Origin of the sequence: Planktosalinus lacus (genome assembly GCF_014640155.1) — a bacterium.
Lineage (GTDB): Bacteria > Bacteroidota > Bacteroidia > Flavobacteriales > Flavobacteriaceae > Planktosalinus > Planktosalinus lacus.
This window is the reverse complement of record NZ_BMGK01000005.1, coordinates 173,015-230,685: the sequence shown is the minus strand read 5'-3', so window position 1 is coordinate 230,685 and position 57,671 is coordinate 173,015. Positions and strand designations below refer to the sequence as shown.

Sequence of the window (57,671 nt, the reverse complement as noted above, 5' to 3'; positions counted from 1 at the left end):
TATTTTTACGGTAGTCACACCCAGTGAAATATCAATTTCTTTTTTGGCCTTTGTGATGGCAGTGAGTTCGGTGTTTGTATTGATAATAGGACCACTCCCTGTTTTATTGTAGTTTTCCATACCAGCCAGATGAGACTGCACATGCTTTTCGGGCATAATAAAATGATGCATCGGTTTATTCAACACCTCTTCAGCCTTCCAACCAAACATTTGCTCAGCCGTAGCATTCCAGTTTGTGATCATTCCCTCTGCGTCCATTAAAATCAATGCACTGATGGAGTTGTTGAAAATGGAAAGCAATTGCTCTTCACTTTTTTCAAGCTCCTCCTCAGCTTTTCTTCTTTTTGATGTATCAATCCCTGTTCCTAAAAGACAGGTTTCACCTTTAAAATCAATTAAAGAACCCGTGAAATAGTGATAAATTTTCTTGCCGCTTTTAGATGTAAAGTAAGCTTCTGCAAAGCTTTCACCTTTTTCAAAGGTTTCCATTATTCGCTCCTGAATGTGTTTTTGGTCGTCTCCTTCAAAAAACTCAGTTGGGTGCATTTTCTTAATTTCCTTTGCAGAGTACTCCGATACTTCTTCAAAATTTTTATTCCACAAAAGGAATTCTCCATTTTGATTGAACAGATAGAAAATTCCCGGAAGACTGTTAAGGATTGCTTCTGAAAGTTGCTTTTCTCTGAGAATATTTTCTTCGGCTTGTTTTCTTTCTGTGATGTCCCTAAAGTTATCAATGATTCCTTTCACGTTAGGGTCGTCCAACAGATTTGTCAAGGTAGCATCAACCCATCGCCAACTGCCATCTTTATGTTGTACTCTTACTATAGGACTATTAATTGACACTTCGGGAGAATCTAAGACCTCTTCCAGTACAGCCGCAACATTAGGTAAGTCTTCCGGATGCACTAAATTGATTAAATTTAATTTGAGTGCTTCACTTTCAGAGTATCCCAAAACCGAGGTGATTGAAGGGGACACATAAATTGGTGTTCCCTTTTTGTTGAGTATTGCAACTGCGTCATTACTATTTTCAACCAATGCACGGTATCTTTTTTCTTTTCCAAAAATTATTTCGGTTTGCAATTTTACCTGTTCTTCAAGCTCAATCGGTTTTCTTAAAACAACCCTAGTTAAATTCCCGCCAAGCAAGCTTAAAACCAATCCTAAAACAGCAATTGGAATTACACCTTCAAAATAATTTGCTTTTTTCTCTTTTACGTAAATTTGCCATTCCCCAAGGGGTACATTTATTACAGCCACCTGACTTTCTGAAAAATCTTCATTTGAATCAATGAAATATTCAACAACCCGGGTGTCTTGATTCATTTTTGAAAGCTGATACTCAAAGCGATTACTCTTATTATTAATTCCGCTTTTTTCAAATAGCTTTTCAAGACGTATCACAACTGCAGCAAATGCCAGAGAATCGTTTTCAACTTTTAAAGGAACTCTGCCAACCACTCCCAATCCCCCTTGTTTCAATTCAAATGGTCCTCCAAAATACATCTGGTCTTTTTGTGCAGCAATTAATACTTCTTTACCTCTACTTGGATCATTGACCACATCATATCCAATCACCACTTCATTACCTTCCAAAGGGTACATTTTAGTAATAACTCCTTTTTCAAGCAATTGAATACCGTCAACCAGATCATTGGCTTCTAAAAGTTTTTTAGCAATAGTGTCAAAGTTTTGAGGCATTCCATAATTCTCAACAATAAATGAAAGTGTTCGTGTAGTAGATAGTGCATAATTTAAGTTAAACTGAAGTTGATCTACTACAGTATTTAACTCTTCTGTATTTTCTTTTTCAATTTCTGATAAATTCAGTAAATACCGTTGAAAAGCAATCGCTTGAGTGATTAGCAATATCACTAAAAAAACAGACATCCCAATAAAAAAAGGATGTTTATAAAAAAAGTTCTTAGGTTTTTTTGAGGCCATTGACTCTATTAATTCAATTTGTTAAATATAAAAAAATAAAAGTTTGAATGGTGTTCATTTTCAAATTAACCCTAAATTAAGGAGTGTTTATAAAACACAACTTCTTTGTACCTTTGCAATCTATGCAAAATCAAGATACTATAGTTGCTTTGGCTACTCCTTCCGGAGCGGGTGCCATTGCTGTAATACGTGTTTCAGGTCCTGAGGCTATTTTAATCGCTTCAGGAATTTTTAAGTCTATTCACAACAAAGATCTTAAGAAGCAGCGCACCCACTCCATTCATCTAGGACATATTATGGATGATAATCGTGTTATTGATGAAGTTTTGGTCTCCGTTTTTAAAAATCCCAATTCCTACACAGGTGAAGATACCGTTGAGATTTCTTGTCATGGCAGTTCTTATATCCAACAGGAAATCATTCAATTGCTTTTGCGAAAAGGGTGTCGCAGTGCTCAAGCCGGAGAATTCACCCTAAGGGCATTCCTCAACGGAAAAATGGACCTAAGCCAGGCTGAAGCCGTTGCCGATTTGATTGCCAGTGAAAATGAAGCTGCCCATCAAGTGGCAATGCAGCAAATGCGCGGTGGCTTTAGCAATGAAATTGCAAAACTGAGAGAAGAGTTGCTCAATTTTGCTTCGCTCATCGAACTCGAACTCGACTTTGCCGAAGAGGACGTCGAATTTGCAGACCGTATCCAGTTTCAGGACCTGCTTATTAAGATTGAAAACGTACTTAAAAAACTCATTGATTCTTTCGCCACCGGAAATGTCATCAAAGCGGGCATTCCTGTTGCGATTGCCGGAGCACCCAATGCCGGAAAATCAACACTGCTCAATGCGCTGCTCAATGAAGAACGCGCCATTGTATCAGACATTGCCGGCACGACCCGTGACGCCATTGAAGACGAACTCACCATCAAAGGAATTGGGTTTAGGTTCATAGATACCGCCGGAATAAGAGATACCATTGACACTATTGAATCCATCGGGATTAGCAAGACCTATGAAAAGATGCAACAGGCACGACTGGTGTTGTTTTTATTTGATGCCAACGATTATAAGGAGCACTATAAAAACCTGGAAGTTGAAGTCAACAGGATTCAAAATAAATATCCTCAAAAACAAGTCCTTCTTATCGCTAACAAAACGGATTTGCTGAATGAACACCGTATTCAAACATTACAAACTAAATTTCCAGAAGCTATCTTGATTAGCGCATTAAATCGGGACGGGATTGAACAACTTAAAGAAAAACTGCTTTCACTGGTCAATACCGGAGTGCTCACTTCAGGAGATACTATTGTCACCAACACGCGGCATTATGACAGCTTAAACAAAGCCCTTGCAGAAATCAAAAAAGTACAACAGGGTCTTGAGGAAAACCTAAGCGGTGATTTACTGGCCATCGATATCAGGCAGGCATTATATTATTTTGGTGAAATTACAGGTCAAGTAACTAATGATGAGGTGCTTGGAAATATTTTTGCGAATTTTTGTATCGGAAAGTAATTAAATTACAAACACTTTGTTTAATAAATATTTCAAGGTTTAGAAAAGAAAGATTTATAAGTTGCACAATTTTAAATTTAAAAATATATTTACAAATTCATAATGTTAAGAATAAATTGGATTCATTCAAATGAAGTAATTTTCGAGATTGAATTAATCTAAACTTACATTATGAATCATTACTTTATAAAATGCTTAACCATCTTAATAATTGGGAGTATTTCAACTTCTTTGTATTGTCAGCAGAAATATGAAAGGGAAAGTCGATTGAAGCCGGCAGATGTTCCGCCGGCTGCACTAGAGTTTATTGAGTCTGCAGAGATAACAAGCAAAGTAAAGTGGTATATTGAGTATGGGTTAGAAACCAAAAGTATTGAAGCAAAATTTAAGTTAAATAACAAAAGGCATAGTGTAGAATTTGATACCCTTGGTACACTTGATGATATTGAAATTGAAATCTTGTCAAAGGAGTTGAACACAAATCTTAAAAAATCAATTGACATCGCTTTGAGCGGAAATTGTTCAAACCATAAAATTTCTAAAGTTCAAAAACAATATACAGGGAATCAAAATGTGTTGTTATCACTATTAAAAAATCAGGATTTTGCCGGTAATTTTACCACTAAATATGAAATAATTACAAGCTGCGAAAACGAAAGTAAAACAGAGCAGTATGAATATCTTTTTAATGATGAAGGAAAACTTTTGCAACAGTTTAAAATTATCTTCAGTAATTCAAGCAACCTTGAATATTAGGCTTTTATCACTTTTTAAATTTATATTTTCTTTACTATTAACCGGAAGCTCCTACTCTCAAAGCACCTATCAGTTTGGAATATTGCCCTCCATTAACCTGAATAAAAAATTACAAAAAGACTGGTCTCTAAACTTTAAAACACAATCACGACAGCGAATTCAAAATGGTGATTTCAGAGGCAATCACACCAAAGAATATGAATATCTGCTCACAGATTTTTCAATTCTATCAGCAAAAAAAGTGGGATTGAATTCACGTATATCAGGGGGGTATTTAATTCGATTTCGCAATGAAGAAATCATTCACAGAACGATTCAACAATATTCCATAGTTAAACGAAAAACCGGATTTAGATTGGCACACAGAATTGCAGCAGATCAGAGTTTTTCATCAAATCAAAGTCCAGAATTCAGATTCAGGTACAGATTGACTCCCGAAATACCTTTAGATGGACAAACAGTAGATCCAAAAGAATTCTATATCAAAACAAACCTTGAATTTCTCAATAAATTTCAAAGTTCTGATTATGAACTTGAATTCAGGTTGGCTCCTTTATTTGGGTATAGTTTTAATGATCGTAATAAATTAGAATTTGGTTTGGATTACAGATTTGATTCTATTTTTGTCACTGATCCCAGACACAGTTTTTGGACCTCTATTAATTGGTATTTGAATTTTTAAAAATACTTCATAACAATAAAATTTCATTGATTATTATTTTCAAATAAAGCCTCTATTCCATTTTATTTATAGTTATATTATCGTAATATTGCAATATAAATTTATACAAAATCTTATTATATATAATGGGCGTTACAAAAACAGATTTATTCAACAGTACCCAGAACGAACTGGCGGCTTATGCCAAAGTGTTGGCACACCCTGCCCGCATTGCTATTATTCAGTTCCTGTTAAAAGCAGAGACCTGCTGCAACACTACTTTGGTTGGTGATTTAGGGTTGGCACAAGCTACCATCAGTCAGCACTTAAAAGAACTCAAAAATGTGGGAATCATCCAGGGAACGGTCGAAGGGGTTTCAGTAAACTACTGTATCAACCCGGAAAAATGGAATGAAATCAAAGAAAAGTTTACTGAATTATTTGAAGGTTTTAATCCACCCAATTGTTCCAGTTGCTAAAATCTTGACCATGAAAAATCCTGTGTTTTCAAAAATTGAAGAAACAATAAAATCCCTGGATGTCAATTCAATTCCGGAAGAAAGAAAAGCTATATTGAAGTCATTGACAGGTTACATACAAGCCAAAGTAAACCAAAATCAAGAGGTGCGCCTGAATTTTATTTGTACACACAATTCCCGAAGAAGTCATTTGTCTCAGGTTTGGTCGCAGGTAATGGCTGCCTATTTTGGTATCCCAAACGTTTTTTCCTATTCCGGTGGAACTGAGGCCACGGCTATGTTTCCAATGGTTGGTGAGACATTAAAAGAACAAGGCTTTGAAGTTTTATCCCTTTGTAAAGGGAACAATCCTGTTTACGCCATAGCCTATAGTGAAAACTCCCATCCTGTTGTTGGATTTTCAAAAACCTTTGACCATCCTTTTAATCCTGTTTCCGGGTTTGCAGCCATTATGACCTGCTCTCAGGCCGATGAAGGTTGTCCGTTTATTGCAGGTGCAGAAAAACGGATTCCCATCACTTATGAAGACCCTAAAGCTTTTGACAACACCCCCCAACAAGCCAAAAAATATGGTGAACGCAGTGTACAAATTGCTGCTGAACTATTTTATGTATTTTCAAAAATCACCAAATAATGAACGAAATTAAAAAGCAAATCCCATTTTTTGAACGTTACCTGAGCTTATGGGTGGTATTGTGTATCGCAGTAGGAATAGGAATCGGACAAGTGGCCGGTGACAGTATGCAATTTTTGGCAGATCTTGAAGTCTATAAAGTCAACATACCTATTGCCATTTTAATCTGGTTGATGATTTACCCGATGATGTTGCAGATTGATTTCAGTAGTATTAAAAATGCGGGCAAAGCGCCTAAAGGACTTATATTAACCTTGGTGGTCAATTGGTTGATCAAACCTTTTACCATGGCCTTTTTCGCATGGATCTTTTTTGAGCACCTCTATTCTGCCTGGATTGAGCCCGAACTGGCCGGTGAATACATCGCCGGAGCCATTCTCCTGGGTGTAGCACCGTGTACCGCCATGGTTTTTGTGTGGTCATATCTCACAAATGGCGACCCCAATTATACCTTACTTCAGGTTTCGGTAAATGACCTGATTATCCTTGTGGCTTTTGTTCCGCTGGTAGGTTTATTATTGGGCATTACTGATGTTACCATCCCTTATGATACTTTGGTTGCTTCGGTTTTGATTTTTGTCGTGGTTCCATTGCTAGCGGGTGTCGTTACTAATAAAATACTCGTCAAGAAACACGGGGAAGATTGGTTTAAAACCAAATTTTTACCTCGTTTTAAACCCATGAGCATTTTGGCACTTTTGCTTACATTGGTCTTATTGTTTGCCTTTCAGGGTACCAACATCCTGGAAAATCCATTTATCATTTTATTGATTGCAGTACCGCTGATCATCCAGTCTTATTTTATTTTCTTCCTAACCTGGTTTGGTGGAAGAAAACTCAAATTACCTCATGCAATTTGCTCTCCCGCAGCTATGATTGGAACCAGTAATTTCTTTGAATTGGCAGTGGCAGTGGCCATTGCTCTGTTTGGACTTCAAAGTCCGGCTGCCTTGGTTACTGTTGTAGGTGTTTTGGTGGAAGTGCCCGTTATGTTGAGTTTGGTGGCTTTGGCTAATAAATGGAAGTATTGATTCAAGAATATGAAAACTAAGATCATCAGGTTTTAAAAGGATGAAATTTTTGAGCTTAACGTCACTTCATCAAAAAACAAACTGAAATATCAGGAAAATTATCAGTTTACACCCATTTTAAAGAAATAGGACGGGATTGAATTTCAATATTCATGCTTTTACTAATGAATATTATTATTTATTAGTAAATTAGCAAAGCATCGGTTTTGAAATTTACAACCCATTTTATCCTGAAAGTTTTGAAAAAACTCTTTTTTATACTCGTCATTTTATCACTCATCTCTTGTTCAAGTGATGATGAGGATCCAACAACACCAGTACTAACAACCACTGCTGTTACAAATATTACACATACCTCTGCAACAACAGGTGGCGATATATCAACTGATGGCGGAGCTGAAGTTACTGCCAGAGGTGTTGTGTGGAGCACCTCTCAGAACCCAACAATAGATTTATCAACAAAAACTAGTGATGGTACAGGTACAGGCAGCTTCACTAGCACCATCACAGAATTGACTGCAAATACAACCTACTATGTAAGAGCTTATGCAACCAATAGTATAGGTACTGCTTATGGCAATGAAGTTAGTTTTACAACGGTTGAACTCCAACCACTTTTTTATATAGCAGATAATGGTGTTACTTGTATATGTGAAAATGTAAATCCCGGTGATATTGGGATTATTGACGGTATAGAATATGAAGCCGTTGACAGAGACCTTTTGATTCAAAGAAGAGATGAAGGGGCTGATTTAACCAGAGTTTGTACTTCGCTGGTCACAGATATGAGTGAAATGTTTAAGGGGGCTCTGTTTAATTTAAATCAATTCAATCAACCCATTGGCAATTGGGATGTGAGTAATGTAACGAATATGCAAAGAATGTTTTATGCATCTGAGTTCGAACAAACCATTGGAAATTGGGATGTAAGTAATGTGACCGATATGGAAGAGATGTTTTTATTATCTTCATTTAATCAACCCATTGGAAATTGGAATGTAAGTAATGTGTCTAATATGTTCGGAATTTTTAATGCATCTTCGTTCAATCAACCTTTAAGTAATTGGGATGTAAGTAATGTTATAGATATGGATTTTATGTTTCAGCAATCTGATTTCAACCAACCTATTGAAAATTGGGATGTGAGTAATGTTACTTCTATGAAAAGGATGTTTTGGGAGGCACAATTCAATCAACCCATTGGTGAATGGGATGTAAGTAATGTGACAGATATGGCCAGGATGTTTGAGAGTCCTACATATTCTAATACTCCAACTCCATTCAATCAACCCATTGGTGAATGGGATGTAAATAATGTTACTAACATGGAAAATATGTTTTCCTACTCCTCATTTAATCAACCTATCGGAAATTGGGATGTGAGTAGTGTTACGAATATGAATGGTATGTTTGCAGTGTCTCAATTCAATCAACCCATTGGAAATTGGGATGTTGGTAATGTGACCGATATGAGTTATATGTTTAATAACTCTCAATTCAACAAACCCATCAATAATTGGAATGTTGGTAATGTGATAACTATGTATGCCATGTTTAATAACACTCAATTCAATCAACCCATTGGAAATTGGAATGTTAGTAATGTTGCAAATATGAGTAGTATGTTTTCCCTTTCCGATTTCAATCAACCCATTGGTAATTGGGATGTGGGTAATGTGACTAATATGGCATGGATGTTTTCTTACTCTCAATTCAATCAACCTATTGATAATTGGAATGTAAGTAATGTTTCTGATATGAAAAGAATGTTTCAATATTCAGTTTTCAATCAACCCATTGATAATTGGAATGTAAGTAATGTGATAACGATGTATCGTATGTTTGCTGTATCTCAATTCAATCAACCCATCGGCAATTGGAATGTGGCTAGTACAAGTAATATGGAAGGAATGTTTGATGGTTCTATATTCAACCAACCCATTGGAAACTGGGATGTAAGTAATGTGACATCGATGCTTCAAATGTTTTCCTACTCCAACTTTAATCAATCCATAGGTAACTGGGATGTGAGTAATGTGACTAATCTGGCTTGGATGTTTTATCAGTCTCATCATTTCAATCAACCTTTAGGCAATTGGGATGTGAGTAGTGTGACCAATATGGAAAGAATGTTTTTCTCTTCTCAATTCAATCAAAATATCTCAGGTTGGTGTGTAACAAATTTTCCTACAGAACCGGAGGGCTTTTCAGGAGGTGCTCCACTACTCCCAGAATATCATCCCGTTTGGGGGACTTGTCCTTGAATTCAAACCATTGCGAAAACGATGTTTAATTTTATTTAATTCATTTTGAAAAAACTACTTTTAATACTCGCCATTTTATCACTCATCTCTTGTTCAAGTGATGATGATAGTCCAACAACCCCTGTATTAACAACCACTGCTGTTACAAATATTTCATATACTTCTGCAACATCAGGTGGTGAGATAACAACTGATGGCGGTGCTGATATAACTGCCAGAGGTGTGGTATGGAGCACCACACAAATCCCAACAATAGATTTAACTACAAAAACAAACGATGGGACAGGTACAGGCAGCTTTTCCAGCACCATCACAGAACTTTCTGCAAATACAACCTACTATGTCAGGGCTTATGGTACCAACAATGTGGGAACGGCTTACGGCAATGAAGTCAGTTTTACAACAAACGAGCAACCACTTTTTTATTTAGCAGAAAACGGAGTTACCTGTAAATGTGAAAATGCCAACGTTGGTGATATTGGAGTTAATGATGGGATAGAATATGAAGCCGTTAACAGAACCTTGCTGATTCAAAGAAGAGATGAAGGAGCCGATTTAACGAGAGTTTGTACTTCGTTGGTTACATATATGAATCAAATGTTTTTTAATAATTATTCTTTCAATCAACCCATCGGCAATTGGGATGTAAGCAATGTAATTGATATGGAATTAATGTTTCAGAATTCTCAATTTAATCAACCCATTGAATATTGGGATGTGAGTAATGTGACTGATATGAGATCTATGTTTTTGAACACTCCATTCAATCAACCTATTGGAAATTGGGATGTGAGTAATGTGACAAATATGGGGGGGATGTTTAGACATTCTCAATTCAATCAACCCATTGGTGATTGGGATGTAGGTAATGTGACTACTATGGATATGATGTTTGACGGTTCTGAATTCAACCAACCCATTGGCAACTGGAATGTAAGCAGTGTGACAAGTATGGGAGGGATGTTTTATAACTCTGTATTTAATCAAACCATTGGTAATTGGAATGTGGGTAGTGTGACGTATATGAAAAGAATGTTTTGTAGTACTCCCTTTAATCAACCCATTGGAGATTGGGATGTGAGTAATGTGACTAATATGGATGGGATGTTTTGTAGTACTCCCTTTAATCAACCCATTGGAGATTGGGATGTGAGTAATGTGACTAATATGGATGGGATGTTTGTGAGTTCTCAATTCAATCAACCCATAGGTAATTGGAATGTGGGTAATGTGACGGATATGCAGTGGATGTTTAAAAACTCTTTATTTAACCAACCCATAGGTAATTGGAATGTTGGAAATGTATCTAATATGAAAGAAATGTTTTACAGTTCTGTATTTAATCAACCCATAGGTAATTGGAATTTGGGTAATGTGACGAATATGACTAGTATGTTTAGAGAAGCTGTGTTTAATCAACCCATTGGTAATTGGGATGTTAGTAGTGTGACAAATATGGAGTATATGTTTCTGAGTTCTCAATTCAATCAACCCATAGGTAATTGGAATGTGGGTAATGTAACTACTATGTGGGGCATGTTTAATATGTCTATATTTAATCATCCCATTGGCAATTGGGATGTTAGTAATGTGACGAATATGGAAAGGATGTTTCGATATTCTCAATTCAATCAGCCGATTGGGGATTGGAATGTGAGTAGTGTTAATAAAATGATAGCTATGTTTCACTGGGCGGGAAACTTCAATCAAAATATCTCCGGTTGGTGTGTAATTCTTATACCCTCAGAACCCCAAGATTTTTCCACTGGTAACACTCCATTAACGCAAGCAAACAAGCCCATCTGGGGGACTTGTCCTTAAATTCAAACCATTTTGAAAACAAAGCTTAATTTATTTTATTTTATTTTGAAAAAACTCCTTTTTATAATCGCCATTTTATCACTTATCTCTTGTTCAGGTGATGATGAGAATCCAACAACACCTCCGACATTACCTGAATTAACAACCACAGCTGTTACAACTATTACATCAACATCTGCAGTATCAGGTGGTGAGATAACAACTGATGGCGGTGCTGATGTTACTGCCAGAGGTGTTGTGTGGAGCACCTCTCAGAACCCAACAATAGATTTATCAACAAAAACTAGTGATGGTACAGGTACAGGCAGCTTCACTAGCACCATCACAGAACTTACAGCAAATACAACCTACTATGTAAGAGCTTATGCAACCAATAGTGTTGGAACGGCTTATGGCAATGAAGTCAGTTTTACAACAAACCAACAGCCACTTTTTTATTTAGCAGAAAATGGAGTTACTTGTAAATGTGAAAATGTAAGCCCCGGTGATATTGGGATAATTGACGGTATAGAATATGAAGCCGTTAACAGAACCTTGCTGATTCAAAGAAGAAATGAAGGGGCAGATTTAACCAAGGTTTGCACCTCGCTTGTCACAGATATGAGTTTTATGTTTTACGACTTAGAACAATTCAATCAACCTATAGGTAATTGGGATGTGAGTAATGTAACAGACATGAGTCATATATTTGCTGCTAATATTTATAATCCATCTCAGTTCAATCAATCCATTGAGAATTGGGATGTGAGTAATGTCACAAATATGACTAAAATGTTTAGTAACAACTTTCACTTCAACCAACCCCTTGATAATTGGAATGTTAGCAGTGTAACTGATATGCAGGGGATGTTTAGTGTTGCGACTCAATTCAATCAACCCTTAGGTAATTGGAATGTAAGTAATGTGACAAATATGAGTGAGATGTTTATGAATTCTCAAATGAATCATTCAATCGAAAATTGGGATGTTAGTAATGTTACCAATATGTCCTCGATGTTTAGAGCCACTCTCTTTAATCAACCCATAGGTAATTGGGATGTAAGTAATGTAACGAATATGTACAGAATGTTTGTAGTGTCTGATTTCAATCAACCCATCGATAATTGGGATGTTAGTAATGTTGAACGTTTTGATGAAATGTTCCTCAACTCTCAATTTAACCAACCTCTGGGAAGCTGGGATGTAAGTAATGCAACTATTATGGTATTTATGTTTAAATGGTCCCAATTCAATCAAGATATATCCGGTTGGTGTGTAACAAATTTCCCAGTAGAACCTTTTGAATTTTCAACATATTCTCCACTAAGTCCTGAAAACAAACCCGTTTGGGGGACTTGTCCATAAATCGTTAAGTTAACCTAATACTTTTGTGAAATCAATTTTAAAAGAATAATTTTACTTTTTTTTTAAGCATCTTTATATTTAATCTTTATCCAAGTATGATTCACAAGCAGCATATCATCAAGCGTTTTATATCTTATGTCACTATTGACACTGAAAGTGATCCTGAAAGTGACACCACCCCCAGTACAGAAAAACAATGGAATCTTGCCAACAAACTGGTTGAGGAACTCAAATCTATTGGGATGAGTGATGTAACCATCGATGAAAATGCCTATGTGATGGCGACACTTCCCTCAAACATTGACAAAGAAGTACCTGTCATTGGGTTTGTATCACATTTTGACACTTCACCAGATTTTACCGGAGCCCATGTAAAACCTCAAATCATTGAAAATTATAACGGAGAAGACATCGTTTTAAACGAAAAAGAAAATACCATCCTCTCCCCTTCTTATTTTGAGGACTTGTTGCAGTACAAAGGGCAAACCCTTATTACAACAGATGGAACCACTTTACTGGGCGCTGATGATAAAGCCGGTATCTGCGAAATCGTTTCCGCAATGGAATATCTATTACAGCATCCTGAGATCAAGCATGGTAAAATCCGCATCTGTTTTACTCCTGATGAAGAAATAGGTCGCGGGGCACACAAATTTGATGTTGCAAAATTTGGAGCCGATTGGGCCTATACGATGGACGGAAGCCAGATTGGCGAACTCGAATATGAAAATTTTAATGCTGCCAAAGCAGTTGTATCAATCCAAGGAAAAATAGTGCATCCCGGTTATGCCAAAGGAAAAATGATCAACAGTCTTTATATTGCGACCGATTTCATCAATTCCCTCCCCAGACTGGAAACACCGGAACATACAGAAGGCAGAGAAGGCTTTTTCCACCTTACCGACATCAATGGTGAAGTAGATAAAACGGTATTGGAATATATCATAAGAGACCACGACAAAGAAAAATTTGAAGCCCGAAAGGAAATATTTCAAAAGTTGGCTAAAGAATTGAACGATCAATTAGAAAAGGAACTCATTGAGGTTAAAATAACTGATCAGTATTCCAATATGCGGGAAAAAATAGAACCCGTTATGCACATCGTTGATATCGCAGAAGAAGCCATCAAACAAGCAGGCATTACTCCAATTATAAAACCCATAAGAGGAGGAACTGACGGTTCTCAACTCAGTTATATGGGACTCCCCTGCCCCAATATTTTTGCCGGGGGACATAACTTTCACGGGCGTTATGAATACGTCCCTGTTGAGAGCATGCAAAAAGCTATTGAAGTAATTGTCAACATTGCAAAATTGCAAGCTGAAAAGTTTTAAACTTTTATACTTTCACTTTCTTTATTTGGAATATTCCATCACTTTAAAAATATGGAGTATATGAGGAAACAAGGCATCCATACTCTCTTCTGCCCCTCTGGTTGAGCCGGGCATTGCGAGAATTAAACTATTGCCTATCATTCCGGCCACACTTCTGGAAAGCATGGCATAAGGCATTCTTTCCTGTCCATAGTTGCGCATCGCTTCAGCAATACCCGGAATTTCTCTTTCTAGCAATGGCTTAATGGCTTCAGGGGTGACATCTCTTTTTGAGAGTCCGGTGCCTCCTGTAACAACAATAAGGTTTATACCATTTCCCTGATGCTCTTTTACTTGCTGTTGAATGTCTTCAACCTCGTCGGGAATGATGTTATATGCCCTTATCTCGACACCACTGGCTTCCAGTTTTCTGATAATGGCTTTGCCTGCAAAGTCTTCTTTTTTGCCTGCTGAAATACTATCCGAACACACAATCACAGCCGCATTGACAGGCTTGTCCATTTTATCGCTAAAATGGGATTTGCCACCTTTTTTAGAAAGTAATTTGATGTCAGTAATTTCTATTTCCTTGTCAATGGGTTTGAGCATATCATACATCGTAACTGCAGCCACTGAAACCCCATGAATGGCTTCCACCTCCACTCCGGTTTTGTAAATAGTTTGTACCTCGACTTCTATACGGATTGAATTTTCACTCAGCTCAAAATTAAAATCGGTCTTTTCTATGGGCAACGGGTGACAATCGGGTATGGCGCTGCTGGTGTTTTTAACGGCAAACAAACCCGCTATTCTGGCGGCTTCAAGCACATTGCCTTTAGGCACGTTGTCATTCTTTATTGCATGGATTGTATCCGGATTGTGGACTTTCACAACTGCTTGCGCGAAAGCTGTGCGCAGTGTACTGATTTTATGAGTGATATCTACCATTAGCTGATTTTTAACTTCATTATACTGTGTTTTGTTTCCAGGTGTGTGAATCGTTTTCAAAGATCTCTTTTCCCCACACGGCCACTTCTTTTTTAACGCGTTCTACAATGTAATTACACGCATCCTGAGCTTCTTTGCGGTGTTTGGAGGAGGTGAATACAAACAAGCACATTTCGCCGCAAGGCACCACACCCAGACTATGATAAATGTGCATACACACCAATTCAAATTTTTCAAAAGCCGCTTCCCGAATTTCGTGGAACTTATCTTCGGCCAGTTCCCGGTAGGTGGTGTATTCTATAGCTTTTACTTTTTGCCCGTCAATTTGATCTGCTCTCACCTGTCCCAGAAAGATACTGTGCGCCCCTATGTTTGTTTTTACACTGTGATGGGCGATGGATTCTGCTATAAAGTCCGGACTAATGGGTCCTTCAATAAATACTTTTTTCTTTTTGTGAGTGCTCATTGGTTTTGTTTTTGAATTCGTTCCACGCCAAAACACCTCCCTTGAGGCTATAAAAAGTGTGACCGGAATAGTTGTTTTTTAATAATTCAACCGCTTTTAGACTGCGCTTACCTGTTTGGCATATAAAGACCACCTGCGAACTGGTTACTTGAGATTCAAACAGGTTCTCCAGTTCAAGCAATGGCATTTTAAAGGTTGATAAATCAACAGCTTCAGGTTGTTCGTCCGGGTTTCTTACATCAATAATAGTCAGCTTTTTATCAATCATCTCTGTAAGAGTTTCCGTGGTTATTTCGAAAGACAACAGACTGTTGCAATACAATTCATAATCGTAATTTTTGAACTCTTCATTATTTTGCGGCATGGCCTTTTGTGAGTCACTATTCTTGGTCAGGTTAAAGGTATTAAAACTACTGTTAAGGGCATTGTAAACCAAAAGCTTATTGCTTAAAACTTCTCCAATTCCTGTGATGATTTTAAGGGTTTCCGTGGTTTGCAGCACTCCCATTATGCCCGGCAACACTCCCAAAACACCGGCTTCATTGCAGGAAACACTATGCGCGGCATCTACCGGATTTGGGAACAAGTCGCGGTAATTGATGCGTTCAACCTCTTCCTTGTTTTTAAAATTAAAAACAGCTGTCTGTCCTTCATATTTTAATACTGCAGCATAGACCAAAGGTTTATCAAGTAATGCACAAGCATCGTTAATGAGGTAACGGGATTCAAAGTTATCAGTACAATCCAGCACCACATCATAATTACTAATGATTTCAAGTGCATTTGCTGTAGTTATTTTTTCATTATATACATTTAGTTTCACTTCAGAATTTAAGGCAGTAAGTTTAGCCGCAGCAGTTGTAGCTTTGGGTTTTGAAAGATCGCTTTCCGAAAATAAAATCTGGCGGTGCAGATTGGTGAGTGAAACAACATCATTGTCTACAATACCAATAGTGCCAACACCTGCAGCTACCAGATACTGAAGTGCAGGACAGCCCAATCCACCGGCACCGATGACCAACACTTTTGCCTGAGCGAGTTTGGCCTGACCGGTTTTGCCAAAGGATTTTAAAATCATCTGGCGGTGGTATCTATTTTCAAGGTTTTCCTGACTCATGGTACTTTATTTAGCCGCCTGAAAATGGGGGCAGCAACGCGACTTCATCGCCATTTTCCAATGTGTGATTGCCGTTTATGATATTCTTATTCACCGAAATACTATATGGAATCCTATTCATTTCGGGATATAAATCAGAAAGTTTACTTTTCAATGCTTCTGTATCCCGAACATCAGAAAGTGTAAAACTGTCTTTTCCTATAATTTCCTCTATTTGACCAAATGCCAAAATGTTGATTTCCATTTTTTCTAAGTTATATAAATTTTAAAACATCGACCAAAGTTCCTTTTTCAAAGAACTCTTTATCTTCCTCCAATTCCACCAAACAATCAGCTACGGCAAACGAATTAAGCATATAACTCAATTGACTGCTTAAAATTTCAACGCCGGTTTGTGTGGTTTTTCCGTTTAGAAAATAAGTAAGCCCCGGTCTTTTGGTATATTCTTTATCCAGTGGCAGTTCTATTTTCTTAACCAAATCGCGCTTCATAAAAAGCCCAATAGCCGTTTGAATGTAATAGTAAAAACTGCTCATTACCGCTGCCGGATTTCCGGGTAAACCAAAGACTATTCCTTTTGAATGTACTCCAAAATAGATGGGTTTACCGGGTTTTTGTTTGATTTTGTGAAACACTTTTTTTACACCACATTGTTCCAGTGCAGCAGGAACTAAATCATATTCGCCCACAGAAACGCCACCGGTTAATATTAAAATGTCAAAATACATCATTTTTTTGATGGCATTGACCAATTCTTCTTCTTTGTCATCAACCGTCAGGATGGATGCTGTTTCAATGTGTAAATTTCGTAATGCAGCCTGAAGTCCAATACCGTTTGATTCATAAATCTTGCCTTTTTCAAGGGTTTGTCCCGGTTTGATCAATTCCTTTCCGGTAAGGATGATGCCAACAGTTGGTTTTTTATAGACTTTGATTTTATCCAGTCCCATTCCGGCCAAGTAGGAAATGGTAGCGGGGGTTATGAGTTGGTCTTTCGATAATGCTAAATCCCCTTGTTTTGTTTGAGAACCTTGGGGCCTGATATTTAAATTCGCTTGAATGTTCGGGTCAGTAATGATGAGTAAATTTTCTTTTCGATCCGTTTTTTCCTGCATAACCACTGTATCGGCACCTTCTGGAACGGGAGCTCCGGTAAAAATGCGACTCGCTTCCTGTGTTTTTAATGTATAATCGGATTTTGTCCCTGCTTGAATTTCGCCAACTATTTTTAGTGGTGAAGTTTTATCCCAATGTTCATAAGAAAAAGCATACCCATCCATCGCCGAATTATCAAATGGGGGTGTGTCTGTGAGGGCTAGTATAGATTCTGCTGCCACACAACCCAGAGCATCCAATAAGGGAACTTCACCACTGTTTGAGTGAATGGCATGTTTTTTTATTAGCCGGATTGCTTCAGAAACCGAAATCATAGTATTGTATTTTTTAATTAAATCAAGCAGACTTAACCACCAATTTTGATCATACTTCTGTTATCGATATTTTGGGTATCAATTTTTTTGAAGTCGCCTTCAAACTGTCCACCTAATTTTTTGGCTTTACTTAAGATGTTCATTTTTATAAGCGGGGTGATGTCTTCTCCATTTCGCAAAGCTCCCAGAATATCAGCTTCCCCTTTTGAAAAGAGACAGTTTTTCATTTTCCCGTCAGCAGTGAGGCGCATTCTGTTGCAGGTGTTGCAGAACGGTTGCGACATGGTGCTGATGACGGCAAAGGTTCCTTCATGACCCAGTGGTTTGAATTTTTTTGCTGTGTCATTGAACTTGTCTTTCATTTTGATGAAGCTATACTCCTTTGATATCACATCAAGCATTTCTTCAAAAGTAAACACCGACTCTTTGTTCCATTGGTTTTTATCAAATGGCATAAACTCAATAAACCGCACGTGAATGGGCTTGTGTTTGGTCCACTCAACAAATTTCAGGATCTCACCATCGTTGATTCCCTTCATCACCACCATATTGATTTTGACATGAAAATCATTCTCCAGCAACAAGTTGATGTTGTTCATCACTTGGTCAAACTTATCACGTTTTGTTATGGATTTAAATTTTTCGCGATTAAGCGTGTCTAAGCTGATATTTAAAGAGTTTAACCCTGTAGTTTTAAAAAGTTCTATAAACTTATTTACCTTGTCCCCATTGGTTGTTATTGCCAGGGAAACCGGAAACTTCGCCAATTTTAGAAGAATAGATTCAAAATCTTTTCTCAAAAGAGGCTCTCCCCCGGTGAGGCGTATTTTTTTAACCCCCAATTTTACAAATGTTTCAGCAATGGTTTCAATTTCATCGGCGCTCATCAAACGGGAAGAAGGCATAAAGGTTACCTCTTCGTGGGGTATGCAATAGTGACAACGAAAATTACAGACGTCTGTCAACGAGATTCTTAAATAATCGTGATTTCTTTTAAAGGAGTCAACAAGCATACTATTAGTTTATGATTAAAAAGTACTAAATTAGATTACTTATTTTAAGCCATCTCATTTAGATTTGCTTTCTGCTAAATTTAATTTTTTTTAGTCAATTTGTAAAGGATTTCCTGAAATTAAATTTAATTTCAATGGTTTAAAACAAGGAAACAATTATAAAAATACTCACATCAACATGTCTATAATTTTAAACGAAAAATTATACGGTTTAGTTCTCACGGGGGGTCAAAGCTCCAGAATGGGTATTGATAAATCAACGATTGAATATCACGGATTGCCTCAAAGGGATTATTTAATTTCGCTTTTAAAGCAGGTGTGTGATGATGTATTTTTAAGTGTTCACACAAATGAAGATGCTATCGCATTGAATAACATAAAAACTATAGTGGACAAAAATCATTATCTGGGCCCTTTCAATGGATTATACAGTGCTCATCTTGAGCATCCTGATGTGGTCTGGTTTGTAGTTGCCTGTGATATGCCTTTTCTGGATTTAGATGCCTTGATGTATTTAAAAAACAATAGAAACAAGCAAAAATTAGCAACAGCCTATTGTAAAATTGATTCAGAATTCCCGGAACCTCTTTGTACAATTTGGGAAAGCAACTCATTTCAACAAGCAGAAGCATTTTTTACTAAAGGTGAAGGTGCCAGTCCGTCGAAATTTCTTCAAACAATCGACATTGAATGTGTTTACCCTAAAAATGACCGAGTATTGATGAACGTAAATACTTTAGAAGAATTTCAAACAGCTAAAAAATTAATTGATTTAAAATAAATTAGAAAGCTGAAGCCTATTCTATATGGAAATTGACTTTTTAAATTTTGTGCTGCTAGGTGTTGGATTTTTTATCATTGCAACGCTCTATTCGTCTGTAGGTTTTGGAGGTGGGTCAAGTTATCTCGCTTTACTGGCACTTCTAATTATTGATTTTTTCACTATTAGAAGTATTGCTCTTGTATGCAATATTGTTGTTGTTTCAAGTAGTTGTTTAGCGTATTACCAAAAGGGACATTTTGATTTCCAAAAATTCATGCCCTTTGTCATAACAAGCATTCCTTTGAGTTTCCTGGGGGCTACTGTGAGATTGAATGAAAATGTATTCTTTTTCATATTAGGAACTTCACTAGTTATAGCAGCACTCGCCTTGATTGCCCAGACAAGACTACATAAAAATAAAGAAGTAAAATCAAAAAAGTATCCGGTGATTTCTCTTTATGCCATCGGTGGAGTGATTGGTTTTTTTGCAGGAATGGTAGGTATAGGCGGGGGTATTTTTCTGGCACCATTTCTGTTTTTCCTGCGATGGGAAAAACCAATTTTGATAGCGTCGTTGGTAAGTTTTTTTATATTGGCAAATTCAATATCAGGAATAAGTGGCTTGATTGCTAATAGTACTTTTCAAATTCCATTAATGCAAACTATTCTACTAATGATGATTGTTTTTGCCGGCGGAAAACTAGGTAATTATTTAACTTTTAAAAAATTCAATCAGGCTACCTTAAAAATAATTACTGCAATACTGGTTTTATTTGTTGGAATAAGATTGATTTATAAATATGGACTCATCTTTTTATAAAAAATCTCTGAAGTCAACTTTAAGCATAAAAAAACCACTTTCTTAGAAAGTGGTTTTTAAATACATTTAATATCAGTTATTATTTTTTTTCGGCCGGGGCATTAAGTTTTGCGCTCATCTCCATTGATAATGCAGACTTTTCAAATTTCATTTTTCCTGCACCTGACTCAAGGATTACAGTACCATCGTCGTTAATGTCCAATATTTTGGCGTGTAAACCACTTTTGGTAATTACTTTATCCCCTTTAGATAATGCCTCTGCAAAACGCTTTTCTTTTTTTTGTTTTTGTATTGATGGTCTAATCATAAAAAAATAGACCACAACAAACATCAAAATAAAAAAAGGTAATTGGCCTCCTAAAAATCCATCCATATTTATTATTTAGAGGTGTTTGTAGAAACTCCGCTTGCTGTTGCTCCTTCTTTTGGTTCAACGAATGCTTTGATAGTCACTCTCTCAGTTCCTTTTTGAGTATTTGTGGAAACATTTACAGAAATAGTTCGTTGGTTTTGACCTGAACCATTAAACTTCACTAACATTTCACCTGTATCACCGGGTGCTACCGGATCTTTTGTAAAAGTTGGAACGGTACATCCACAGCTTCCTTTTGCGTCAGAAATGATTAACGGCGCTTCACCAGTGTTAGTAAAAGTAAATAAGTGTTCAACATTAGTGCCTTGAGCAATTCTTCCAAAATCATGTTCTGTTTTATCAAAAGTCATCACAGGATATTTTCCAGGAGCCTCTTGACTCTTAGATTCTGCATTTTCAGCAGCTTGAGAGGTTTGTTCAACATTCTCTTCATTTACTTTGTCTGCTGCATTTTCTTTACAAGAAGTAAATGTAAAAGCTGCAGCTAGTGCAACAATAAAAATTGATTTTTTCATGAGTTAAAATTTTTAATTTTTTTGATTTTTTGACGGGCACTAAATTAGTAAAAAAAAATGGTTTACTGTAAACCTCTTCCTGTTTTATTGATTTTATTGGCTATACTGTAATCTTTTGATATTTTATCCAACAATCCATTGATAAACAAACTGCTTTTTGGTGTTGAATATTCTTTAGCAATTTCAAGGTATTCATTGATTGTTACTTTGACCGGAATTGAAGGAAAGTGTAAAAACTCAACCAATGCCATTTTTATGATAATTAAATCCAGTTCAGCAATACGTTCTTGATCCCAGTTTGGTGTTTTGCCTTCAATTTCCTGAATTAATGTTTCTTCTTCTTGTATCGTTGTTTTAAAAAGAGTTCCTGCAAACTGCTTGTCGTCATCATTTTTAAACAACCCTGATGTCCATTTTACCGGTTTTGTTTCAGATTTTATTGAATTGAGCACTTTTAATATCGCTGTATTAACAATGGGAAAATCATCAATCCAAGTTAGTTGACTATCTTCCAGATATTCATAAAGCTTATCATTGGGTGCAATAACTTCTTTAAAAAAATATATTATAAAATCTTTATCCTGCTTAAGAGTGGGTGTTTTAAGAGCTAAGTATTCTTTGTAAAATGTGTCTTTTCTAAGCTCCTTGGAGATTATTTGAGGATATTCATTGTCAATCTGCCAGTTATTTAATTTGTGCTTTTCGACCAAATTGATAAATGAAGGGTCATTTTCAAGTAAATTTAAAACTGTATTGTCTATAAAGTTTCTACTTGGGCTTATGTCCTCTTCTGTGGGGAGGTGCTTGTTTTTTGAAAGTTCCATGAAGTTTTCAGCTTGATCACGAACGGCAAGCATGAGTGATAGCATCAACAAATACAAGTCGAGCATTTTTTCCATACTATTTACCAGAAACTTTTCTTCTTTTTGCAGGTTGGCTTGTTCCTGATTTTTATAGGCATAAAGTGATTGAAGTACTTTAACCCGAATGTGTCTTCTTGTAAGCATAATTTATTATAAAGAACTTTTAAAACAATGATGTACAGAGCCTACCTCTGAACATTGGTTTTATTTATGTTATGACTTATTCTCTTTTTTTCGAGCTTCAATGCGTTGCTGAGCCATTTTTAAGGCTGCCTGGTGAGTTGTGATTTTATCATTTTCGGCACTCTTTAAAATTTCAAGCGTTGTATTGTAAATATTTTCAGTTTTTCTAATGATTTCCTGTCTGCCATAATTTTCCAACTCTGCATACACGTTAATAATCCCTCCTGCATTGATTAAAAAGTCGGGGGCGTAGACAATTCCTCTTTCCTGAAGAATTCTGCCGTGCTTTTGTTCGTCTGCAAGTTGGTTGTTTGCAGCACCCGCTATGATTTTCGCATTAATTTGGTTAACTGTTAAATCGTTAACAGTTGCTCCTAAAGCACAAGGAGCATAAATATCCATGCTTTCAGAGTATAAGTTGTTTCCGCCATATATTACTGCTCCATATTTATCCCGCACATATTCCAGGCGTTCCTGACTGATGTCTGCAATAAAAACCTGAGCGCCTTCATTGGTTAAGTGCTCTACAAGCGCTTCCCCAACATTACCAATTCCTTCAACAAAAATTGTTTTTCCTTCCAAAACATCACTACCATACGTATATTTTGCAGCTGCTTTCATTCCCATAAACACGCCATAAGCGGTGATAGGTGATGGATTTCCTGCTCCTCCAAGAGATTCAGAGATTCCGGTAACATAAGGTGTTACCGAACGTACAGTATCCATATCACTGGTTGCCATTCCCACATCTTCAGCTGTAATATATTTTCCACTAAGAGAATGCACAAACTCACCAAATTTCTTCATTAACTCAGGTGTCTTTTGTGTTTTTGCATCTCCTATGATTACAGCTTTTCCACCACCCAGATTCAAGCCTGTTATTGCAGACTTAAAAGTCATTCCTCTTGATAAACGCAATACATCATTCAACGCATCCCATTCACTATCATAATTCCACATTCTTGTACCTCCTAAAGCAGGTCCCAAAACTGTATTGTGAATTCCAATTATTGCTTTTAATCCTGTATCTTTGTCGTTGCAAAAAACAATTTGCTCATGATCATCAAACGAAAGTTGGCCAAAAACAGGGTCTGCTTTGTGAATTTCGTTCGCATTTATTACTTCTGTAATCATAAATTTTTTGATTTATTATGTGTTTGCCCTACAATTGGGCGGTGCAAAAGTAGTAGTTTATTTCATGAATTTCATTAAAAAATGTGTTAAATTGAAATGGCTCAATCAATGGAAAGCCTCAGCCTGTAAATGAAAGAATTAAAACACCTCAACAAATATTTTATCAACTATAAGGGCATGTTGCTGCTTGGATTAATCATTACAGTCTTCGCGCGATTATTTGCAATTATTACCCCCAAATTAATCGGTGACTCCGTAACCGTTGTTGACAGATATATTAAAGACAACTCAAAAGATCTGAGTCAAATTCAAGATGAACTATTACTTAATATTGGCCTGCTAATTGGGGCCACATTAATGGCAGCTTTATTTACATTTTTGATGCGACAAACCTTTATTGTGGTTTCTCGCCGAATAGAATTTGATTTAAAAAATGAAGTCTTTAAACAGTATCAAGCATTATCATTAAACTTTTACAAACAAAACAGAACGGGCGACTTGATGAATCGCATAAGTGAAGACGTTTCCAAAGTGCGAATGTATGCAGGGCCTGCTTTGATGTATAGTGTTCAAACCATTACGCTCTTTATTGTAGTTATCTGGTATATGTTCAGTCAGGCACCCGTGCTTACACTTTACACGATTGCACCGCTACCGGTATTATCTATTGCTATCTACAAATTAAGTGTTGCTATTAATCAACGCAGCACAATTGTTCAGCAATACTTATCAAAGCTGACCACTTTTACTCAGGAAACCTTTAGTGGTATCTCTGTCATAAAAGCCTATGCTATTGAACCCCAAACACAATCTAATTTTGTGGTCTTGGCGAATGAAAGTAAAGACAAGAACCTTGATTTGGTGAAAGTTCAGGCTTTATTTTTTCCATTAATGGTTTTGCTTATTGGAGCCAGTAATCTAGTGGTTATTTATGTTGGGGGAAAGCAATACATTTCAGGAGAAATTGCAGAACTGGGAACCATCGTAGAGTTTCTAATTTTTGTAAATATGCTTACCTGGCCGGTTGCTGTGGTGGGTTGGGTGACTTCCATGGTCCAACAGGCAGAGGCATCACAAAAACGTATCAACGAGTTTCTTAAAGAGGAACCTGAAATTAAAAACCATACAGAAAATACTACTCCCGTTAAAGGAAAAATCGAATTTAAAAACGTTTCGTTTACCTATCCTGACACAAATATTACAGCTTTAAAAAACATTTCATTTACCATAAACCCAGGTGAAACCATCACCATATTAGGTCATACCGGCTCTGGTAAATCAACCATTTTAGAGCTTATTGGCAGGTTGTATGATGTGAGCAAAGGGGTGATTTTAATTGATGATCAGCCCATTGAAAACTTCAATCTAAAAAACCTTCGCGAGGCTGTTGGCTATGTGCCACAGGATGCCTTTTTATTTAGTGACAGTATCAAAAATAATATCAAATTTGGAAAAGCTGACGCCACTGATGAGGAAGTAGAGGAAGCTGCCAAATTAGCCGCTGTGCACAATAACATTCTTGGTTTTACAAAAAAATATGAAACTGTTTTAGGCGAAAGAGGGATCACCCTTAGTGGAGGCCAAAAACAACGTGTTTCCATTGCCAGGGCATTAATCAAAGACCCTAAAATTTATTTGTTTGACGACTGCCTTTCTGCTGTAGATACTGAAACCGAAGAAACTATCATTAAAAATTTACAAAAACTGTCTAAAAACAAAACAGCTATAATTGTAAGCCACAGAATCTCCTCTGCGAAAAATGCCGATACTGTTTTAGTCCTTAAGGACGGCGAAATAATTCAAAAAGGCACTCATAGCCAACTCATTGACATTGATGGCTATTACAAAGAATTGTATGCAAAACAACTTTTAGAAAAAGAAAATTAAAAAATGTTGCTCAGTAGCTTTTTTTTTTAGATTTTTGGCTTGAATTATTTTTAAACAAATTAACTATGAGTGAAAAAGATATGATGGAGCAAGAAGAAATTTATTCAAAAGTATTGCGCGCCGGAAGAAGAACCTATTTTTTTGATGTAAGATCTACCAGAGCAGGTGATTATTATTTAACTATAACAGAAAGTAAAAAATTCACCAATGATGACGGATCTTTTCATTATAAAAAACACAAAATTTATCTCTACAAAGAAGATTTTGCAAGTTTTAAAGAAAATGTAGAAGAAATGATTGACTTTATCATCAATGAAAAAGGAGAAGAAGTCATCAGTGAACGTCACCAATCTGATTATAAAAAAGAAGGAGATACAACAACTTCAAAAAACAATGATGATGACGATACAAAAGGAACTGATAGCTTCACAGACATCAATTTTGAAGATATTTAATTAAATCAATTGAAAAGCCTTCAAAACCGCTCCTTTTTTTAGAGCGGTTTTTTTTATCTTTAACCCATTGTAAAAAAAAATTCTATGCGTAAAATACTACTTTCCCTATTTTTTGTTTCTTTTTCTTTATTAGCACAAAATGAAACATTTGATTTAAACTATTATCTTCCCGATGATGTAACCTACAACAAAGACATTCCGACCCCAAAAAGTATCGTGGGCCACGAAGTTGGTGAATGGCATATCACGCACGACAAACTGGTGAATTACATGTATGCGCTTGCCAGTGCCAGTGATCGGGTTACAATTGAAAACCGAGGAACGACCTATGAAGGCAGGCCACTCATTCTCTTAACCATAACTTCATTTGAAAATCACCAAAACCTTGAAAGTATTCGTCAAAACCACCTTAAGTTGACAGAAGGCAGTGCCGGCTCATTAGACACTTCTACTATGCCTGTAATAATCAATCAAGGATTTTCCATTCACGGAAACGAGCCCAGTGGGACCAATGCTGCTCTGGCTGTTGCCTATTACCTGGCAGCTGCTGAAGGACCAAAAATTGAAAACATACTTCAAAATGCTGTAATCCTTCTCGATCCTGCATTCAATCCTGATGGTTTACAACGTTTTGCAAGCTGGGTCAATATGCATAAAAGTAACAAGATCAACCCAGACCCCAACGATCGTGAATATAGCGAAGCTTGGCCTGGTGCACGCACAAATCACTATTGGTTTGATATGAACCGCGACTGGCTTCCGGCACAATTACCCGAGAGCAGAGCGCGCATTGCTACCTTCCATAAATGGTATCCAAATATTCTAACAGACCACCATGAAATGGGCACCAATAGCACTTTTTTCTTTCAGCCGGGAATTCCTGAAAGAACACATCCTTTAACTCCACAAAAAAACCAGGAGCTCACAGGTGCCATTGCTCAATTCCATGCAGATGCATTGGATCAAATTGGAAGTTTATATTATTCCAAAGAAGATTTTGATGATTATTACTATGGCAAAGGGTCAACCTTTCCTGATATCAATGGAAGTATTGGGATCTTATTTGAACAAGCTTCTTCAAGAGGTCACGCTCAGGAGAGTGACAATGGTTTGCTCACCTTTCCTTTTACTATAAGAAATCAATTCGTTACAGCATTATCTACGATAGATGCGGGTGTCGCTTTACGCGAAAACTTACTCAACTATCAACGTCAGTTTTTTCAAGATGCACGCAAAGAAACCAAAACCGGGGCACTTGTTTTTGGTGACGAAAAAGACGCTGCCAAGGCTTATCACCTAGCCGAAATACTTAAACAACATCAAATTAAAGTGCATGAAGTCAAAAAGGATTTTACCTTAAACGGAAAAAATTACAAAAAAGGATCTAGCTATATCGTTCCAAAAAATCAAAAGCATGCACGCTTGATCAACGCCATGTTTGAAACCCGCACCAGTTTTAAAGACAGTTTGTTTTATGATGTTTCTGCCTGGACATTTCCGCTTGCGTTCAATTTGGATTACGATGAAAATGTTTCATTAAGCAATGCCGGGAATGAAATTGAAGAAATTGCTTTACGTGAAATCAATAACATTTCAGCTTCAAACTATGCTTATTTGATGGAATGGCACGAATTTTATTCTCCAAAAGCACTCAATCAACTTTTAGAAAAAGAAATCAGGGTTAAGGTGGCTTTAAAAACATTTACTTTGGAAGGGAAAACATATGATTATGGTACGATAATGATTCCGGTACAAAACCAGTCTTTAAACAAAACTGAGTTAGCCTCAGCAATAAATCAAATTGCAAAAAATTCACATATTGATATCACTCCTGTAAAAACCGGTTTAACTCAGGGAATTGACTTGGGTAGTAACAGTTTTGAAACCGTCAAAAAGCCCAAGGTAGCACTTTTGGTGGGAGATGGTGTTACTCCTTATGACGCCGGTGAAATCTGGCATTTGTTTGACCAACGCTATGAAATGCTTTTAACCAAACTGGATACCCGAAATTTTAACAGAACCGATTTAAGCAGTTATACCCACCTCATCCTTCCCAATAGCTGGGGATCTGCACTTGATAAAGCTGCTACTAAAAAACTAAAGGATTGGATTAAAAGCGGCGGTATTTTAGTAGGCTACAAAAATGCTGCGCGATGGGCAAACAGTAACGATATTCTAAAAGTCAAATTTAAATCTACTAGCGATACTGCTAAAAACGTCACGTTTGAATACCGCAGTAAATATTTTGGAGCAAAACGAATTGGAGGAGCCATTTTTGAAACTAAAATCGATCGCTCCCACCCTATTGTTTTTGGCTACAAAAACGACAAATTACCTCTATTTAAAAATTCCACTTTAATGATAGAAGCTGACCCTCAAAGTTATAATAATCCTATTCAATTTACAGACAATCCGCTATTGAGTGGGTATATTCATAAAGAAACTTTGAAAGAACTGGGTGGTGTTTCAGCGTTTAAAGCCGGTAGTTTTGGTAGTGGTAAAGTATTATTGTTTTCAGAAAACACCAACTTCAGGGCGTTTTGGTTTGGAACCAACAAGCTGTTGATGAATGCTATCTTTTTTGGAGAGTTTATGTAGTTATAATATTCTTAACCCATTACTTACAAGGCTTTCGGGTTGTAATAACACTACATCGCCTTCCTGATCAACTGCACCCAATATCAAACATTCGCTCATAAAATTGGCGATTTGTTTTGCCGGAAAATTAACCACAGCAACCACTTGCTTGTGAAGCAGTTGTTCAGGGGCGTAGCGTTTTGTGATTTGTGCTGATGTCTTTTTGATTCCAATTTCCTTTCCAAAATCTATGGTTAATTTGTATGCAGGCTTTTGAGCCTCAGGAAATGGATTTACCTGAATCACAGTTCCAACACGCATTTCAATTTGAGAAAATTGATTCCAGGTTATTGTGTCTGTCAACGCGTGTCCATTTTAAGTTTTTGAATCATTTCAGAAGAAACGCCCCCTCGCTGTGCTCCATAACTATCAACTAGCAGGCCTTTGGTGCCATCAGTCGTTTTAATAACATACAGAATGGAATTATCTGAAGGGTTGGATTCTCCTTCAAAACGATAGTATTTATCAACTATCAATTCGTCTGCTGTCCACTTCTTTTTTAATGATCTTGACTCAATATGGTCTTCTAGAAGATTAAAATTTTCGGTGTAGCCTTTACTTTGAAAGTCCTTAATCGCTTCTGATAATGTATTGTATGAGCTATCCACGGTGATTTTGTTTTAAGGATTATTAAACGGTAAATTCCTATAAATTTACAATCAAAGCGCTGACTTACCAAAGTTTTAGCAATTTTTTAAAGTTCAACAACTTATGAATCCATAAAATATCGTATTTTAGAAAATAAAAAGCAATGGCACAAACCCCTTCTAATATGCTTCCTTTAGGAACAAAGTCACCCGATTTTAAATTACTGAACGTGGTCACTAATACGTTTGTAACTTCAAGTTCAGCTTATGGAAAACACGGTTTGGTTGTTATGTTTATCTGTAATCATTGTCCGTTTGTAAAACATGTGATGGATGAAGTTATCAGGGTGGCCAATGACTACACAGTACAAGGTTTTGGATTTGTAGCAATAAGCAGTAATGATGTGGAGAACTACCCCCAGGACAGCCCTGAAGAAATGGCCCGTCTCGCCGAAAAGGAACATTACCCCTTTCCTTATCTTTATGATGAAACCCAGGAAGTAGCCAAAGCTTATGATGCTGCATGCACTCCTGATTTTTATGTTTTTGACGATGAACAAAAACTGGTTTACCGTGGGCAATTAGACAATTCCAGACCGGGAAACAGTATTCAGGTAACCGGAAGGGATTTAAGGGAAGCACTTGATAACCTCTTAAGTAATAGTCCGCAACGAAAAGATCAAAAACCTAGCGTGGGCTGTAATATTAAATGGAAGAAGTAGTTTTTGGTTTCGAGAATGATTTTAGCGGTATTATTTAACATTCAGAAAACTCTGAATAGCCAATTCATAACTTTGCAGCCCAAAACCCGTGATGACTCCTTTAGTATAGGGAGCAATGTGAGACGTGTGCCTGAACTCTTCTCTCGCAAAGGTGTTGGATATATGAACTTCTACAACAGGAATATCAATCGCTCTAACGGCATCACCAATACCCACAGATGTGTGTGTATAAGCTGCTGCATTTAGGATAATACCTTTAAATTCAGAAGCTGCTTCCTGGATTTTATCAATGAGATTTCCTTCAATATTTGACTGGTAAAACTGTAATTCTATATCACGATATTTGAATTGCATTTCGACAAAAAAATCATCAAAGCTTTTAGACCCATAAATACCATTTTCTCGGTTTCCCAAAAGATTTAAATTCGGTCCGTTGATGATGATTAGTTTCATAATCTAAATCTTTTAAAAAGCTACTTCAAAACCTAAATGAATCGCGCTAAAATCATCCAATTCACCAGTTACACTTGAATAAGAGAGTATGGTACTTATAGGCCCAAAGCTGAAACCAATTTTTGGTTTGTAATAAAAACCACTTTCGTCTTCAAAGTCCTTATCTAAACGCAATCCATACCCAAGGTCCACTCCTACAAATAGTTCTTTAATAACATAGTATCTTGATGACACTGCCAGTGGTGCTAATTGAACGTCACTTGCCGTGCCACCTCCCATAGCAGGAGGTAATGTACTTCCTTTACCAAAATAGTTATAAAAACCAGCTGAGGGACCCATTTGAAACGATTCCACAACATTGAATAAGTAGCTAATGTCTGCCCCCAGTCCAAAAGTTGTTTCAACAAAATTGTCGCCAACCGGAAGTGCTAAACCTCCTTCAAATTTGACACCTTGCTTTTGCTGTGCCTGCATACTACAAACAGCTAGAAACAGAAAACTTAAAAAAATAATTCGTTTTTTCATGGTATTAATTTAGATTTCCGGCTAAAATAAATAAAAAAAGCAAGAACATTGTCCTTGCTTTTTTTAAATCTATTAATTAATCGTTTTAAAATGCATATCCGGCTGAAACCTGGAATACATTGTTCTTATTTGTAAAGTTATTGGGGTTGTCTTCCCAAACCTCAAGCAAACCTTTATTGTATCTTAAACTAAAAAACACTCCCATATTGAGTTTATAAGTGGCTCCTATTGCAATTGCAGCATCCATTGTCTTAAAAGAGTCCTTTGCATCATTATCATTTCGTTTTGCACTCATAAGTACGCCAATTACTGGCCCAAGCTCACCACTTAAACCTTCCACCCAAGGTAAATTATACTTACCTAATATTGGAATGTCAATGTAATCTAAATTAGTATCTGACCAAGTTGAACCTTTCATAGAGTAAAGCAATTCAGGTTGTAATGAAATGTCTCCTGATATTGGAACTTCCATCAAGACACCAATATGTGCACCAGTTCTTGACCCAAGGCTACCAAATCCTGCATAAGATGTAGTTCCTCCAAAATTCGCCACATTTACCCCTCCTTTAACCCCAAAACTAAATTCCTGGGCATTAGAGTTTGTAAATGAGAATATTGCAATTGCAACAATTAAAGTAAGTTTTTTCATAATTATCAGTTTATTTGTTAGTTACTCAAAACTAATCATATTTTGATAAAATAAAAAAAAAGAAGTACAGATGTACTTCTTTTTTGTGTTTATGGTATGTTTTTGATTAAAATCCGATTTCAACACCAAGGTTAAGGGATGAAAATGAATTCCCGTCTGAACTGACTCCACTATAGGAAGCAATAAGACTTACAGGGCCTAGACCGTAACCAAGTTTAGGTCTGTAATAAAAGCCCCCGTCATTACCATCATCAATTCCAATAGCATATCCTAAATCTGCTCCAAAAAAGAAATCTTCAGAAGCAAAAAAACGAGCAGAACCTGCAATTGGAACAAACTGGATATCATCTCCTTTAACTGTTGTTCCTAAAATATCATATTCCTTACCAAAATAGTGTGAATACCCAACTAAAGGTCCAATTTGAAATGAGTCTGCAACATTTAACATATATGCAGCATCAAAACCAACATTAAATGAAGAAATATCTCCAGCATCGCCAATTGGTAAACCAAAGTGAAGCCCAAGTTTGGCTCCGCCCTCTTGTGCTTTAACAGATGTGAAACCAAAAAATGCCAGCGCAATAATTATCAATACTTTTTTCATAATTTCAAATTTATTAGTTATTAATATCAAACTTAGCTAGTTTATCTTAATAAAATTGATGATTTAAGTTTACTTTAAGTTAAATTTTACATATTTTATAAAAACGAGTACCCTAAGGCTAGAGAAAATACCTGGTTTTTGGCTTCTGTTGTCTTTTCGACTTCTGTAACCCCAAAATGATAACGAGCATCCAGACGTAATCCGAACGGAAGGTCATATCCAGCTCCAATAATACCAGACAAATCAAAGGTTTCTGCTTCTACAATACTATCTGGCAAATTATCATCAACTAAAAAACCAAATTGAGGCCCTCCCTGAATATTTAGTCCTTTAACCAAATATAGCTTCATCACCACCGGAAGATTTACATAATTTAAGTCCACTTTATCAAGATCAAATTCTGCTCCTTGTTGAGAGTACAACAACTCCGACTGGATCGCAATTCTGTCGCTGAACTTTATTCCCACAAAAGCACCTCCTAAAAAGCCAGTTCTTTGCTCAGGTCCTGGTCCTTCTGAAAGGGTTGAAAAATTAGCTCCAAATTTAACTCCCAGTTCCAGACCCTGACTGAATGAATTCAACCCAAAAGCCATTACTACTACCAATAAAATAATTCGTTTCATAATTAGTTTGTTTTAATGTTTGTTTTACAAATATAATAGGTTCAATAGCGCTATTTATTAAACTTTCGCTAAAAAGTAAAACGAAAAACAAAACCAAATCTTATTTTTACATAATGTTCATTAAACTTCATTTTAGTAATTAAACAACTTTCATCCATCAAAAAATACTGCACACCAATCAAATGAAATGGCACCAGGCACTTAAAGATTATCAAAATTATTTACGCATTGAACGTGGCCTATCAGAAAACACCATCATCAATTACTCTTTAGACATCAAAAAGCTCATCCAGTGGCTTGAAGAAAATAACATCAGCATTTCACCTCTAAAAATTGAAGAAAAAGAGGTTCAGGAGTTTATTTATCAATTGGCTAAAAAAATGAATGCCCGCTCACAAAGCAGAATTATTTCCGGTTTAAAAGGTTTTTTTAATTACCTCATATTTGAAGATTATCGAAAAACAAACCCCCTGGAACTGATAGAATCTCCCAAAACCGGAAGGAAGTTACCCGACACACTCTCTAAAGAAGAAATCAATTTACTCATCGAAAGTGTTGATTTAAGCCTGCCTCAAGGTGAAAGAAACCGTGCCATACTTGAAACACTATATGGATGTGGGTTACGTGTTTCTGAACTTACCGGATTAAAATTATCAGATTTATACTTTGAAGAAGGTTTTATTCAAGTCACCGGAAAAGGAAATAAACAACGCTTTGTTCCCATAGCTCCCATCACGATGAAGTATATTACTATTTACTTATCAGAAATACGTGTACATCAGGAAATCGCAAAGGAGTTTAATGACATTGTTTTCTTAAACCGTAGAGGAAAAAAACTCACCCGGGCAATGATTTTTACTATTACAAAGCAACTTGCCGATAAAGCAGGTTTGAGAAAAACAATTAGTCCGCATACCTTCAGGCATTCATTTGCCACTCATTTATTGGAAAATGGAGCCGATTTAAGAGCTATTCAGCAGATGCTTGGTCATGAGAGTATCACGACCACCGAAATTTACATGCATGTTGACCGTAGACACCTCAGTGATGTTTTATTAAAATATCATCCAAGACGATGAGAATAAAATTATATTATCGGGAATAATTCGGTGATTCTTTGGTGATGTAAACATCGTGTGGGTGACTCTCATTGATTCCTGAAGCTGTGATTCTTACAAATCTACCGGATTCTTTGAGTGTTGCGATATCTTTTGCTCCACAATAACCCATTCCGGCTCTTAGCCCACCAATAAATTGAGTCATACTTTCAGAAAGCTCCCCTTTGTAGGGTACGCGTCCCACTATACCTTCCGGAACCAGTTTTTTGATATCGTCTTCTACGTCTTGAAAATATCTGTCTTTAGAGCCGTGTTGCATTGCTTCTACTGAACCCATTCCACGATAAGATTTGAATTTTCTACCTTCATAAATAATGGTTTCACCGGGACTTTCTTTGGTTCCTGCCAAAAGTGATCCAAGCATCACAGTATCTGCCCCTGCTGCAATTGCTTTAGGAATATCACCGGTATAGCGAATTCCACCATCGGCAATCACAGGTACACCTGAACCTTTAATGGCCGCAGCTACCTCCAATACAGCTGAAAATTGTGGTGCTCCTACTCCTGCCACAACTCTGGTGGTACAAATTGAACCGGGACCAATACCTACTTTCACAGCATCTGCGCCTGCTTCAACAAGATATTTTGCGGCTTCAGCGGTAGCAATATTACCTACTACCACATCAAGAGAAGGATAGGATTTTTTCACTTTTTTCAATACATCTACAACTCCTTTTGTATGACCGTGAGCAGTATCAATTATAACTGCATCAACACCGGCAGCTACCAATGCTGCTGTACGATCCAAAGCATCGGCTGTAACTCCCAGAGCTGCAGCAACTCTAAGCCTTCCAAATTGATCTTTATTGGCTATGGGTTTTTGAGAGAGTTTTGTAATATCCCTAAAGGTGATTAAACCAACCAAAGTATTGTCATCCTTTACTACAGGAAGTTTTTCAATTTTATGTTTTTGTAAAATAATTTCAGCTTGTTCCAAAGAAGTTCCTTCAGAAACTGTAACCAGTTGCTTTGAGGTCATGACCTCACTTATTGAACGCTTGTTGTCTTTTTCAAAACGCAAATCTCTGTTGGTCACAATTCCAATTAACTTGCCATTGGAATCTGTTATTGGGATTCCTCCAATACTGTATTCACGCATTGCATTTTTGGCATCAGCAACCACTGCAGTTACAGGAAGGGTTACCGGATCTAGTATCATCCCGCTTTCTGCGCGCTTTACTTTTCTGACCTCGGCAGCTTGCTGCTCGATAGACATGTTTTTGTGAAGTACACCAATACCTCCTTCGCGGGCCATTGCTATTGCCATGGCGCTTTCGGTCACAGTGTCCATTGCAGCTGAAAGAATGGGAACGTTAATGGGAATATTTTTGGTGAATTTTGAAGTTATTGAAACTTCACGTGGTAATACTTCAGAATAAGCCGGAACGAGGAGAACATCGTCATATGTTAGGCCTTCCCCAAGTATTTTGTCAAGATGTGCAGTCATTGCAATTACGTTTTAATTGCGAGCAAATATACTATTTTATTCGTTTATAACTGGTTCTCGAATTAAAGTTATTTATTATTTAACAATCAATTGTTTTACAGTTTGGTCAAAATCATTTTTGAGAACAACCAGATAGGTCGCTGAAGCTAAATTACTAATATCAAGAGTGTTGTTTTCAGAGATATTTTTGAAAAGAATCGTCTTTACAAGTCGTCCATTTATTTCATAAATGTCTACAGAGTTGATTTCTAAACCTGACGGCTTATTGATATTTGTTACATTCCTTGCCGGATTTGGATATAAATAAAGGTTCTCAAAAGCATCATTCTCAACATTTGAAAGTGTTTGTCCAATCTCAATTTCAAATGTGTAATTTGAAACATTATTACTATCATCGGCTGCTGTTAATGTAATTTGATGAATGCCTGATAACAAAATAGTATGAGGCTCAGGTGATTGGTTGAGGTTACTCAAGGGGTCTGTACAAGCATCTGAAGCTAAAAAGATACCTTCTTCAAAGAAATTTGGCAGCGTATATTGAGGGGCCTCAATAATGAACTGAAAATTTTGATTTTCTGAATACTCAATCACAGGTGCTTGGTTATCTTCAACGATTACTGTCGTTGTACAAGTTGAACTATTGCCTGAAGTATCTGTGACGGTAAGCATAACCAATTGTTCACCCAATTCATTGCAAGTGAACTCATAAACATCTAAAACTATACTATCTATCTCAACATCATCAAAAGAGCCATTGTCAATCATACTTTCATCAATGGTTGCCATTCCAAATTCATCCAATTGAACTGTTAAGCTTTCAACACAAATTGCTACTGGTGGGGTGTCGTCTATTTCATTCAGAGTTATGAAATTTTGTACTTCAAGTGTTGTGCGTCCGTGATTATTTTCGGCAAAAGCTGTATAAAAATACTGTGTGTTTGGCATAAGATTTTCAAAGGCAAGTTGCATATTCCCAGTTTCACCAGACACTAAATACTCTTGCAAGTTACTTGGGCTAGTTCCAAACTCAAATCCCCTTTGTGTAATAGAAGCGCCTCCATCTGAGTTGATTTCTACAGATAGTTGTGCCTCATCTTCAGAAATCGAAAAAGCGTTTAAATCTGACAATTGAGGAGGACCTTGTGAAACAAAGTCGGCTACTATATTAATCAATCCCAGTTGTGCAGTTTTCCCTCCCAGATTAACTGCATTTTGCTCATAATTTGCTTGTGCTTCCGGAAGGTTTGGAAAGTGGATTACATCAAGAGCCGTTGCTCCATGTCTGCTGGAGTAGATTTTTCCATCTGGTGCTGAAAGAAGTGTCCCGTTTGCCAGATTAGAATAATTGTATTGGGTTGCTGCAATTTCTGACATTGTTGTTCCACCCTGGAGGTCAAACTGATTGACCCCTTGTGGACCATAAGCAGCGATGTATAAAAATTGTCCGTTTGGTGAAAACTCAGCGCCATAAGCTGACGGAGATGAGAACATAAGTGTGTTTGAAACAACCCCTGAACCAGGATCAAAATCACTCACATCAAAAATATTTGAGATATACCCGGTTCTGACAATTTTATTTCCTGAATTTGAAAATTTAATGAACCCAATATCCCCAAAGCCTGAAGTAGATGAGCCTGTATTGGATATCACCGGGTTTTCGATATCAACCCCTGCAGCGGTGAGTTTGTATGCATAATATTTTGATGACCCGCTTTTGTGTGTTAATACCCACCAGAAAGTACCGTCAGCAGATTTTGTTGCTTGTAAGTATTCGCCTGTTCCGTTCAAAACTGAAATTGCTTTCATTCCTTGAACAACATCACCCAATCCGTTGTTCAAGTCCATATCAATTACAGAATAAGCCACATTTGAAACTGTATAGGCAGATACCGCAAATAAAATATATTGAGATTCATTACCGGGATGTGGAATTATCAATGCAGATTGTGAGCTTGAAAAATCTCCTCCCAAACCGTTTACTCCATTGGGCATTAAAGTGTGATTTTTGGTATATATGCCCAAACCGTCTGTATAAAATAACAATTCACCATTCTCATCTGAAATAGATGCTGCCCCTTCAAGTGTATTTAATTGACCATCTAGCAAAGCTGTTGGAGGAGTCGTATTAAAGTCTAAACCTGCATTTGCTCCAAAATACCAGATTTTACCCTGATTTTGTGCATTCACATTTAATATTGTAAAAAATATAAGCAGATAAAGAAACCTAAATGCTGAATTCGGGTGTGAGTAATTTGGTCGCATAAGTTTTACTTTTGATTTGTTGATAATTAACTTGTTAACAAATCATCTATTCGTATAACTTATAGGGTAGAACACCTTAAGATGAAAATAAAGTAAATGAACTAATTTTAATACGGTTTAATTTAACCAATTGATTTCGAGTTCGTTTCACTTTTAGAAATTGATATTAAAATCATCCCTGTTTTTATCAATTTCATTTAACAAAAATATAAACAAAATTCAATATTACAGTTGTATTTCATAATTATTCGATGTAATGCTATTTTTTGTAGGTAATTTATTACATATATAAAAATTCACATTAAAATTATTGAATGAATCTAATACATAAAAAAAAAGTTAATGTTTTTTGAAGTCAGCTTTGAAACACTATTTTAGCGGGGTTTAAAATTTAACTTATTTCAATTTATATGATTAAAAAATTTCTTTTCGTTTTGGTTTGCATTGTGACAAGCACTCAAGCCCAAACTCCATTTCAAAACAATCAATCCAGCTACAGTGAATTTACCTATCGCCAGGGTACTAATTTAAGAACAGCCTCCGGTAATCCCGGGCCTGACTACTGGCAAAATGGTGCAGACTACAAATTGGAAGTTGAGCTTGATGAAGTTAACAATACAATTTCAGGAACTGTTGAAATTACTTATCACAATAATAGCCCTGAAAAATTATCCTTTGTTTGGTTACATCTTGAACAAAACCGTTATAAAGAAGATTCAAGAGGAGCTTTAACCACACCCATCCAGGGATATCGTTTTGACGGAGATCTTGACGGAGGATACAATATCAGTAATGTTGTGGCAAAAACCGGAAAAAGTACTAACAATGAGTATCTCATCACAGATACCCGTATGCAGGTATTTTTTGACGAACCCATTTCTGCCAATGGTGGAAAAGCAACCATCAGTATGAATTTTAGTTATAAAATTCCCGGAAAAGGACTTGACAGAATGGGACGTCTTGATGTTGAAAAGGGTACCATTTATTCGATGGCACAATGGTATCCGCGTGTAGCAGTTTTTGATGATGTATTAGGATGGAATACTGAACCCTATCTAGGTGCAGGTGAATTCTATCTTGGATATGGTGATTTTGATTTTAAAATAACAGTTCCGTATGATCATATTGTGGTTGCTTCAGGAGCATTACAGAATGAAAAAGAAGTACTTCCGTCTGAGTTACAAAAAAGAATGCGTCAAGCTGAAAAAAGTGATCAAACTGTTCATATTATCCAACCCGATGAGGTTGGTAATACTCAAATAACTAGACCAAAGCAAAACGGTAAATTGACCTGGCACTTTATAATGGAAAATACCCGAGATATTGCTTTTGCTTCTTCAAAGGCATTTATATGGGATGCGGCCCGCATCAACCTTCCCGAAGGAAAAAAAGCCATCGCTCAATCGGCTTACCCTTTAGAAAGCAATGGTGATAATGCCTGGGAACGTTCAACTGAGTACACAAAAGCCTCCATTGAATACTATTCAGAAAAGTGGTTTCCTTACCCCTACCCTGCAGCTGTGAATGTAGCATCAAATGTTGGCGGAATGGAATATCCCGGAATATCATTTTGCGGCTATGAGCGAAAAGGCAACAGTCTCTGGGGCGTAACAGATCATGAGTTTGGCCATATGTGGTTTCCAATGATTGTTGGTTCCAACGAAAAAAAACATGTTTGGATGGATGAAGGTTTCAATACATTCATTAACTACTACAGCACCCAGGCCTTTAATAATGGAGAATATAACTCCCGCTTAAACAGAAATGGAATCGTAGCCTATAATAAAAACCCAAACAGAGAACCCATTACAACCCATCCTGATATCACACAGAGTAGAAATTTAGGAATGACAGCATATTATAAGCCTGCTTACGGACTTTTAATGCTTCGTGAATATATTTTAGGACATGAGCGTTTTGACAATGCTTTCAAATCCTATATCAATGCCTGGGCCTACAAACATCCACAACCCAATGATTTTTTTAATCACATGGAAAATGTTTCTGGTGAAGATTTAAATTGGTTTTGGAAACATTGGTTTTACAGCAATGACAACATCGATCTGGCAGTTGAAGCAGTAAACCCGGTTGGCAACGATTATCTACTCACATTTATAAACAATGGGTTTCCAATGCCTTTAAAATTTGAAGTCACTTATGAAGATGGTCAAAAAGAACGAAAAGAACTTCCTGTAGAGGTATGGCAACGATCAAATCGTTGGATTTACTTACTGAAAACAGATAAAAAACTGAAAGAAGTTGTGATTGATCCCGATCAAATTACAGCTGACATTGAAGATTCAAATAATACATTTATAGTAGAATAATTAAACATACATTTTAATTAAAGAAAAAAGCTGCCAGTAAAAGGCAGCTTTTTTAATTTGAAATTAATTCATTTAGAAATGCTTACAAATTTTAACAGTTATTCTATTTAAATTTAATCTAAATAAAGTTGTCAGTTTTAATTTTGAGAATTACTTTTGCGGCTGAAATTAATGATTATATTTAACCAGTCTAAATAAAAGAAATGCGCAAACTATTAGCTTTCACAGGTGTTCTTTTTATTCCCCTTGCTGGAATAACCCAAAATGAACAAAAAAATGACAGTATTAATGAAGCCAAAAAAACTGAAATTTTAAAAGAGATCGTGTTGTCCAGCAATATTTTGGGAAGTAAATTTGAAGTAAAAAATCGAACAGGTTCTGCTTATTATTTATCTCCTCAAGACCTTCAACAATTTGGTTATACAGACGCCAATAAAATATTAAGAGCTGTTCCCGGTGTGAATGTATTTGAAGAAGACGGTTTTGGTCTGCGACCCAATATCAGTTTACGAGGCACTTCACCAGAAAGAAGCTCAAAAATTACTTTGATGGAAGATGGGGTTTTAATAGCCCCTGCACCTTACAGTGCACCCGCAGCTTATTATTTTCCAACAATGGGTCGCATAGAAGCCATTGAAGTTTTAAAAGGAAGTAGCCAGGTACAATATGGCCCATTTACAACCGGCGGAGCCATCAATATGGTTTCTAAATCAATCCCCAGAGATTTTTCTGGTGATGTGCGGTTCTCTTACGGAAATTACAACAGCCGAAGTACTGAAGCAACTCTTGGAGATTCCGGGAAAAATTTTGGTTTTGTAACCCAATATTACAATTACAATTCTGATGGGTTTAAATCATTGGATACCGGTGGTAATACCGGGTTTGACAAAAGTGATTATCTGGGAAAATTTCGTTTAAACACCAATCACGACACAAAAGTTTTCCAATCGCTTACATTTAAAATTCAATACTCTGAAGAGACCTCTAATGAAACCTATCTTGGTTTAACCCAGGAAGACTTTGACAATGACCCTTACCGTCGTTACATAGCCTCATCAGCAGACCAAATGAATACAGAACACTGGCAATTTCAACTGGATCACCTCATCAAACCTTTACAAAATGTAAGTTTAAGAACTACAGCTTATCACAATAAGTTTAGTCGAAACTGGTATAAACTTAACGACGTAAACCTTGGTGAAACCATTAGTATAGGTAATATATTAGCAGATCCACTAACTTATAATAATGAATATCAGGCTCTGTTAGGAATTACAAATACAGCTGAAGATGTTTTTGGAATAAAAGCAAACAACCGAAGCTATGATTCAAAAGGAATTCAAACAGTAGCTAATATTAATTTTGGAAACCGTTTATATCAAAACCTTGAAATTGGTGTTCGATACCACGAAGATTCTGAAGATCGTTTTCAGTGGAAAGATAAATTTGCCATACAAAATGGAGAAATGATTCGCACTACGGTAGCTCAAAAAGGTAGTGATTCCAACAGAATCACAAGCGCAGAAGCCATTGCAGCCCATGCCTTATATAAAGTTGTTTTTAATGGTCTTACCCTAACCCCCGGTGTTCGTTATGAAACAATTACCTTAACTAGAAATGATTATGGAAAAGAAGATCCTACGAGATTAGGTACAGACTTAACCATTAAAGAAAACAATGTGAATGTATGGATTCCCGGTATTGGAGCCAATTATAAATTCAACAACGCTTTATCACTTTTTGGTGGAGTACACAAAGGATTTGCACCTCCAGGAACAACTGAAGGAAGCGACTCTGAAGAAAGTATCAATTTAGAACTTGGTTCTCGATTTAACTTCAATGGCTTAAGAGGTGAACTGGTTGGCTTTTACAATGACTACGACAACCTATTAGGAAGTGATTTAGCTGCTTCCGGCGGAACAGGCTCTTTAGATCAATTCAATGCAGGTCAAGCAACAGTAAAGGGGATAGAATTGCTGCTTAATTATGATTTGTTGCAAGCTTCTTCCGGAAAATTGAAATTGCCCATAACACTTTCCTATACATTTACTGATGCCCAATTCCAATCTGATTTTGACAGTGAAGTTGGTATTTTTGGAGAAGTAAACAGTGGTGATGAAATACCTTATATTGCCAAAAATCAATTTAATGTTACAGCGGCTCTTGAAAATTCAAATTTCAATGTTAGCCTAAGCGGAAGATATACAGATGCCTTAAGAACCGAAGCAGGAAGCGGAAGCATTCCTGATGAGTTCAAAATAGGCAGTAATTTTATTGTAGATATGTCAGCAAAATATTTTTACTCAGAGAGAGTAACAATATTCTCTAATATCAACAATCTTTTTGACAGTAAATATGAAGTAGCAAGGCTTCCGGCGGGATTAAGACCCGGAGCTCCATTTATGGTTAATGCTGGTATAGGATATTCTTTCTAAACTATTTAATTTAAATTATTCATTTTAAGTGTATCAACCTCTATTTGATTTTTATTCAAATAGAGGTTTTTTTATACTTTTTCATTCAAACTTATTTAAAAAATTCATGAAATGAATGTGCATTGTATCAGTATAATCTAAATGAGTTACAATTCTCAATTTACCCTGCCCCATTGCACTAATTCGAAATCCATTTGATTCTAATTTATTTATAAACTCTGTTTCCTTAATCGAATCATTCAGATAAAAAATAACAATATTGGTTTCTACAGTTTCTACTTCTTTAACATAGGACTGTTTTTTAAGTGCACTCCCTAATTCCTGTGCTTTTCTGTGATCCTCTTCAAGTCTGTCAATATGATGATCCAATGCATACAAACCCGCAGCAGCCATAAAGCCAATTTGTCGCATTCCACCCCCAAGTACTTTGCGTACGCGCATCGCATTGTGCATTATTTTTTCATTACCAATCAGCACGCTACCCAGCGGCGTTCCCAAACCTTTTGACAAACAAATGGAGATGGTGTCAAACACCTCGCCATACTGCTTTGCAGTTTCCTTTTTTGCGACAAGCGCATTAAATAAGCGTGCACCATCAAGATGCAAGCCCAGATTGTGTTGATTACATACATTTCTGATTTTTTTAATTTCGTCAAAATCATAACAAGCGCCGCCACCTTTATTAGTTGTATTTTCAAGACAAACCAAAGTGGTGAGCGGACTATGATAAAAATCGGGCGAATTGATATTTTCTTCAACCTGAGATGCGGTAATCATACCCCGTTTCCCGTCTATAAGTTTGCAGGACACACCACTATTAAAAGAGACACCGCCACCTTCATAGTTATAAACATGAGCCCATTTATCACAAATTAATTGTTCACCTGGTTGTGTGTGCAGTTTAATAGCAGCCTGATTTGCCATACTCCCTGTTGGAAAAAACAGTGCTGTTTCTTTTCCAAAAAGAGTGGCCAATCGTTTTTCCAATTCATTTACAGTAGGATCTTCTTTATATACATCATCACCCACCTTAGCATTCATAATAGCTTGAAGCATCCCAGTTGTAGGTTTTGTTACTGTATCACTTCTTAAGTCAATAGTCATAAACTGAATTTTCCCATAAATTTAAATAAAATACTTGCGCTACACATTTTAAAAAATCTATTTTTGTTAAAAATATTGATTATGCTTCAAAGTGATCACATCAAAGAGCTCCAAAAGCGCATTAACGCGTTGAGGAGGTATCTTTGACATAGATGCCAAAGAAATAGAAATTTCCAACGAGGAAGAAAAAACCTTTGATCCTAGCTTTTGGGATAATGCCCGTGAAGCAGAAACTTTTATGAAAGTACTGCGAGTGAAAAAAAAATGGGTTTCAGATTACAAAAAAGCAGCTACATTAGTAGAAGATACGGCAGTTCTCTTTGAGTTTTTCAAAGAAGATGAAGCTACCGAAACTGAAGCTCAAAAGGCTTATGATAAAGCGCTTCAGGCAATTGAAGATTTAGAGTTTAGAAACATGCTTTCTGAAGAAGGCGATAGTTTGAGTGCTGTTCTTCAAATTACTGCCGGTGCAGGTGGAACCGAAAGTTGTGACTGGGCTGCAATGCTGATGCGCATGTATATGATGTGGGCAGAAAAAAACAATTTCAAGGTAAAAGAACTCAATTATCAGGATGGTGATGTTGCGGGCATCAAAACAGTTACTCTTGAAATTGAAGGGGACTTTGCTTTTGGCTGGCTTAAAGGAGAAAACGGAGTACATCGCCTGGTGCGCATCTCTCCTTTTGACAGCAATGCAAAGCGCCACACCTCCTTTGCTTCTGTGTATGTATACCCTTTGGTAGATGATACAATCGAAATCGAAATTAATCCCGCTGATATTGAAATAATCACCGCGCGCTCTAGTGGTGCCGGTGGTCAAAATGTAAATAAAGTAGAAACCAAAGTTCAATTAACCCATAAACCCACCGGAATTCAGATTAGTTGTTCAGAAACACGATCACAACACGACAATCGCAACCGAGCAATGCAAATGCTAAAATCTCAATTGTATGAGATTGAACTTCAAAAACAAATGGAACAACGTGAGGATATTGAAGCTGCCAAGAAGAAAATAGAATGGGGTTCACAAATCAGAAACTACGTACTTCATCCCTACAAATTGGTGAAAGATGTACGCACAGGCCACGAAAGCGGTAATACAGATGCTATCTTGAATGGTGATATTGACAGCTTTTTAAAATCCTATTTAATGTCCACCGGTCAAAAAGAAGAAGAACAAGGCTTTTAAAACAATATTTTTTTAATAAAATGATGCCTATAAAAATTGTTGTATTATGAAAATTTATCACAATCCACGTTGCAGAAAATCAAGAGAAGGGCTTCAAATATTGGAAGGTTCAAAGCAAGATTTTGAGGTTGTTTTATACCTTGAAAACACTCCTTCATATGATGAATTGAAATCTATTATTCAAAAATTAGGCATTGCTCCTATTGATTTGGTAAGAAAAGGTGAAAAAGACTGGAAAGAAAACTTTAAAGGAAAAGATCTCTCTGATAAAGAAATTATTGAGGCCATGACTACTTATCCAAAACTCATTGAACGGTCTATCGTCATAAAAGGAAATAAAGCTGTTGTAGGACGCCCTCCTGAAAAGATAAAAGATTTACTTTAGTTGACTTAAAAACAGTATAACCGCTTTTCTAATATCTGCTGCTTTTTCAGATTCTTCAGGTGAGTATACTTCAAGGACTCTTTCATTTTCAGGAGTTAAAAAAGGGATGTCCAGTCCTCTTAATAAAAAGTCACTAAATGCAATTGTATAGTTTTTTTGAATATCTATTTCTTTTCCACCAATGAGCCAATCTCCATTTTCATTTTGTGAAAAGTTGAAGCGTTGTAAATAGGCACCGGTTCCTCGGGCACTTTTTCCGTAGTTCAATACTTCATTTAATAAACTTCCTTCTAATTTCACCTTCAAAACGCTTCCGCCGAAAGGCAAAACCCTGAAAATATCAACAGCTGTGACCTCATTTTCAAGTACATCATCAACCCTGATTGAACCTCCATTGACAAGAGCGCCATCTACTTCATATTCGTATGAAGCAGCCATAGATTCAGCAATAATTGCTCCCAGATTTGTTTGTATCCCCCTACTGGCACTGTCTGTACCATCTAAGGGAACTTTTGCCACATAAATTTGTTTATAAGGATCATCTACCACTTTTTTGATTTCATTTTCCAATATCACATTCCAATCTTGTACAATCTCATCTACAAGGTGTTGTGAAGGCACTTTGTTGTCAACAGGCACCAGTTTTGAATCGATTACCAATCGCTTTTGATTTTTATCATAAGTGAGGGTATGAATATAGATGGTTTTTGCATTGGCATCGGCTTTGGCAATTTTTGCATTTCCAGCATCCAGCAGCATACTGTGATGTTCATGCCCCCCCATAATAAGTGAAATTTCTGAAAATGTATTGGCCAGTTTTTTATCTTGCGAAAGACTCAAGTGCGTTAATCCAATAATAATATCGGTGTTTTCTTTCAATTGAGGCAGTACTCTTTGGGTTGCTGAGATATAGTCTTCGTAAGCTACATAGGGCTGTGGATTTGAATCAAGAGTAACACCAAAAAATCCTAAAATTGCTTCTGTACCATCTTCATCAGAAATTAAAAGAGAATAGGTTTCCTGTATTGATTCAGTTCGACCATTTCTACGAATCGAAAATGGAACTGTGTCTTGTTCTAAAGCATGCTTTGCATTTGAGGCAATCCATTGGAAGTTAGATTCATTGAGCCTTTGTTGAAATTCATTTTCTTTCAGATCAAATTCGTGATTTCCAACGGTCACCAGGTCAAATTGCATGGCATTCATTACGTCTATCATCTGTTTTCCCATTATACGTTCACCTTCGTGGCGCATTGTTCCAATGAGAGAAGGACTTAAAAAATCGCCGGCCAAAACCAAAAAGCTGTTGGGTTGCTGCAACTTTATAGAGTCTACTATATGTGCAACTCGCGCCATTCCTCCATATAGCCCACCACTGAGTGGTGCAATTTCATACACATCATTGAGTTGAATAAATTTAAATGTGATGATTCCGTCATCTGTCTTGCTTTGAGTTACAGCTTCTTTTGGCTTACAAGAATTAAAAAGCAAGGCAATGACTGCAAATAGTAATAGATACTTTTTCATTTTAATGGTATTTTGTGAAGATCTTAGTGGCTTCATTGTGGGCACTTTCAAAAGACATCCACGATACGTTTGTATCCGCTTTTGCGGCAGTAAAATAGGATAGCAATTTTTCGGTGGGCATATTTCCGGTTAGTTCATCTTTTGCCATGGGACAACCACCAAATCCCTGTATAGCTCCGTCAAATCGAAAACACCCTGCATTGTATGCGGCATCTACTTTTTCGTGCCAAGAACCGGGTGTTGTATGCAAATGAGCCCCAAATTCTATTTGAGGAAATTTCGGTATTAAATGAGAAAATAAGTAACTGATGATGTCAGGTGTTGAAGAACCTACTGTATCACTTAAAGAAAGTATTTTAATACCCATTGAAGCCAGTTTTTCAGTCCACTCACCTACAATTTCAACGTTCCAGGGGTCTCCATAAGGGTTTCCAAAGCCCATTGACAAATAAGCTACCACTTCTTTGTTCTTTTTATTGGCAATATTTAATATTTCCTGTAAAGTAACCATTGATTCTGCAATGGTTTTGTGGGTGTTTCGCATCTGAAAGTTTTCAGAAATAGAAAAAGGGTACCCCAGGTAATCAATCTCGGGGTGTATGGAAGCATCTTCTGCACCACGAATGTTTGCAACAATTGCAAGCAATTTACTTTGTGTTTTGGATAAATCGAGTTGTGATAATACTTCTGCAGAGTCAACCATTTGCGGTATGGCTTTAGGCGAAACAAAACTTCCAAAATCTATGGTATCAAACCCGCAACGCAATAATGACTGAATGTATTGAATTTTTTTTTCGGTTGGAATAAAATCTTTGATGCCTTGCATAGCATCGCGCGGACATTCAATTATTTTAATTTTCTGACTCATAAACGCATTTCACAACTGTGATTTGGAATGTAAAAATACAATTTATTTTATGGAAGAAACAGAAAAACAGCAATTCCTGTAAAAACTATAATTTGCAACCATTTCAGGAATTTTCCAGCATTTTTTTGCTGTTGAATGAACCTCGATATCTGCCCGGAAAGCAACGCAATAGAAGAGAATATTATAAACGAAATAATCATAAAAACAACACCCAAAATATAAAACTGGACTATTGTGTTTCCAGAAGCATCCCATAAAAAAGCAGGAAAAAATGCCATAAAAAAAATTGTTACTTTGGGGTTTAGAATATTCATAATCACCCCTTGTTTAAACAATTGATAATGTGATTTTTTTGCTGAATCTGATGAAGTAATCATCAGGGTATTTCCCGATTTGTACACTTGAAATGCCAGATATAATAAATACACAGCACCTGCGAATTTTATCATAAGAAAAACAACTTCTGATGCCATCAAAATGGCTGAAATTCCAAAAGCTACCAATGTAGTGTGAACGATGCAACCAGAAATCAAACCTGCGGTGGTCGCAATACCATAGCTGCTTCCATTTGAAATGCTTTGTGTTAGCACAAAAATGTTGTCGGGACCGGGAGAAATTGCCAGTGCCATGGTTGCGATACTAAATGATAAAAGCAATTCAACCATAAATGCTATTTATTTGGATTTTATAAGCGCTTTATTAATGTCTTTAATCAGTTTGGGGCCCTCATAAATAAATCCGGTATAGAGTTGAATTAAAGTCGCACCTGCTTCCAGTTTTTCCAGAGCATCTTTAACACTGTGTATACCACCCACACCAATTATTGGAAAAGCACCCTTACTCTCTTGATGTAAAAACCGAATGATTTCAGTTGAACGTTTTGATAGTGGTTTTCCACTCAAACCGCCTGTTTCAGTTTTATTGGCAGAATGTAAATTTTGTCTTGAAAGTGTTGTATTTGTTGCAATAACACCAGCAATTTCAGTTTTTTTAATAATGTCAATAATATCCTGTAATTGCTCATTTGTTAAATCGGGTGCAATTTTAAGTAAAATTGGTTTTACTTTGGGTTTGGTTTTATTTTCATCCTGAAGCCTTTGAAGTAATGCTGTGAGTGGTTTTTTATCCTGAAGTTCTCTTAGATTAGGGGTATTGGGCGACGAAACATTTACAACGAAGTAATCTACATATTCATACAATGTATTGAAGCAAATCAGATAATCCTCAGCAGCTTGTTCGTTAGGAGTTTCTTTGTTTTTCCCAATGTTTCCCCCTATCAATATATTCTTATTCTCTTTTAACCTTGCAACCGCTTCAACCACTCCCCCATTATTGAAACCCATTCGGTTGATTATGGCCTGGTCTTCTTTGAGTCGAAATAGTCTTTTTTTGGGATTCCCTTTTTGTGGTTTTGGAGTCAATGTACCTATTTCTATAAACCCAAAACCAAAATTTGACAATTCATTAAAGAGTTTTGCATCTTTATCAAAACCTGCTGCCAATCCAACCGGGTTTTTAAAAGTTAGTCCAAATACACGGCGTTCCAGTGATTTTTCGGTTACAGCATACAACCTTTTAAACAAGCCCGAAAATCCCAAAGCACTTAAAAACCGGATCATTTTAAACGTAAAATGATGTACCATTTCGGGATCAAATAAAAAAAGTATCGGGCGGATGAGGGATTTATACATAGTAAAGCTTTGAAAGGGCAAAAATAGTGAATTCGCCTGAACAAAATGGTTTGGGTCTATAAAAGTAATTTAGCTTTGAATCGTGACAGTTATCATTTTAACTAACCATATTTTTATTAACTTTGAGTAGGTTAGATAAAAGCAAATGGCAGAAAGCACCTCTTTTTACAATAAAATCACTTCCTTTTTTGAAGAAATCGGTGAAATGACACGTTTTGCAATGCGTTTTTTTAAAGAAGCGGTCTCACCTCCATTTGAATTTAGGGAGTTGTTGAAACAATGTTTTTTTATGGGAAACAAGTCGTTTTTTCTTGTTGCCGTAACCGGTTTTATTTTGGGAGTGGTTTTTACTTTACAAACAAGGCCAACTTTGGAAGAATTTGGAGCAGCTGCCTGGATGCCTTCAATGATTAGTATTTCAATTGTGAGAGAAATTGGCCCTGTTATCATTGCTCTTATTTGTGCAGGAAGAATTGGCTCAAGCATTGGTGCTGAGCTAGGCTCAATGAAGGTTACAGAACAAATTGACGCAATGGAAGTTTCAGGGACCAACCCGTTTAAGTTTCTGGTGGTCACGAGAATTGCCGCAACTACTTTAATGATTCCTTTATTGGTCATTTTTGGAGATTTTATTGCTTTGATTGGCTCTGCATTGATTGAAAATATAAAAGATGATGTTTCTTATCAGTTGTATTTTACTCAGGTTTTTGAAGCCTTGAAGTTTAGTGATTTAATTCCTGCAACAATTAAAACGTTTTTCTTTGGTTTTGCTATTGGATTAGTGGGGTGTTTTAAAGGGTATAATAGTAAAAAAGGAACAGCCGGCGTTGGGAAAGCTTCAAACTCGGCAGTGGTATATACTTCAATGCTGCTGTTTGTTATAGATTTTGTCGCTGTTTTTGTTTCAGATTTATTTTATAATTAAATGAAAACAACAACTTCAAATACAAGAGATTCTGAGAGCAACATTGTTTTACAAATTGAAAACTTGTATAAAGCTTTTGGTGAAAACAAAGTACTCAACGGTTTTAGTCTAGATTTAAAAAATGGAGAAAACCTGGTTTTGATGGGTCGTTCAGGTTCAGGGAAGTCTGTATTGATAAAATGTCTGGTGGGTTTGCTTAAGCCCGACAAAGGAAAAGTTGAAATCCTTGGTAATGATATTTCAACTTTAAGTCAATCTGATATGGATGAATTGCGCACTTCAATTGGTTTTTTATTTCAGGGAAGTGCCTTGTATGATTCGATGACTGTTCGTGAAAATTTAGAATTTCCGCTGAGAAGACATACCCGCAAACTCAGTTCAAAAGAAATGGAAGCGTTAGTTTTTGAAGCACTTGAAAGCGTTGGTTTAAAACACACGGTAGATTTAATGCCGGCAGAACTTTCGGGGGGGATGCAACGAAGGATTGCGCTTGCCAGAGCTTTAATTTTAAAACCAAAAATCATTATTTATGACGAACCCACAACAGGACTTGACCCAATAACATCTAAAGAAATTATTGAATTAATGAACAGCGTTCAGGAAAAATACAAAACCTCATCACTCATTATTACGCATGATGTTGATTGCGCCAGGGTGGTCTCAAACAGAATTATATTATTACTTGACGGTGTCAATTATGCGGAAGGTACGTTTAATGAGCTTTCAAATTCAAATGACACAAAAATTAAGGCATTCTTTAAATAAAAAAAATATGGGCACAAAATCTCAAAATATCAGACTAGGAATCTTTGTTATCGCAGGGGTTTTCATTTTTGTTGCTGCAGTTTATTTTCTGGGAAATCAGAAAAACATGTTTGGAAACACTATTAAAATAAGCTCCGTTTTTAAAAATGTAAATGGTCTGCAGCTGGGCAACAACGTGCGCTTTGCGGGTGTAAACGTGGGCACTGTAAGAAACATCACTATATTAAATGACACAGCAATTTGTGTTGACTTGTTAATCAATGAAAACAATGCGCGCCTTATTAAAAAAAATGCCTTAGCCACGATTAGTTCAGATGGACTTGTGGGGAGTATGATTGTGAATATTATTCCAAACGAAAAACCATTTGACCTAAGTATTGAAACCGGTGACACTATCAATACCATCAGTAAAATTGCTACTGCAGATATGCTCACGACACTAAATACCACCAATGAAAATGCCGCATTACTCACAAAAGATTTACTTAAAATAACCAGCTCAATTAATGATGGCAAAGGACTTCTAGGAGCTTTGATAAAAGATGAAACATTGGTGGTTGAAGTAAAAGAAAGCCTTGAAAACCTGAAGCAAACAACACTATCAGCTAAAAGAACAATGGCTGATATCAATAAAATAATTGGCGAAGTAAATCTTAACGAAAAAAATGTTGCCGGAATGTTATTGAAGGACACTGTTTCAGCTCATCAACTTGCGTCTATATTTGAAAATTTAGAAAAGTCATCTAAGCAAATTGAAGCACTCACTCAAAACCTCGATGACTTTTCTGTTAATTTAAAAAATAATGAAGGTTTAGTTGATTATGTATTGAATGACAGTTTGGTTGTTAAAAAACTCGATACTACTCTTAAAAATGTTGAACAAGCCAGCGATCGCCTCAATGAAAATATGGAAGCCCTGAGACATAATTTTTTATTCAGAAGGTATTTTAGAAAATTAGAAAAAGAGCAAGCTAAAGAAGAGTAAAAAATTAATTACAAAACTCAAAAGTACTCATGAGAATTGAACATTTAGAAGAACGAATACTGGATTATAAAAATTCACTTAAAAAAATAGTTGAAAAACGAATTTTGTGGAAATCCAACACTAAAGACTTTATTATTTCAGTACTCAAAAAGGCAGAAAATAACTATGCTATTGGATGGCAGGTTCAAGAACTTAATTGGATTCACAGTAATGAAGCCGTAAACATAACTTTTGATTCGTTTCCTCCAGATATGTTAGAACTCACTAATCAATTACCAACTTTTCAATTTTTACAAGGCGGGTCATTGGTTTTTTCGCAGTTGCACAATGGAGATATCAATGTTTTGATTCTCTATCCTGTTTCAGAAAACTCTATGCCTTTAGAAAGTGATACTGATGACTTAGGTGTTTTCATGCCAACAGAAATTACTGAAGGGTTTATTGTTGAAAAGTTAGATGTTTTCTTAAAGAAAATCATCAAAAGAGACATTCCTCTTTTAAACAAAACTGTGGGATTTAGTAAAGAAAATTCTTAAGGAATATCCATTAATAAATTTTTCAATTTTGCCAATAATATTACCTCTGATTTGTTTTTGTTTGCAAATGAAGAGGCAATCGCATCAGCTGTATTCCAGATTTTAATTTTTTGTGCCTTTGTAAGGTATGCAGAGTGTTTTTGAGTAAAAGATTGAAAACTTTCAAAACAGGTTTCAGTATTTGGTTTTGAAATTAAAAGGGCATTGAAATTTTTCTCTAGCAGTTTTGTGAAACCACCTTTTTTCCATTCATTTTGAAAGGCATCTAAACTAGTTTTAATTTCTTGTTCAGAAATTTGTTTATCGGCAGCTGCAATAGCATAAAAAAGATTTGCCAGTTGTCCAGCAAACTCAACTCCATTTAGGTTTTCTGAGCACATAGTTGTACTTTTTAATCAATACCTACAACTTCCCACTTACCTTTTGGAGTCTTAACTGCTATAAGGTTTTCAGAAATATCTTTAACTACAATTGGAGGGGCTTTTTTTAGCTTGTCTTTGGAAAGGCTTACTTTAAAAGGTCCACACAAGTACTTTACAATTGTACCTTCTGAGTCGATCAAAACCACATCATATGAGTAACTGACAACTCGCTTTCCAAGTGCTTTGTTTTCACCAAGAACATCTTCACTTACAGCCAAAGCTAAAGCAAAACCTTCTTTAAAGTTTGATACATTTAAAAAACGGGGCTCAATCACAATTTTTCCTGTGGGATTGATAAAACCATAGTAATCAATTCCATTGACTTGTTTTTTAATGATGGCTCGCTCTTCAACCATGACCGGATAAAGTTGAGAAGCCACACCAAGATCAACCTCAGTAGTAACTTGATCGTTAGAAATTAAATCGGTACGAAAATCCATAATTAATTTACCCGACTCATCAATAAAACCCCACTGATTGTTTGACTTTACTGCTGCATACCCTTCATCAAGAGGCGCTATAAAATCAGCGTTTTTAAACATTTGAGAAGTTGCAATAAAAGGTAATAATAAAAGCATAAATAACCTGATGAATAATTTCATAATGATTGTTTTTTTGTATTCAACTTCAGTGATAGCTCAAATATTTTTTTTAATGATTATAGTTTACTAAATTTAAACCAATGTCACTAATTTATTCATAATTAAGATGTTAAATTTAATGTTTTTATTTACTGTAAAGTATGATAAATATCATTTGTTGAGTAAATTTCATTAGTAATCAATGACATATATCATACTCAAACTAAGGATTATTAATTAACTTTGGTGAAAGCCCAAGAGAAAAGAGAAATGAGAAAAATAGCAATCCCAACAGATTTATCGGTTAATGCACAAAATGCATTTGAGTATGCCCTTTCTTTATTTAATGAACCAAGTATTTTCTATCTTTTACATGCATATGCAGAAGCTGTTTTTCTACCTGAAATTGTTGATTTACCTCAAGAAAAAATTGAAGAAAAAAAAAGCAGCACTTCAAAAAGTTGTCAGGAAAAGTTGGAACAACTCATTGAAAACATCAAAAATAAATACCCAAATTCACAGCACAAGTTTGTTTCCCAAACCAAATGTGGTTACTTACTTGATGAAGTTAATAACCTTGTAAATACTGAAAATATTGATGTATTGGTTATGGGAACACGAGGTCAAACAAATGATCGAAATTTAACATTTGGAAGTAACACCTTGCAAGTTATTAAACAAGTGCAGTGTCCTGTTTTATGTGTTCCTGAGAGTTTTCAATACAAGACTCCTAAAAGGATCTTATTCCCAACAAATTACATGATTCCTTATCAGGAAAGAGAGCTTAAGTTGGTTGACGAAATAAGCCGCTATTACAATGCTGAAATTCATATGCTCTATGTGTCTGATTTTAATTTAAGTTCTGCAAGACAAAAAGACAACAAGGCCTTTCTGGAAGATATGATAGATTCAGAATCTATTTATTTTCATCAGGTGAAGGCATCTTCCAAAACCCACACTTTTAATGAACAAATCGAAAAAATGAACATTGATTTATTGGTAATGGTAAATTCCAGACATACCTATTTAGAGAGTCTACTGGAAAAGTCTACTATTGACAAAATTGGGTTACAACCAAAAATTCCATTTTTAATATTACAAAACTTCATCAGGAATGAAGTATAACACAAAAATTTATTTAAAATGAAAAAGATAATATTACCAACCGATTTTTCAGAAAATGCATACAATGCGATTGCCTATGCCTTGCAACTTCTTAAAGATGAAACTTGTACATTCTACTTATTAAACACTTATACTCCGGTGTTATACAATAGTGAGTATATGTATTACACTCCAACCATGACGCTGGACGACATCTATAAATCAAATTCTATCAATGGGCTTGACCGAACTGAAAAAAGAATTAAAAAAGAATTTAAAAACCCAAAACACCAATTTGAAAAACTTTCCTTTTTTAGTTTTTTAACTGACGAAATAAATGAACTTGTTGAAAAAGAGGATATTGATCTGGTCATTATGGGCACACAAGGTGCCACCGGTGCAAAGGAGGTTCTCTTCGGAACTCAAACAATTCATGTTATTAAAAAAGCTAAATGTCCTGTGCTTGCAATTCCTTCTGATTATGAGTTTAAACCATTAAAAAACATTTTGCTGCCATCAGATTTGAGTATCGGTTTTAATGAAAACCAGCTGCAATCTTTGCGTTACCTGGCAAACTTACATCAATCGACAATACACATACTTCACATTCTTCAGCAAAACGAGTTAAGTGAAAATCAGGAAAAAGGAAAACAGTTCCTTTCAAAGTATTTTAAAACCACTTCAGTAGATTTTCACTTAAAAAAGGGAGACGATATTCAGGATGTGATATTGAAATTTCAAGAAGAAAATCCCGTTGAAATTCTTTCTATGATAAACAATAAACACTCATTCTTTGAAAATCTATTTTTTGAACCGGTTATACACAAAGTTGGGTTTCATGTAAAAATTCCATTTTTAGTAATTCCATCAGGAAAATACAGTATGCGAAGTATCCCGGTAAATATTATGAGGTAGAAGTGATTCACATTTTATTTTAAATAATTAGTAAAAATTCTCAGAAATGAAAAAAATACTTTTCCCAACAGATTTCTCAGAAAACTCTTTAAATGCTTTAAAATATGCAATTGAGGCTAATAAAGATGAAAACTGCGAGTTTATAATGCTTCACGCTTATGAAGTGAACGGATATGTTGAAGGAAGTAAATTTGAGGCCGAGCCAATAAACTCTAAAATCGAAGAGGCTCAGGAACAATCTGAAAATGCTTTAAACAAAATTAAAAATAAGTTTGAACTGGATAGTACACAAACCAAACATAGCTTTAAAACGGTGTCAAAAAACTATACACTCATTGACGCCATAAATGAACAACTAAGGAAAAACACCATTGATGTAATCATTATTGGAACACAAGGAAGTACCGGCCGGTATGAACTTGACTATGGAAGCAACACTATTGCTATTATGGAAAACATAAAAAACTGTCCTATTCTAGCAATACCTAGAAATGAACGCTTTACAGGCTTTAAAGAAATTGTTTTGGCAAATGGGTATAAACACAAGTTTGAAGCCAAAGATTTTGAATATCTCATCAATTTATCAAAAACACACAAGGCTCCCATCCGCGTTTTAAATATTTCAGAGACGGGTGGTTTGAGTCCCTTTCAAGAAGAAAACAAATCTGTATTAAACCAATACTTGTCTGAAACAACTCATACTTATCACATGCTGGAACATGTCTCAACCCCGGTGGGTATTTATTGTTTTTGCGAAAGCAGAAACTCTGATTTAATTTCATTTGTCAATAAAAACTACAACTTTGTAGAAAAACTGTTTTTTAAGCCTCTTTATAAAAACCTGGGAAATTATGCCAAAATTCCCGTATTAGTGCTTCACAGGACAAACGAAAAATAATCCTATTTCTAAAAACACTTCATAACTATGAGCTCTAAATCAAATAACAAGACATTTCATGTTCATAAAAAATCGGGAGAAATTGCTGTGTTTTTACCTGAAAAGGTTCGGGAGTCATTGAAAAGAGCAGGCGCAGATTCTGAAACAATCAACTCAATTGTTGCTGCCGTTGAAAATGAATTGTATGATGGTATTTCCACCAAAGAAATATACAACAGGGCTTTCAGGCTTTTAAAAAAGAAAAATACGCTGCAAGCTTCAAGGTACAAGCTTAAAAAAGCAATCTATGAATTAGGCCCCACAGGGTTTCCGTTTGAACGCTTTATTGCCGCTATTTTTAAAAACTCAGGATATGAAGTAGAGGTTGGCAAAATCTTACAGGGCAAATGTGTTACCCACGAGGTGGATGTCATTGCTGAAAAAGATCAAAAATCACTTCTTATCGAATGTAAATTTCACGGCACTGAAGGTAAAAAAACAGATGTTAAAATTCCACTATACATTGATTCCAGATTTAGGGACATCCAAAATTTGAAATCAGGTAAACTATATGATGAAGGCTGGGTTGCTACAAATACAGTTTTTACAGAAGATGCAGTGATGTATGCAAAATGCTGCGGACTCAACCTCTTGAGTTGGAATTTACCAAAAGGAAACTCATTGAAAGATCGTATTGATCACACAGGCCTGTATCCCATTACAGTTTCTGTGCTTTTAAGTGCTCGCGAAAAACAATTTCTTTTAAGCCGGGATGTTGTTTTGTGTAAAGAGTTAATCAATGATAAATTTTATCTGGATCATTTAGGCGTTTCTGAAAAAAGACAAAAAAAGATTCTGATTGAAATGAAAGAGCTCTGTAAAGGAATTCAATTATAAGTTTAGTTTTTCTTTAGATTTTTTACGGTTGATTTTTCCTGTTGTGGTATAGATCAATTCGTCAGTAAAGAAAACATCTTTGGGCACTTGAAAAGCATGTAGCCCCACATAATCAATTTCCGGAAAAGATTCTTCTTTCCCTTCAATAATCAAAACAACTTTTTCACCAAGTTCAGAATCTGGCAGCGAGGTGACAAAAAATGGAGCGTCAATCACTAAATCCAAAACCTGTTCCACTTGTTCCGGATGTACCTTATAACCTCCACTATTAATCACAAAGTCAGCACGTCCCAGCCAGGAGAATTTGGTTTCAGAAATTAACTTTACCACATCATTTGTGATTACTTTTTGCGACGTCACACCCGGCGCATCAATTATCAGGCAATTTCGATTGTCGACTGAGAACTTAACATTTGGCAATGCAACATAGGCGTTTAATTTTTGCTCTTCATCTGTTCGGTGGTTTAATTTTTTTATTGCTATATGGGTGATGGTTTCGGTCATTCCATAGGTTGCAAATAATTCTGTGGAAAGTGATTGAAGTTCATTTTCCAAAACCGGAGAAACGGGTGCTCCACCAACAATCACTTTTTTAATGCGGTGCAAATCTTTGATAGAATGCTGTAATTGCATTGGTACCATTGCAGCAAAATCATATATCTTTTTTGTCTGTGATAATGGAAATTTATTTGGTGTTACAACATCAATATGCCACCCTAAATAAAGTGCTCTCACCATCATCATTTTTCCGGCAATATAATTTGCAGAAAGACAGTGCAGGGC

57 protein-coding genes (2 of these 57 running past the window's edge) are annotated in these 57,671 nt (G+C 36.2%); 29 read left to right on the top strand and 28 right to left on the bottom strand.

Annotation, left to right across the window (positions count from 1 at the left end):
- Window positions 1-1,947, bottom strand: the start of a protein-coding gene (locus IEV69_RS07805; RefSeq protein ID WP_188441208.1) for a PAS domain S-box protein. The gene continues 2,649 nt to the left of window position 1, outside the view; only the first 1,947 of its 4,596 coding nucleotides appear in the window; its start codon is at window positions 1,945-1,947; the stop codon falls past the left edge of the window.
- A gap of 122 nt (window positions 1,948-2,069) precedes the next feature.
- On the opposite strand from IEV69_RS07805, the gene mnmE reads away from it, so the two are divergent.
- From mnmE to pepT, 10 genes are all read left to right on the top strand, one after another.
- Window positions 2,070-3,458: a tRNA uridine-5-carboxymethylaminomethyl(34) synthesis GTPase MnmE gene (gene mnmE / locus IEV69_RS07800; RefSeq protein ID WP_188441206.1), complete on the top strand. Its 1,389-nt coding sequence runs from the start codon at window positions 2,070-2,072 to the stop codon at window positions 3,456-3,458.
- 171 nt (window positions 3,459-3,629) lie between these two features.
- Window positions 3,630-4,214 carry a hypothetical protein gene (locus tag IEV69_RS07795; protein WP_188441204.1) on the top strand — a complete coding sequence of 195 codons (585 nt, stop codon included), beginning with the start codon at window positions 3,630-3,632 and terminating at the stop codon, window positions 4,212-4,214.
- A complete protein-coding gene (locus tag IEV69_RS07790; protein WP_188441203.1) occupies window positions 4,132-4,896 on the top strand; it encodes a DUF2490 domain-containing protein in 765 nt (254 codons plus the stop codon). The genes IEV69_RS07795 and IEV69_RS07790 overlap by 83 nt, the downstream gene beginning before the upstream one ends.
- A 125-nt stretch (window positions 4,897-5,021) precedes the next feature.
- Entirely contained in the window at window positions 5,022-5,354 is a 333-nt protein-coding gene (locus IEV69_RS07785; protein WP_188441201.1) for an ArsR/SmtB family transcription factor, read from the top strand.
- Between the two features lie 10 nt (window positions 5,355-5,364).
- Entirely contained in the window at window positions 5,365-5,988 is a 624-nt protein-coding gene (locus IEV69_RS07780; RefSeq protein ID WP_188441199.1) for an arsenate-mycothiol transferase ArsC, read from the top strand.
- Window positions 5,988-7,019, top strand: coding sequence for an ACR3 family arsenite efflux transporter (gene arsB / locus IEV69_RS07775; RefSeq protein WP_188441197.1), 1,032 nt, complete (start codon window positions 5,988-5,990; stop codon window positions 7,017-7,019). The genes IEV69_RS07780 and arsB overlap by 1 nt, the downstream gene beginning before the upstream one ends.
- A 239-nt stretch (window positions 7,020-7,258) precedes the next feature.
- Window positions 7,259-9,283 (top strand): BspA family leucine-rich repeat surface protein, encoded by a 2,025-nt coding sequence (locus IEV69_RS07770; protein ID WP_188441195.1) that lies wholly within the window; start codon window positions 7,259-7,261, stop codon window positions 9,281-9,283.
- 45 nt (window positions 9,284-9,328) lie between these two features.
- Window positions 9,329-11,104 (top strand): BspA family leucine-rich repeat surface protein, encoded by a 1,776-nt coding sequence (locus IEV69_RS07765; protein ID WP_188441194.1) that lies wholly within the window; start codon window positions 9,329-9,331, stop codon window positions 11,102-11,104.
- Window positions 11,105-11,149: 45 nt separating this feature from the next.
- Complete coding sequence (locus IEV69_RS07760; RefSeq protein WP_188441192.1) at window positions 11,150-12,448, top strand: BspA family leucine-rich repeat surface protein; 1,299 nt, start codon at window positions 11,150-11,152, stop codon at window positions 12,446-12,448.
- Between the two features lie 95 nt (window positions 12,449-12,543).
- Window positions 12,544-13,782 (top strand): peptidase T, encoded by a 1,239-nt coding sequence (gene pepT, locus IEV69_RS07755; protein WP_188441190.1) that lies wholly within the window; start codon window positions 12,544-12,546, stop codon window positions 13,780-13,782.
- Window positions 13,783-13,803: 21 nt separating this feature from the next.
- On the opposite strand, the gene moaCB is transcribed toward pepT, so the two are convergent.
- From moaCB to moaA, 6 genes are read right to left on the bottom strand one after another with little or no spacing between them, the layout of a single operon-like run.
- Entirely contained in the window at window positions 13,804-14,769 is a 966-nt protein-coding gene (gene moaCB / locus IEV69_RS07750; protein WP_262891970.1) for a bifunctional molybdenum cofactor biosynthesis protein MoaC/MoaB, read from the bottom strand.
- Window positions 14,729-15,175 carry a molybdenum cofactor biosynthesis protein MoaE gene (locus tag IEV69_RS07745; protein WP_188441188.1) on the bottom strand — a complete coding sequence of 149 codons (447 nt, stop codon included), beginning with the start codon at window positions 15,173-15,175 and terminating at the stop codon, window positions 14,729-14,731. The genes moaCB and IEV69_RS07745 overlap by 41 nt, the downstream gene beginning before the upstream one ends.
- Window positions 15,141-16,292, bottom strand: a complete 1,152-nt coding sequence (gene moeB / locus IEV69_RS07740) for a HesA/MoeB/ThiF family protein (protein ID WP_188441186.1) — start codon at window positions 16,290-16,292, stop codon at window positions 15,141-15,143. Before moeB ends, IEV69_RS07745 begins: the two co-directional genes overlap by 35 nt.
- Before the next feature lie 10 nt (window positions 16,293-16,302).
- Window positions 16,303-16,536 carry a MoaD/ThiS family protein gene (locus IEV69_RS07735; RefSeq protein ID WP_188441183.1) on the bottom strand — a complete coding sequence of 78 codons (234 nt, stop codon included), beginning with the start codon at window positions 16,534-16,536 and terminating at the stop codon, window positions 16,303-16,305.
- A 10-nt stretch (window positions 16,537-16,546) separates the two neighbouring features.
- A complete protein-coding gene (locus tag IEV69_RS07730; protein WP_188441181.1) occupies window positions 16,547-17,722 on the bottom strand; it encodes a molybdopterin molybdotransferase MoeA in 1,176 nt (391 codons plus the stop codon).
- A 32-nt stretch (window positions 17,723-17,754) separates the two neighbouring features.
- On the bottom strand, window positions 17,755-18,735 hold the full coding sequence (moaA, locus tag IEV69_RS07725; protein WP_188441179.1) for a GTP 3',8-cyclase MoaA: 981 nt from the start codon (window positions 18,733-18,735) through the stop codon (window positions 17,755-17,757).
- 178 nt (window positions 18,736-18,913) lie between these two features.
- On the opposite strand from moaA, the gene mobA reads away from it, so the two are divergent.
- Both mobA and IEV69_RS07715 read left to right on the top strand, forming a co-directional pair.
- A complete protein-coding gene (mobA, locus tag IEV69_RS07720; RefSeq protein ID WP_188441176.1) occupies window positions 18,914-19,516 on the top strand; it encodes a molybdenum cofactor guanylyltransferase in 603 nt (200 codons plus the stop codon).
- Between the two features lie 25 nt (window positions 19,517-19,541).
- Window positions 19,542-20,318: a sulfite exporter TauE/SafE family protein gene (locus IEV69_RS07715; RefSeq protein WP_188441174.1), complete on the top strand. Its 777-nt coding sequence runs from the start codon at window positions 19,542-19,544 to the stop codon at window positions 20,316-20,318.
- A gap of 79 nt (window positions 20,319-20,397) precedes the next feature.
- Here the strand turns inward: IEV69_RS07715 and yajC are convergent, their stop codons facing one another.
- The 4 genes from yajC to IEV69_RS07695 all read right to left on the bottom strand — a co-directional run bounded on the left by yajC (window position 20,398) and on the right by IEV69_RS07695 (window position 23,386).
- Window positions 20,398-20,691, bottom strand: a complete 294-nt coding sequence (gene yajC, locus IEV69_RS07710) for a preprotein translocase subunit YajC (RefSeq protein WP_188441172.1) — start codon at window positions 20,689-20,691, stop codon at window positions 20,398-20,400.
- 5 nt (window positions 20,692-20,696) lie between these two features.
- Window positions 20,697-21,206 carry a DUF1573 domain-containing protein gene (locus IEV69_RS07705; RefSeq protein ID WP_188441170.1) on the bottom strand — a complete coding sequence of 170 codons (510 nt, stop codon included), beginning with the start codon at window positions 21,204-21,206 and terminating at the stop codon, window positions 20,697-20,699.
- A gap of 62 nt (window positions 21,207-21,268) precedes the next feature.
- Window positions 21,269-22,213: a transcription antitermination factor NusB gene (nusB, locus tag IEV69_RS07700; protein ID WP_188441168.1), complete on the bottom strand. Its 945-nt coding sequence runs from the start codon at window positions 22,211-22,213 to the stop codon at window positions 21,269-21,271.
- A gap of 69 nt (window positions 22,214-22,282) precedes the next feature.
- A complete protein-coding gene (locus IEV69_RS07695; RefSeq protein WP_188441166.1) occupies window positions 22,283-23,386 on the bottom strand; it encodes a Glu/Leu/Phe/Val family dehydrogenase in 1,104 nt (367 codons plus the stop codon).
- A gap of 129 nt (window positions 23,387-23,515) precedes the next feature.
- On the opposite strand from IEV69_RS07695, the gene IEV69_RS07690 reads away from it, so the two are divergent.
- The 3 genes from IEV69_RS07690 (at window position 23,516) to IEV69_RS07680 (ending at window position 28,326) form a co-directional block, all read left to right on the top strand.
- Entirely contained in the window at window positions 23,516-25,273 is a 1,758-nt protein-coding gene (locus tag IEV69_RS07690) for an ABC transporter ATP-binding protein (protein ID WP_188441164.1), read from the top strand.
- A 65-nt stretch (window positions 25,274-25,338) separates the two neighbouring features.
- Window positions 25,339-25,728 (top strand): PUR family DNA/RNA-binding protein, encoded by a 390-nt coding sequence (locus IEV69_RS07685; protein ID WP_188441162.1) that lies wholly within the window; start codon window positions 25,339-25,341, stop codon window positions 25,726-25,728.
- A gap of 84 nt (window positions 25,729-25,812) precedes the next feature.
- A complete protein-coding gene (locus IEV69_RS07680) occupies window positions 25,813-28,326 on the top strand; it encodes a M14 family zinc carboxypeptidase (RefSeq protein WP_188441160.1) in 2,514 nt (837 codons plus the stop codon).
- Here IEV69_RS07680 and IEV69_RS07675 read toward each other — a convergent pair whose 3' ends face one another.
- Both IEV69_RS07675 and IEV69_RS07670 read right to left on the bottom strand, forming a co-directional pair.
- Window positions 28,327-28,668 carry a tRNA-binding protein gene (locus tag IEV69_RS07675; RefSeq protein WP_188441158.1) on the bottom strand — a complete coding sequence of 114 codons (342 nt, stop codon included), beginning with the start codon at window positions 28,666-28,668 and terminating at the stop codon, window positions 28,327-28,329.
- The gene (locus IEV69_RS07670; RefSeq protein ID WP_188441156.1) at window positions 28,665-28,973 is read right to left on the bottom strand and encodes a phosphoribosylpyrophosphate synthetase; all 309 of its coding nucleotides are present in this window, start codon (window positions 28,971-28,973) and stop codon (window positions 28,665-28,667) included. The genes IEV69_RS07675 and IEV69_RS07670 overlap by 4 nt, the downstream gene beginning before the upstream one ends.
- A 143-nt stretch (window positions 28,974-29,116) precedes the next feature.
- Between IEV69_RS07670 and IEV69_RS07665 the strand changes: the two genes are divergently transcribed.
- Entirely contained in the window at window positions 29,117-29,674 is a 558-nt protein-coding gene (locus IEV69_RS07665) for a thioredoxin family protein (protein ID WP_188441154.1), read from the top strand.
- A 30-nt stretch (window positions 29,675-29,704) separates the two neighbouring features.
- Here IEV69_RS07665 and aroQ read toward each other — a convergent pair whose 3' ends face one another.
- The 5 genes from aroQ to IEV69_RS07640 form a co-directional block, all read right to left on the bottom strand.
- The gene (gene aroQ, locus IEV69_RS07660; protein WP_188441152.1) at window positions 29,705-30,127 is read right to left on the bottom strand and encodes a type II 3-dehydroquinate dehydratase; all 423 of its coding nucleotides are present in this window, start codon (window positions 30,125-30,127) and stop codon (window positions 29,705-29,707) included.
- Window positions 30,128-30,139: 12 nt separating this feature from the next.
- Window positions 30,140-30,652, bottom strand: coding sequence for a hypothetical protein (locus IEV69_RS07655; protein ID WP_188441150.1), 513 nt, complete (start codon window positions 30,650-30,652; stop codon window positions 30,140-30,142).
- A gap of 85 nt (window positions 30,653-30,737) precedes the next feature.
- Entirely contained in the window at window positions 30,738-31,301 is a 564-nt protein-coding gene (locus tag IEV69_RS07650) for a porin family protein (RefSeq protein ID WP_188441148.1), read from the bottom strand.
- 106 nt (window positions 31,302-31,407) lie between these two features.
- Complete coding sequence (locus IEV69_RS07645) at window positions 31,408-31,905, bottom strand: hypothetical protein (protein ID WP_188441146.1); 498 nt, start codon at window positions 31,903-31,905, stop codon at window positions 31,408-31,410.
- A 95-nt stretch (window positions 31,906-32,000) separates the two neighbouring features.
- Window positions 32,001-32,528, bottom strand: coding sequence for a porin family protein (locus tag IEV69_RS07640; protein WP_188441145.1), 528 nt, complete (start codon window positions 32,526-32,528; stop codon window positions 32,001-32,003).
- A 182-nt stretch (window positions 32,529-32,710) separates the two neighbouring features.
- Between IEV69_RS07640 and xerD the strand changes: the two genes are divergently transcribed.
- Window positions 32,711-33,607: a site-specific tyrosine recombinase XerD gene (gene xerD / locus IEV69_RS07635; protein ID WP_188441143.1), complete on the top strand. Its 897-nt coding sequence runs from the start codon at window positions 32,711-32,713 to the stop codon at window positions 33,605-33,607.
- Window positions 33,608-33,620: 13 nt separating this feature from the next.
- Here the strand turns inward: xerD and guaB are convergent, their stop codons facing one another.
- Window positions 33,621-35,093: an IMP dehydrogenase gene (gene guaB / locus IEV69_RS07630; RefSeq protein WP_188441141.1), complete on the bottom strand. Its 1,473-nt coding sequence runs from the start codon at window positions 35,091-35,093 to the stop codon at window positions 33,621-33,623.
- A 75-nt stretch (window positions 35,094-35,168) separates the two neighbouring features.
- A complete protein-coding gene (locus IEV69_RS07625; RefSeq protein WP_188441140.1) occupies window positions 35,169-37,355 on the bottom strand; it encodes a T9SS type A sorting domain-containing protein in 2,187 nt (728 codons plus the stop codon).
- Between the two features lie 410 nt (window positions 37,356-37,765).
- Here IEV69_RS07625 and IEV69_RS07620 point away from each other — a divergent pair, with 410 nt between their 5' ends.
- Window positions 37,766-39,682, top strand: a complete 1,917-nt coding sequence (locus tag IEV69_RS07620) for a M1 family metallopeptidase (protein WP_188441138.1) — start codon at window positions 37,766-37,768, stop codon at window positions 39,680-39,682.
- Between the two features lie 203 nt (window positions 39,683-39,885).
- Entirely contained in the window at window positions 39,886-42,117 is a 2,232-nt protein-coding gene (locus tag IEV69_RS07615; RefSeq protein ID WP_188441136.1) for a TonB-dependent receptor family protein, read from the top strand.
- 81 nt (window positions 42,118-42,198) lie between these two features.
- Here IEV69_RS07615 and IEV69_RS07610 read toward each other — a convergent pair whose 3' ends face one another.
- Window positions 42,199-43,221 carry a threonine aldolase family protein gene (locus IEV69_RS07610; RefSeq protein WP_188441134.1) on the bottom strand — a complete coding sequence of 341 codons (1,023 nt, stop codon included), beginning with the start codon at window positions 43,219-43,221 and terminating at the stop codon, window positions 42,199-42,201.
- Window positions 43,222-43,302: 81 nt separating this feature from the next.
- Here IEV69_RS07610 and prfB point away from each other — a divergent pair.
- Window positions 43,303-44,410 (top strand): peptide chain release factor 2 gene (prfB, locus tag IEV69_RS07605; protein WP_188441132.1). Its coding sequence is split into 2 segments (ribosomal slippage): window positions 43,303-43,365 and window positions 43,367-44,410, totalling 1,107 coding nucleotides; the frame shifts between segments, so codons are not numbered across the junction.
- Window positions 44,411-44,453: 43 nt separating this feature from the next.
- Window positions 44,454-44,795 (top strand): arsenate reductase (glutaredoxin), encoded by a 342-nt coding sequence (gene arsC / locus IEV69_RS07600; protein ID WP_188441277.1) that lies wholly within the window; start codon window positions 44,454-44,456, stop codon window positions 44,793-44,795.
- Here arsC and IEV69_RS07595 read toward each other — a convergent pair.
- Genes IEV69_RS07595 through IEV69_RS07580 form a run of 4 tightly spaced genes read right to left on the bottom strand, consistent with a single transcriptional unit; the run spans window position 44,787 to window position 48,881 of the window.
- Window positions 44,787-46,322, bottom strand: coding sequence for a bifunctional metallophosphatase/5'-nucleotidase (locus tag IEV69_RS07595; RefSeq protein ID WP_188441131.1), 1,536 nt, complete (start codon window positions 46,320-46,322; stop codon window positions 44,787-44,789). The two genes, arsC and IEV69_RS07595, sit on opposite strands and share 9 nt — an antisense overlap.
- A gap of 1 nt (window position 46,323) precedes the next feature.
- Window positions 46,324-47,190 (bottom strand): hydroxymethylglutaryl-CoA lyase, encoded by an 867-nt coding sequence (locus tag IEV69_RS07590; RefSeq protein WP_188441129.1) that lies wholly within the window; start codon window positions 47,188-47,190, stop codon window positions 46,324-46,326.
- 47 nt (window positions 47,191-47,237) lie between these two features.
- Complete coding sequence (locus tag IEV69_RS07585) at window positions 47,238-47,855, bottom strand: LysE family translocator (RefSeq protein ID WP_188441127.1); 618 nt, start codon at window positions 47,853-47,855, stop codon at window positions 47,238-47,240.
- 9 nt (window positions 47,856-47,864) lie between these two features.
- A complete protein-coding gene (locus tag IEV69_RS07580) occupies window positions 47,865-48,881 on the bottom strand; it encodes a quinone-dependent dihydroorotate dehydrogenase (protein ID WP_188441125.1) in 1,017 nt (338 codons plus the stop codon).
- 145 nt (window positions 48,882-49,026) lie between these two features.
- Here IEV69_RS07580 and IEV69_RS07575 point away from each other — a divergent pair, with 145 nt between their 5' ends.
- From IEV69_RS07575 to IEV69_RS07560, 4 genes are read left to right on the top strand one after another with little or no spacing between them, the layout of a single operon-like run.
- Window positions 49,027-49,806, top strand: coding sequence for an MlaE family ABC transporter permease (locus tag IEV69_RS07575; RefSeq protein WP_188441123.1), 780 nt, complete (start codon window positions 49,027-49,029; stop codon window positions 49,804-49,806).
- A complete protein-coding gene (locus tag IEV69_RS07570) occupies window positions 49,807-50,571 on the top strand; it encodes an ABC transporter ATP-binding protein (RefSeq protein ID WP_188441120.1) in 765 nt (254 codons plus the stop codon).
- A 7-nt stretch (window positions 50,572-50,578) separates the two neighbouring features.
- Window positions 50,579-51,556, top strand: coding sequence for an MlaD family protein (locus IEV69_RS07565; RefSeq protein ID WP_188441119.1), 978 nt, complete (start codon window positions 50,579-50,581; stop codon window positions 51,554-51,556).
- 29 nt (window positions 51,557-51,585) lie between these two features.
- Window positions 51,586-52,092 (top strand): hypothetical protein, encoded by a 507-nt coding sequence (locus IEV69_RS07560; RefSeq protein ID WP_188441117.1) that lies wholly within the window; start codon window positions 51,586-51,588, stop codon window positions 52,090-52,092.
- Here IEV69_RS07560 and IEV69_RS07555 read toward each other — a convergent pair.
- Window positions 52,089-52,472 carry a hypothetical protein gene (locus tag IEV69_RS07555; protein WP_188441115.1) on the bottom strand — a complete coding sequence of 128 codons (384 nt, stop codon included), beginning with the start codon at window positions 52,470-52,472 and terminating at the stop codon, window positions 52,089-52,091. The two genes, IEV69_RS07560 and IEV69_RS07555, sit on opposite strands and share 4 nt — an antisense overlap.
- Window positions 52,473-52,483: 11 nt before the next feature.
- Window positions 52,484-53,116, bottom strand: coding sequence for a WG repeat-containing protein (locus IEV69_RS07550; RefSeq protein ID WP_188441113.1), 633 nt, complete (start codon window positions 53,114-53,116; stop codon window positions 52,484-52,486).
- A gap of 249 nt (window positions 53,117-53,365) precedes the next feature.
- Between IEV69_RS07550 and IEV69_RS07545 the strand changes: the two genes are divergently transcribed.
- From IEV69_RS07545 to IEV69_RS07530, 4 genes are read left to right on the top strand one after another with little or no spacing between them, the layout of a single operon-like run.
- Window positions 53,366-54,220, top strand: coding sequence for a universal stress protein (locus tag IEV69_RS07545; protein ID WP_188441111.1), 855 nt, complete (start codon window positions 53,366-53,368; stop codon window positions 54,218-54,220).
- A gap of 18 nt (window positions 54,221-54,238) precedes the next feature.
- Complete coding sequence (locus IEV69_RS07540) at window positions 54,239-55,114, top strand: universal stress protein (RefSeq protein ID WP_188441110.1); 876 nt, start codon at window positions 54,239-54,241, stop codon at window positions 55,112-55,114.
- A 46-nt stretch (window positions 55,115-55,160) separates the two neighbouring features.
- Window positions 55,161-56,012, top strand: a complete 852-nt coding sequence (locus tag IEV69_RS07535; RefSeq protein WP_188441108.1) for a universal stress protein — start codon at window positions 55,161-55,163, stop codon at window positions 56,010-56,012.
- A gap of 27 nt (window positions 56,013-56,039) precedes the next feature.
- Window positions 56,040-56,888, top strand: coding sequence for a restriction endonuclease (locus IEV69_RS07530; RefSeq protein WP_188441106.1), 849 nt, complete (start codon window positions 56,040-56,042; stop codon window positions 56,886-56,888).
- On the opposite strand, the gene IEV69_RS07525 is transcribed toward IEV69_RS07530, so the two are convergent.
- Window positions 56,883-57,671, bottom strand: the 3' portion of a protein-coding gene (locus IEV69_RS07525) for an AMP-binding protein (protein ID WP_188441104.1). 285 nt of this gene lie beyond the right edge of the window; only the last 789 of its 1,074 coding nucleotides appear in the window; the start codon falls outside the window, past its right edge; the stop codon is at window positions 56,883-56,885. The genes IEV69_RS07530 and IEV69_RS07525 overlap by 6 nt on opposite strands.

Excerpts from the sequence above, each read along its gene's own strand:
- mnmE (WP_188441206.1), top strand. The coding sequence starts at position 2,070 with ATGCAAAATCAAGATACTATAGTTGCTTTGGCTACTCCTTCCGGAGCG.
- IEV69_RS07795 (WP_188441204.1), top strand. The coding sequence starts at position 3,630 with ATGAATCATTACTTTATAAAATGCTTAACCATCTTAATAATTGGGAGT.
- IEV69_RS07790 (WP_188441203.1), top strand. The coding sequence starts at position 4,132 with ATGAATATCTTTTTAATGATGAAGGAAAACTTTTGCAACAGTTTAAAA.
- IEV69_RS07785 (WP_188441201.1), top strand. The coding sequence starts at position 5,022 with ATGGGCGTTACAAAAACAGATTTATTCAACAGTACCCAGAACGAACTG.
- IEV69_RS07780 (WP_188441199.1), top strand. The coding sequence starts at position 5,365 with ATGAAAAATCCTGTGTTTTCAAAAATTGAAGAAACAATAAAATCCCTG.
- arsB (WP_188441197.1), top strand. The coding sequence starts at position 5,988 with ATGAACGAAATTAAAAAGCAAATCCCATTTTTTGAACGTTACCTGAGC.
- pepT (WP_188441190.1), top strand. The coding sequence starts at position 12,544 with ATGATTCACAAGCAGCATATCATCAAGCGTTTTATATCTTATGTCACT.
- IEV69_RS07745 (WP_188441188.1), bottom strand. The coding sequence starts at position 15,175 with ATGAGCACTCACAAAAAGAAAAAAGTATTTATTGAAGGACCCATTAGT.
- moeB (WP_188441186.1), bottom strand. The coding sequence starts at position 16,292 with ATGAGTCAGGAAAACCTTGAAAATAGATACCACCGCCAGATGATTTTA.
- IEV69_RS07735 (WP_188441183.1), bottom strand. The coding sequence starts at position 16,536 with ATGGAAATCAACATTTTGGCATTTGGTCAAATAGAGGAAATTATAGGA.
- IEV69_RS07730 (WP_188441181.1), bottom strand. The coding sequence starts at position 17,722 with ATGATTTCGGTTTCTGAAGCAATCCGGCTAATAAAAAAACATGCCATT.
- moaA (WP_188441179.1), bottom strand. The coding sequence starts at position 18,735 with ATGCTTGTTGACTCCTTTAAAAGAAATCACGATTATTTAAGAATCTCG.
- mobA (WP_188441176.1), top strand. The coding sequence starts at position 18,914 with ATGTCTATAATTTTAAACGAAAAATTATACGGTTTAGTTCTCACGGGG.
- IEV69_RS07715 (WP_188441174.1), top strand. The coding sequence starts at position 19,542 with ATGGAAATTGACTTTTTAAATTTTGTGCTGCTAGGTGTTGGATTTTTT.
- yajC (WP_188441172.1), bottom strand. The coding sequence starts at position 20,691 with ATGGATGGATTTTTAGGAGGCCAATTACCTTTTTTTATTTTGATGTTT.
- IEV69_RS07705 (WP_188441170.1), bottom strand. The coding sequence starts at position 21,206 with ATGAAAAAATCAATTTTTATTGTTGCACTAGCTGCAGCTTTTACATTT.
- nusB (WP_188441168.1), bottom strand. The coding sequence starts at position 22,213 with ATGCTTACAAGAAGACACATTCGGGTTAAAGTACTTCAATCACTTTAT.
- IEV69_RS07695 (WP_188441166.1), bottom strand. The coding sequence starts at position 23,386 with ATGATTACAGAAGTAATAAATGCGAACGAAATTCACAAAGCAGACCCT.
- IEV69_RS07690 (WP_188441164.1), top strand. The coding sequence starts at position 23,516 with ATGAAAGAATTAAAACACCTCAACAAATATTTTATCAACTATAAGGGC.
- IEV69_RS07685 (WP_188441162.1), top strand. The coding sequence starts at position 25,339 with ATGAGTGAAAAAGATATGATGGAGCAAGAAGAAATTTATTCAAAAGTA.
- IEV69_RS07680 (WP_188441160.1), top strand. The coding sequence starts at position 25,813 with ATGCGTAAAATACTACTTTCCCTATTTTTTGTTTCTTTTTCTTTATTA.
- IEV69_RS07665 (WP_188441154.1), top strand. The coding sequence starts at position 29,117 with ATGGCACAAACCCCTTCTAATATGCTTCCTTTAGGAACAAAGTCACCC.
- aroQ (WP_188441152.1), bottom strand. The coding sequence starts at position 30,127 with ATGAAACTAATCATCATCAACGGACCGAATTTAAATCTTTTGGGAAAC.
- IEV69_RS07655 (WP_188441150.1), bottom strand. The coding sequence starts at position 30,652 with ATGAAAAAACGAATTATTTTTTTAAGTTTTCTGTTTCTAGCTGTTTGT.
- IEV69_RS07650 (WP_188441148.1), bottom strand. The coding sequence starts at position 31,301 with ATGAAAAAACTTACTTTAATTGTTGCAATTGCAATATTCTCATTTACA.
- IEV69_RS07645 (WP_188441146.1), bottom strand. The coding sequence starts at position 31,905 with ATGAAAAAAGTATTGATAATTATTGCGCTGGCATTTTTTGGTTTCACA.
- IEV69_RS07640 (WP_188441145.1), bottom strand. The coding sequence starts at position 32,528 with ATGAAACGAATTATTTTATTGGTAGTAGTAATGGCTTTTGGGTTGAAT.
- xerD (WP_188441143.1), top strand. The coding sequence starts at position 32,711 with ATGAAATGGCACCAGGCACTTAAAGATTATCAAAATTATTTACGCATT.
- guaB (WP_188441141.1), bottom strand. The coding sequence starts at position 35,093 with ATGACTGCACATCTTGACAAAATACTTGGGGAAGGCCTAACATATGAC.
- IEV69_RS07625 (WP_188441140.1), bottom strand. The coding sequence starts at position 37,355 with ATGCGACCAAATTACTCACACCCGAATTCAGCATTTAGGTTTCTTTAT.
- IEV69_RS07620 (WP_188441138.1), top strand. The coding sequence starts at position 37,766 with ATGATTAAAAAATTTCTTTTCGTTTTGGTTTGCATTGTGACAAGCACT.
- IEV69_RS07615 (WP_188441136.1), top strand. The coding sequence starts at position 39,886 with ATGCGCAAACTATTAGCTTTCACAGGTGTTCTTTTTATTCCCCTTGCT.
- IEV69_RS07610 (WP_188441134.1), bottom strand. The coding sequence starts at position 43,221 with ATGACTATTGACTTAAGAAGTGATACAGTAACAAAACCTACAACTGGG.
- IEV69_RS07595 (WP_188441131.1), bottom strand. The coding sequence starts at position 46,322 with ATGAAAAAGTATCTATTACTATTTGCAGTCATTGCCTTGCTTTTTAAT.
- IEV69_RS07590 (WP_188441129.1), bottom strand. The coding sequence starts at position 47,190 with ATGAGTCAGAAAATTAAAATAATTGAATGTCCGCGCGATGCTATGCAA.
- IEV69_RS07585 (WP_188441127.1), bottom strand. The coding sequence starts at position 47,855 with ATGGTTGAATTGCTTTTATCATTTAGTATCGCAACCATGGCACTGGCA.
- IEV69_RS07580 (WP_188441125.1), bottom strand. The coding sequence starts at position 48,881 with ATGTATAAATCCCTCATCCGCCCGATACTTTTTTTATTTGATCCCGAA.
- IEV69_RS07575 (WP_188441123.1), top strand. The coding sequence starts at position 49,027 with ATGGCAGAAAGCACCTCTTTTTACAATAAAATCACTTCCTTTTTTGAA.
- IEV69_RS07570 (WP_188441120.1), top strand. The coding sequence starts at position 49,807 with ATGAAAACAACAACTTCAAATACAAGAGATTCTGAGAGCAACATTGTT.
- IEV69_RS07565 (WP_188441119.1), top strand. The coding sequence starts at position 50,579 with ATGGGCACAAAATCTCAAAATATCAGACTAGGAATCTTTGTTATCGCA.
- IEV69_RS07560 (WP_188441117.1), top strand. The coding sequence starts at position 51,586 with ATGAGAATTGAACATTTAGAAGAACGAATACTGGATTATAAAAATTCA.
- IEV69_RS07555 (WP_188441115.1), bottom strand. The coding sequence starts at position 52,472 with ATGTGCTCAGAAAACCTAAATGGAGTTGAGTTTGCTGGACAACTGGCA.
- IEV69_RS07550 (WP_188441113.1), bottom strand. The coding sequence starts at position 53,116 with ATGAAATTATTCATCAGGTTATTTATGCTTTTATTATTACCTTTTATT.
- IEV69_RS07545 (WP_188441111.1), top strand. The coding sequence starts at position 53,366 with ATGAGAAAAATAGCAATCCCAACAGATTTATCGGTTAATGCACAAAAT.
- IEV69_RS07540 (WP_188441110.1), top strand. The coding sequence starts at position 54,239 with ATGAAAAAGATAATATTACCAACCGATTTTTCAGAAAATGCATACAAT.
- IEV69_RS07535 (WP_188441108.1), top strand. The coding sequence starts at position 55,161 with ATGAAAAAAATACTTTTCCCAACAGATTTCTCAGAAAACTCTTTAAAT.
- IEV69_RS07530 (WP_188441106.1), top strand. The coding sequence starts at position 56,040 with ATGAGCTCTAAATCAAATAACAAGACATTTCATGTTCATAAAAAATCG.